This window comes from Rhizobium sp. CF142, from assembly GCF_000281145.1.
Taxonomy (GTDB): Bacteria; Pseudomonadota; Alphaproteobacteria; order Rhizobiales; family Rhizobiaceae; genus Rhizobium.
Genome location: NZ_AJWE01000042.1, coordinates 1 through 57671, shown reverse-complemented (window position 1 = coordinate 57671; position 57671 = coordinate 1). Strand labels below are relative to the sequence as shown.

The following is a 57671-nucleotide window of genomic DNA, read 5'->3' as shown; positions in this document are numbered from 1 at the left end:
CAAGGCGGAACGCAAGGGTGATCGCTACCTCCTTAACGGGACGAAGTTCTGGATCACCAATGCGCCGCATGCCGATGTGCTCATCGTCTACGCAAAGACCGATCCGGCCGCCGGACCGAAGGGTATTTCGACTTTCATCATCGAGAAAGGGATGCCCGGTTTCAGCGTTTCAAAAAAGCTATCCAAGCTCGGCATGCGCGGCAGCGATACGGCGGAATTGGTCTTTCAGGATTGCGAAGTGCCGGCAGAAGCGCTGATGGGCCGGCAAGGCGACGGTGTGAAGATCCTGATGTCCGGTCTCGATTATGAGCGTGCAGTGCTCGCTGCCGGTCCGCTTGGCATCATGCAGGCCTGCCTCGACGTGGTGCTGCCCTATGTGCGGGAGCGCAAGCAGTTCGGCAAGGCGATCGGCGACTTCCAGCTTATGCAGGGCAAGATCGCCGATATGTATGTCGCGCTGAATTCATCGCGCGCCTACGTCTATTCCGTGGCGCGTGCCTGCGATGCCGGCCGCACGACCCGCTCGGATGCGGCGGCCGCGATCCTCTTTGCCAGCGAGAATGCCGTGAAAGTGTCGCTGGAGGCGATCCAGGCGCTCGGTGGCGCCGGATATACCAAGGAATGGCCGGTCGAACGTTTCCTGCGCGATGCCAAGCTTTACGATATTGGGGCCGGAACCAACGAAATTCGCCGCTATCTGATTGGCCGGGAGCTCATCGCATCATGACGGTGATTTCCTCTGACATCGATCGCGACAACGAGACCTTCAAGGCGAACACAATCAATAACAAAGGACTGATCGACGAGCTCTATGGCCGCTCGGCAAAGACCCGTGAAGGTGGCTCGCAGGCAGCGCGCGAGCGCCACACCGGCAAGGGCAAGCTCCTGCCGCGCGACCGCATCCAGCTGCTGCTCGATGGCGGTAGCCCCTTCCTGGAGATCGGTACGCTGGCGGCGAACGGCATGTATAATGACGAGGCGCCGGGTGCCGGCATCATTACCGGCATAGGCCGCATTTCCGGCCGCGAGGTGATGATCGTCGCCAATGATGCGACGGTGAAGGGTGGTGCCTATTTCCCTGTCACGGTGAAGAAACATCTGCGGGCGCAGGAGATCGCCATGCAGAACCGGCTGCCGTGCGTCTACCTTGTCGACAGCGGCGGCGCCAATCTCCCGCATCAGGCCGAGGTCTTTCCTGATCGCGATCATTTCGGGGCGATCTTCTACAATCAGGCACAGATGTCGGCCGAGGGTATTCCGCAGATTGCCTGCGTCATGGGAAGCTGCACGGCAGGCGGCGCCTATGTACCTGCCATGTCCGACGAGACGGTCATTGTGCGCAATCAGGGCACGATCTTCCTTGCCGGCCCGCCTCTGGTGAAGGCCGCGACCGGCGAGATCATTTCGGCCGAAGAGCTCGGCGGCGCTGAGACCCATGGCCGCCGCTCCGGTGTCGTCGATCACGTCGCCGAAAATGACGAGCATGCATTGCTTCTCGTGCGCGATATCGTCGCCAGCCTCAACAGCGTGAAATCAGTTGATATCGACATTCAGGCACCACGTCCGCCAAAACTCGATCCGGAAGATCTTGATGGTATCATCCCGGAGGATGTGCGCTCGCCCTATGACGTTCGTGAGGTCATCGGCCGCATTGTCGATGGTTCCGAGTTGCATGAATTCAAGCCGCTCTATGGCACGACCCTGGTCTGCGGCTTTGCCCGTATCTGGGGCATGCCGGTCGCCATCATCGCCAATAACGGCGTGCTGTTTTCTGAAAGCGCGTTGAAAGGCGCGCATTTCATCGAGCTCGCCTGCCAGCGCCGCGTGCCACTGCTGTTTCTGCAGAACATATCGGGCTTCATGGTCGGCGGCCGTTATGAGGCTGGCGGTATCGCCAAGGACGGGGCAAAACTCGTCACCGCGGTTGCGACTGCCACCGTACCCAAGGTCACCGTCATCATCGGCGGCAGTTTCGGCGCCGGCAATTACGGCATGTGCGGCCGTGCCTATCGCCCACGTTTTCTCTTCACCTGGCCGAACAGCCGCATCAGCGTGATGGGCGGCGAGCAGGCGGCCTCCGTGCTTGCCACCATCCGCCGCGATGCGATGGAGGCGCGCGGCGAAAGCTGGCAGGTCGAAGATGAAGAAGCTTTCAAGGCGCCGATCCGCGCCGGCTACGAGGCCGAGGGCAATCCCTACTACGCCACCGCACGCCTCTGGGACGACGGCATCATCGATCCGCGCCAGACGCGCGATGTGCTGGGCCTTGCCTTTTCCGCCTGTCTGAACGCGCCGATCCCCAAAGGGCCGCGATTCGGCGTCTTCCGGATGTGAGGTGGCGCGATGATGGAAAGCTTGCTCATAGCCAACAGGGGTGAAATCGCTCGTCGGATCATCCGTACGGCGAAAGCTCTCGGCATCCGCACCATTGCTGTTTATTCAGAGGCCGATGCCGGCCTGCCCTTCGTAGCAGAGGCGGACGAGGCTCTTGCCATCGGCCCGGCACCTGCTCGCGAAAGTTATCTTTCACAGAAGCGTATTCTGGAGGCCGCCCGCAGGACGAGCGCGGCCGCAATCCATCCCGGTTACGGCTTCCTGTCGGAAAATGCCGAATTTGCCGAAGCCGTCGAGAATGCCGGCATTGTCTGGGTTGGTGCGCCACCTGCCGCGATCCGTGCCATGGGGCTGAAAGATGCTGCCAAGCAGCTGATGCAGGCCGCCGGCGTGCCGGTCACGCCTGGCTATATGGGAGCGGATCAGAGCGAAGAAAGGCTCGCTGCCGAGGCCGATGCGACGGGCTATCCCGTGCTTATCAAAGCCGTCGCCGGCGGCGGCGGCAAGGGTATGCGCCGTGTCGATCGGCGGCAAGACTTTGCCGAACTGCTCGCCTCCTGCCGCCGCGAGGCGGCCTCGTCCTTCGGCGACGACCGCGTGCTGATCGAGCGCTATATCGCCAATCCGCGCCATATCGAGGTGCAGGTCTTCGCCGACCGCTTCGGCAATTGCGTCCACCTCTGCGAACGCGACTGCTCGCTGCAGCGCCGGCACCAGAAGGTGATTGAGGAGGCACCCGCCCCCGGCCTCGACGCCACCACCCGCGCCTCAATCTGCGAGGCGGCGGTCAGGGCTGCGAAGGCGGTGAACTATATCGGGGCAGGCACCATCGAATTCATTGCCGATGCCTCCGAAGGTCTGCGCCCGGATCGTATTTGGTTCATGGAGATGAACACGAGGCTGCAGGTGGAACACCCTGTCACCGAAGCTATCACCGGTGAGGATCTGGTACTCTGGCAATTGGAGGTCGCAGCCGGCGAGCCGCTGCCGAAGGGGCAAGACGACATCCTCATGAACGGCTGGGCTTTCGAGGCTCGCCTTTACGCCGAAAACCCTGCTGCCGGCTACCTGCCCTCGATCGGTCGCCTGGATCATCTGCGCTTGCCCCAAAATGTTCGGGTCGACAGCGGCGTCGACGAAGGCAACGAGATCACCGCCTTCTACGATCCGATGATCGCCAAGATCATCGCTCACGGCCCAAATCGTGACGCAGCCCTCGCCAGGCTCACCAGGGCCTGCGAAAGCATCGAAATCTGGCCGGTGAAATCCAATGCCGGCCTGCTCGCCCGCGTTGCCGCCGACGCGGATTTCCGCACGGCAAAACTCGATACGGGCTTTCTCGACCGTCACGGTGAGGCCTTGCTGCCGAAGGTGCCCGACGAGACGACTATCGACAGGGCGGCGACGGCCTTGGCAAAGGAAGGGACCGATCCCTGGTCGGCCCTCGCCGGCCTGCGCATATCAGGAGCAAGCGATAGCCGCACGCGCGTCCGGATCGGCGACCATCTCTATTGGGGGCATGTGCGCCCAGGCCTCGACACCAATGCCGTCAGGTCCGGCGACACCGTGGTCCTCTTTGACGGCGGCAATGCCTGGCCGATCGGCCTTCCCGTCGCCAGTGAAGTCGAAGCACATCAGGGCCCCGGCGATGGCGCAATCCTTTCGCCGATGCCGGGCCTCGTCATTTCCGTTGATATCGCGGAGGGCGATCGCGTTGTCAAAGGCGACAGGCTGCTGACGGTTGAGGCGATGAAGATGGAACATACGCTGCGCGCACCCTTTGACGGCATTGTCGGCAAGTTGCCAGTCGCCGTGGGCGCCCGGGTCTCGGAAAACCAGCTCGTCGTCAGTGTCGTGAAGGGAGAGGACTGATGGCCGGCCGCTACTTCGACGAATGGACGGTCGGCGACCGGATTGCCCACCAGATCCGCCGCACGGTCACGGAAACCGACAACCTGCTCTTCACGACGCTCTCCCATAATCCGCAACCACTGCACCTCGATGCAGATTATGCGGCGGGCACCGAATTCGGCCGCATCGTCGTCAACGGCACCTTCACCTTCGCGCTTACCGTCGGTCTCTCGGTCGGCGACACGACACTTGGCACGCTGGTCGCCAATCTCGGCTACGACAAGGTGACGATGCCGAAGCCGGTTTTCATCGGTGATACGCTTCGTGTGGAAACCGAAGTGACGGAGCTCAGGCGCTCCAACTCGCGGCCCGATGCCGGGATCGTCACGTTCAAGCATGTCACGCTGAATCAGCGAAACGAGATCGTCTGCCAGTGCCTGCGCACGGCCATGCTGCAGGTGAAGCCATCATGAGGCTGCGCTCGCTGCTGTTCGTGCCCGGCGACCGGCCGGAGCGTTTCGACAAGGCACTCGCCTCCGGCGCCGATGCCGTCATCCTCGATCTGGAAGATTCCGTTTCCGCACAGAACAAGCCGGTGGCGCGAGACGCCGTGCACGACTTCGTCACACGCCGCGCAACCGATGCGACGCTTGTTATTCGCATCAATCCCCTCACCACGTCAGCCTGTGAAGACGATCTCGTTGCGCTCGGCAATATCAATCCCTTCGCGATCATGTTGCCGAAGGCCGAAGGCGCAGCTTCGGTGCGCCAGCTCGCAGGCCGCCTGTCATCCGCTGTTCCCATCCTGCCGATCGCGACGGAGACACCGGCGGCCATCTTCGAGATCGGCAGCTACAGGGATGTCGCCTCTTATCTCTTCGGGCTCACTTGGGGCGCGGAAGATCTTCCTGCCGCCATCGGTGCTGCGACCGCCCGCGAGGCAGACGGACGATATACCGCCCCCTATGAGCTGGCCCGCTCCCTGGTGTTGTTTGGCGCGCACGCCGCAGCGGTTCCTGCCATCGAGACCGTCTATCCCGACTTCCGCGATCTTGACGGTCTTGCGGCCTATGCTGCCCGCGCCCGGCGCGATGGTTTCTCGGGGATGATGGCGATCCATCCGAGCCAGGTCGAACCGATCAACCACGCCTTTACACCGGATGCGACGGAGATCGCCTGGGCAGAAAAAGTCGTGGCTGCCTTCGCCACCTCGCCGGATACCGGCGTCATCCAGATCGACGGGCGCATGCTCGATCTGCCGCATCTGAAACTGGCAAAACGCATTCTGGAGGCCGGAAAACTGGCGCATGAAGGATGACTGGCCTTTGGCCCAGTCGAGCGACAGCGAGAAACTGGCAGGCGCAGGAACTTGGATACGCAGTTCACCGACACCGGAATCGCCCAAGAAATAGGCAAAATGATCAAAATGTCGCAAAATGAATACCATATGTCGTATTTTTGCAGCTCAACGCACAGCTGTGCAAAGCTATTTCCGAGGTCGAATTCTCCTTACAGCAGGTTGTTTCTGGTCGAGCATTCGAGAGATTTTTGAAATCGACCTAATAATAATGGCCATTAATAGAATTGAATAGACACGGTAGCTTTCATCGTTCGAGCTATATTTCATATATAAATAGAATATAGGCGATCACATCAGTGGACAACGGGAACTCAAGGCATCGATGTTCGATGAAAAGTTCACAAAATTTGGACATGAATATTTTGTGACAGAAACTTTCTACTCTATTCATGTCATAGAAACTTCATTGGTTACCGCAAATTGAACCAGTTAATAGGGCGTGCGCTCAAGAGGGGGCGCGTCCTATTTTTCGAGGGTTCTCATGCAAGCCAAGCTTCTCGGCGCCGTAGGCGCCCTTCTCGCTACAGCCTTCCTTGCTGCTGGTCCTGCCGCCGCCGCCGAAAAGACCAAGATTGATTTCTGGTTCGGTAACTCGGGCGACATCGCAAAGCGCGTTCAGGAACAGTGCGACCGTTTCAACCAGTCCCAGGGCGACTACGAAGTCGTCTGCACCAGCCAGGGCTCCTACGACGCCTCGCTGCAGAATACGATCGCTGCCTTCCGCGCCGGTAAGCAGCCGACTATCGCTCAGGTTTCGGATGCAGGCACGCTCGACATCATGCTTTCGGGCGCCTACTACCCGGCCAACAAGCTCATGAGCGACATGGGCTACAATGTTGACTGGAAGGACTATTTCTCCGGTATCGCCGGCTACTACGCAACGTCGAAGGGCGAGATGTACTCCTTCCCCTTCAACTCCTCGACGGCTCTGCTCTATTGGAACAAGGACGCCTTCGCCAAGATCGGCAAGGACCATGCTCCGGCGACCTGGAAGGAAGCGGGCGAAGACTTCAAGGCCCTCAAGGACGCAGGCTATGCTTGCCCGCTCGGCTTCGACATCTCCAACAACGAAGTCTGGCAGTACATCGAGCAGTTCGAAGCCGTCAACGGCGAAGCGATCGCTACGAAGAAGAACGGCTTTGAAGGCCTCGACGCCGAACTGGTGTTCAACAAGAACCCGATGCTCGTCAGCTACGTCAAGGACCTGAAGTCCTGGTACGACAACAAGCTCGCCGTCATCAAGAACAAGGCTGTCGGCCAGACCTTCGTTGAGGCCTTCGCTGCTGGCGATTGCCAGGTCATCCTGACCTCGGTTGGCGACCATGGCAACGTCGGCCGCACCGCCAAGCAGGGCATGAACTGGGGCGTTTCGATGCTCCCGACCTATGGCGACGCAACCCGTCACAGCTCCTACGTCGGCGGCGCTTCGCTCTGGGTTCTGAAGGGTCATTCGGACGCCGAATACAAGGCTGCTGCTGCCTTCTTCAACTTCATCGCAAAGCCGGAAGAAGCCCTCACCTGGTCAACCGTTACCGGCTACATCCCGGTTCGTAACTCCGGCTTCGAATACCTGAAGAAGCAGGGCTTCTACGACAAGGCTCCCTATGCCGGTCGCGAACTCGCCATTCAGAGCCTGACCGCTTCCCCGGCCGGCGACACCTCTGCCAAGGGCATCCGTCTCGGTGGCCTGCTCCAGGTCCGCACCGAAATCGCTAACGGCCTGCAGGCAATCTTCGTCAACAATGCCGATGTCCAGGCTTCGCTCGACTCTGCTGCCGATCGCGGCAACCAGCTCCTGCGTCGCTTCCAGCAGACCTACAAGGGCGTTCAGCTCCCCTAATCGACTGATATGAGCCGCACCCGGCCCGCTCTTGGCGCGCCGGGTGCGTCTTTATAAATTTCCTACCGGCTGCGGCAGCGACATCGCCCGCCCGCGCCAGAACCAAACCAGGACGAAAACGACCACTCATGGAAAAGCGCGTCACTTTCTCCTCGACGACGATCGGCCTTCTCTTTGCATTTCCGATGCTGCTGCTGATCTTCGTCTTTTTCTACTGGCCGAGCGCGCAGGCGCTGTATTGGGCGTTCACGCTCGAGCAGCCATGGGGCGGGGGCAATGCCTGGGTCGGTTTCGACAATTTCAAACTGCTGCTAAGCGACCCGGTCTATTGGGACTCCGTCACCCGCAGCATGATCTTCGGCTTCAGTTCGACTGTTATCGCCATGGGGCTGGCGCTCATCCTGGCGCTTCTGACGGATCGTGAACTGCGCGGCCATAAAATCTACCGGTCGGTCTTCATCTGGCCCTATGCGATTGCCGCTCCCGCTCTCGGCCTTGCCTTCCGCTTCATCCTGGCGCCGGAAGCTGGTCTTCTGTCGGTCATCAACCAAGTCTGGCCCGGCCTCTGGAACCCGGCGCTCGACGGCAAGGATGCCATGATCGCCGTCGTCATCGCCTTTTCCTGGAAATATATCGGCTACAACTTTATTTTCTTCCTGTCGGCGTTGCAGGGCATTCCACGCTCGCTGATCGAGGCGGCCGCCATGGACGGCTCGGGGCCGCTGCGCCGCATGCTGGATATCCAGCTGCCGCTGCTTACACCGACGCTGTTCTTCCTGCTCGTCATTAATATCACCGAAAGCTTCCAGGATTCCTTCGGTATCGTCGACGTCATGACCCAGGGCGGTCCGGCGCGCGCCACGGATCTCATGGTCTACAAGATCTATTTCGACGGCTTCAGGGGCCTCGATTATTCCGGCGCTGCAGCGCAATCCATGATCCTGATGGGGCTCGTCATCCTGCTCACCATTTTCCAGTTCCGCTTCATCGAGCGGCGCGTGCACTACAAGTGAGGTCGCAAACATGATCGAACGCACGCCAATATTCAATTTCGTCTGCTACACCCTGCTCGCACTCGGCCTGATGATCGCACTCCTGCCTTTCCTGATCGTGATCGTCGCATCGACGCTTGATCTCGAGACAGTCAACCGCGTGCCGCTGCCGCTGGTCCCGAGCAGCCATTTCTGGGAGAACGTGCAGACTGCCTGGGTTCGCGCCGATCTCGGCAACAAGCTGTTTCACAGCGTCATCTTCGCTGCCACGGTCGGCGCCGGCAAGGTCATCCTCTCGGCCATGGCCGCCTTCTCGATCGTCTATTTCCGCTTCCGTGGCCGCTATCTGATCTTCTGGATCATCTTCATCACGCTGATGTTGCCGCTGGAAGTGCGCATCGTGCCGACCTATTCAATCGCCGCCAACGCACTTCAGCCCTTCCAGGCGATCCTCGACGTCACCGGCATTACCTGGCTGATCGCACAGGTCACCGGCATCCAAATCAAGCTTGAATGGGGTCTCCTGAACTCCTATCCGGGTCTCGTGTTGCCGATGGTCGCCACCGCGACAGGCACTTTCCTCTATCGCCAGTTCTATCTGACCGTTCCGGACGAACTCGCCGAAGCATCGAAGATGGACGGCTCGGGTGCGATCCGCTTTTTCTGGGACGTGCTTTTGCCGCTGTCTCGCCCGAACATGATCGCGCTTTTCACCATCATGTTCGTCTGGGCCTGGAACCAGTACCTCTGGCCGCTGCTGATCACGACCGACCCGAAGTTCGGCATCGCCGTCACTCAGCTCAAGACACTCATCCCCTCCGAATTCGGCCTGCCCGACTGGAACGTCGCGATGGCCGGAACATTGATCATCATGTCGCCGCCACTGATCCTCGTCATCCTGATGCAGCGTTGGTTCGTGCGCGGCCTTATCTCCACCGAGAAGTGAAAGGAACAGACCCTTGGCACCGATCTCCATCCGTGGCGTAAAAAAGAGCTATGGCAAGAACGCCGTCGTTCATGGCGTCGATCTCGAAATCCAGTCAGGCGAATTCATCGTCATCCTCGGTCCGTCCGGCTGCGGCAAGTCCACGCTGTTGCGCATGGTCGCCGGCCTGGAAGAAATCACCGGCGGCGAAATTGCGATCGACGGCCGCGTGGTCAACCAGCTCGAGCCGCGTGAACGCGGCTGCGCCATGGTCTTCCAGAACTACGCGCTCTATCCGCATATGAGCGTCGCCGAGAATATCGGCTATGCGCTCAAGGTCGCCGGCGTGCCGAAGGCCGAACGTGACCGTCGCATCGCCGATGTCGCCAAGGCGCTCAGCCTCGAGCCCTTCCTGGAGCGCCGTCCGGCAGCCCTTTCGGGCGGCCAGCGCCAGCGTGTGGCCATGGGCCGCGCCATGATCCGCGAGCCGAAGGTCTTCCTCTTCGACGAGCCGCTGTCGAACCTCGACGCCAAGCTGCGTATCGCCATGCGGGCGGAAATCCGCCGTCTGCATCGCCGCCTCGGCGCCACCTCGATCTTCGTCACGCATGACCAGAACGAGGCCATGACGCTTGCCGACCGCATCATCGTCATGAATGCCGGCAATGTTGAACAGGTCGGCACGCCGGAAGAGGTCTATCACTATCCGAAAACCCGCTTCGTCGCCGGCTTCGTCGGTACGCCGGCGATGAACCTCCTCGAGGGCCGCGTCAATGACAACGGCGTCTTCATCTATGACGAGGGCCGCACCGTCGCCCTTCCGGCAGAACGCGGCAAGCAGCTCGCCGGACAGCGCGTCGTTCTCGGCGTGCGCGCCGAAGCCGCCCGCCTCGTCTCTCCGGATGCACCGGGTGCCCTCGTTGCGACCGCCGACTTCATCGAAGAACTGGGCGCAAGCCGCGTCGTGCATGCCGATTTCGATGGCCTGCCCTTTGCCGTCGCCATGACCGGTTCGGTCTCGCTGAAGACCGGCGACCGGATCGGCATCGCCATCGATCAGGATTCGATCCATCTCTATTCGGCCGACACCGGCGCAGGTCTCGTCGCCCCGGCTCGCACTGGCGCCAAGACCGTCGACGCCTGAGCCTGACGGCAATGACCCGCTTTTCCGATCTCGCCACCGGCGACCGCAACCTCGTTGCGGTCGCCGTGGAGACGCTTGCCGCACCTTCGGCCGCTTTTTTTCAAGATGCGCGGTCCGCCGAAATGACGCAGGCTGAGCATGACAGGCTGGCGGCAGCCCTTCCGGCGCTTTCAACGATCGAAGTTGTGAACGTCGATAGCGGCACAGGAGTCGGGAACGGCCTTGTCATTGCCGCATGGAATGCCGAGCGCCTGAAATATCAGGCGCCATCTCTCGCGCTCGTGCGCCAGAGCGGCGCCGATATCCTGCTTCTAAGCGAGGCCGATCTCGGTACGGCGCGCGCAGGTAATCGCCACACGGTTGCCGATCTCGCCCGTGATCTCGGCATGTCCTATGTCTTCGGCGTCGAATTCGTAGAACTTGGCCTTGGAAATTCCCGCGAGCGCGAACGGCACAAGGGCCAGACGAATTCGATCGGCTTCCACGGCAATGCGCTGCTTTCCCGCCTGCCATTGCAGGATACTGCATTGATCCGCCTCGATGACGGAGGCACATGGTGGACGGATGCGAAAGACGGTCAGGGCCGCATCGGTGGACGTATGGCGATTGCCGCGAAGATCGAAACCGTATTCGGACCGATCCTTGCTGTCAGCGTCCATCTGGAAAGCAAGACCGATGTCGAGGACCGCGCCAGGCAGACGAAGCGGCTGATTGAGACCATCGATAGGCTCGCTGGCGATCTGCCCGTCGTGATCGGCGGCGATTTCAACACCAATATCCTTCCCAGTGGATCGCGCGAACCGGGAGCGCATGAGCCGCTGTTCGGCCTGTTCGCCGAGGCCGGCTATCGCTGGGAGACGGCGAACGATTTCGCGCCTACCCGACGCAGCGGACCGGACGGCATCCCGCAGCCGCCTTTTACCCGCCTCGACTGGCTGTTTGCTCGCAGCCTTGCCGCAGGCGAAGCGGTGACCGTTCCAGCCGTCGATGCCGATGGTGCTGCGATCTCGGACCACGAACTGGTCAAGGCGCGGTTTTCTCCGCCCGGCTCGCAAGCCGCCTAAAGGCGGGCTATCGCTTCCCCGAGCTCCTTGCGAAGCTCCTCGAGTCGAACGCGCGCCTCGTCCCTCTGTGCGCGTAGCGTCTTGATCGATTTCTCCTGCTCCGTCAGGTCCTGAAGGAACTGCTGCTTGAGCGGCGTATCCCCTACAGAGGCAAGCATGCCTGAAATCCGTGAGGATTCCGAGGTTGCGTCCTCTATGGCCTGCATCACCGTCGACAGGTCTCTCTCCGCCTCCTTCTGCGCCGTTCTCGCCGTCACGAGCCCTTGAAGCTTCTTAGCGATATCAGGTGAGGGGCTTTCATCGAGCCACTGCAGGATCACGGTATCATCGATATCGGCGATCGCCTGGGTTTCGTTTTCGACCATGCGCCATTCGATAGTGGTCGAAACCTTCTTTCCCGCGGGCACGACAACGGTCGCCCGCGCACCTTGCGGCGTTTCCTCCACGCCCTCGGACGGGACAAGTTCCCACCCTGCCATAGCGGCATCTTCCGCGACGAACTTTCTGTCGGCATCGGCGCCCCAGGCGGTGAAGGTCTTTCGCATGCGACGTTCGAGCGTCGCGTCGAGATAGCCGTCCTTGACCACAATCGTTCGGAAGGCGCTTGAGGTCGTGGTTGCCATTTCCTGGTCGATCTTCTGATCGGCAGCAAACGTCGCCGTTTCCACTCCGCCCGGCTTCATGTTGCCGATGCGTGCGTCACCGACATAGCGCCCCTTTTCGTCATAGACCGCCGCGACCGCCGGCGGCAGCGACGTAGCCGTGTCATTCGTCAGCACCAGCGCCGCATCCGGATGTTGCGCGCCATCACGGTAGAGGGCGACGAACTCCGCCCCGATCTCATGATCGAGGATCGGCACGGAAATCGTTTCTCCGTTCTTCAGGTTGTAGGTGCCTGGAAGATCGAAGTTTGCGACCACGTCGCCCTCGTCGGCAGCGGCAATAACAGTGGTGGCCGGAGCGGCCATAACGGGAGCCGGAGCCTCAGCAGTCTCCTTGTTCAGCAACGCCCCACCAACCATGCCGCGTTTGGCGCTTGCTACGTCAAGGCCTGCTACGTCAAGATATGCGGCCGGCACCTCCACGCGCTGCGGCCATATTCTTGCGTATAGTCTCTGGCGCAGTGTCACCGGCCTGCCTGACGTCAGGGATACGGAAACCCCTTGCCAGTCTTCGCCGGAGGCATTCTCCAGCACGGCCCATGCCTGCAGCCTCGCTTTGCCTTTGGCATCGACAATGATCCTGTAGGACGGCTTCCAGAGCGGGGCTGCGACGACATAGGAAATGTCCACTGCTGCAGACGCCTTGCCATCGAGCGCGATGGTGACAGTGCGCGTGCCCTGCACCCCATCGCTCGACAGCAGTTCCGCAGCCCGGCTCACCATCTCGGCGTCCTTGGGATCGTCGAGTTTATAGGTCATGGCGCCGCCGATCTCGGCAACGTCGAAGGCGCCGCTATCGAGCAGCACGATCAGCCGCGCCCTCTGCTTTTCGGTCGGCGGCTCCACTCCGACGATTCGTCCCTTCACCCCGTTCGCAGAGACCGGAGCGCCTCTCAGGGCCCTCAGCACGCCGGCGGCGGAATCCAGATCCTGTGGCTTGATCGGCAACGCCTTGAATGTTTCGCCGATCATGCCCGGCCCGGTGGTCGAAAGCCCTTTCACGGACGCCGGTCCCGATACGACGAGGGTCTTCAGGAAGTCATCCATCTGGTCTGTCGGCACCTCAACGACGGCGTTGCCGTCGTCCCCGACATTAAGACTGCGCACATATTCGGCGACGCCGCCGGAGGACAAGCGGATCGACTTGATCGTCCCGCTTTGCGCCGATGCGGTTGTGGAGAGCAGTATTGCGGTAAACGCCGCACAGACAGCGGATGCGTATTTCATGTGGCCCCCTCGATATTTAATCCCGCCCGAGAATGAGCGTAAAAAAGGGGCGGCATTTCGACATGAAATTGCTTTTGCGCGTGCTTTCGTCCGACCCGCTCGGTGTCGCGATCAAGTCTCTGCCGGAGATGTCCGTCTTGGGTGCGACTTCTGGGAAAGATGTCGTGAAAATGAGAAAACGAACGCCTATATACTTCGCTCGAGTCTGTTTGAAAGGAAATCCGTCATGACTATCAATGGAAGCCTGCTCGTCGCGGGATCGGAAAAGCGCGGCACGCGTGGCGAGCTCTACGGCGTCGAGGCAGCCACAGGGACGGCTCTGCCCGTCTCTTTCGGTGGCGCCTCCGCCGAAGACGTCGAAGAGGCGACCAGGCTTGCATGGGAAGCGTTCGCCTCCTACCGGGAAACTGATCTGGAAACGCGTGCTGCCTTTCTTGAAACGATTGCCAGTGAGATCGAGGCTATCGGTGACGAGCTGATCGTGCGGGCAATGGCGGAAACCGGACTTCCGCGCGGACGTCTCGAAGGCGAGCGTGCTCGCACGATGGGACAGCTTCGGCTGTTTGCGAAGGAGGTTCGCGACGGCCGGTTCCAGGAGCTTCGTTTCGATGGCGCGGATCCCTCCCGCAAGCCGGTTCCAAAGCCCGATCTTCGCCTGCGCAACATTCCCCTCGGCCCCGTCGCCGTTTTCGGCGCATCGAACTTTCCACTCGCCTTCTCGGTTGCTGGCGGCGACACGGCGTCTGCGCTCGCGGCAGGATGCCCCGTCGTCGTCAAGGCCCACTCCGCTCATCCGGGCACGTCGGAACTGGTCGGCCGCGCCGTACAGCGCGCCGTCGCCAAGGCCGGCCTGCATGCCGGTACCTTCGCACTTCTTTTCGATACCGGCTTCGAGGTCGGGCAGAAGCTCGTCGCCGATGCCAGAATCCGGGCAGTCGGCTTCACAGGATCGCGCCGTGGCGGCACTGCGCTGATGAAGATTTCTTCCGAGCGTAAGCAGCCGATCCCGGTCTATGCGGAAATGAGCAGCATCAATCCGGTTATCTTCTTCCCGAATGCCCTGAAAAGCCGCGCAGCGGAGATTGCAACGGCCTTCGTGGGCTCGCTGGTCCTGGGTGCCGGACAATTCTGCACTAATCCCGGCCTCATTCTCGCCGTCGACAGCGAAGGTCTGGACACTTTCATTGCCAAGACACGGGAGCTTCTGCCTGATGTCGGCGCCCAGACGATGCTCACGGGCTCCATCGCCAAGGCGTTCTGTGATGGCGTCGCACGGCTGGAAAAGCATCCCGAAGTCCGTCTCGTTGCCAATGGCAAGCCGGGCAGCGAATTCGAAGGCGTGGCCGCTCTCTTCGAGACGACGGCTTCGGCATTCCTTGCGCATCACGAGCTTCAGGATGAGGTCTTCGGTGCAGCCGGCCTCATCGTTCGCTGCCGTGATCTCGCCGAACTCGAGCGCGTCCTCGACGGTCTCGAAGGTCAGTTGACCGTTGCCCTGCACATTGCGAGCGAAGACGAGCCGGACGCAAAGCGCCTTGTTCCCAAGCTGGAAATGCTGGCCGGACGCCTGCTCGTGAACGGATTCGGAACCGGCGTGGAAGTATCGCCTGCCATGGTGCATGGCGGCCCCTACCCGGCAACGGCGGACGGCAGATCGACCTCTGTCGGGACGCTCGCCATCTACAGGTTCCTGCGGCCCGTTTCGTACCAGGATTTCACCAGTAACCTGCTTCCGGCTCCGCTGCGTTGATGTATCGGAGCTTGCCAGACTTCAGACGGCGGCGTCTCTAAGGGGACCGCCGAAGAGATTGGCAAGCTCCCGCACCCGGCTGCAGGCAGACATCAACTTGACTGATGACAGCGTCTCCAGCAGGCGTGGCGCTGCCAGGCGCGGATCCTCGTTCGCAAGACCGTCATTTTGCCAGTGACATCGGCGCCATTCTCTGCAAGAAAGAGTGCCGTTGAGAGACAGGGGCGCCCGTTTGTGGGAATGGGCTGAGAAGCACCCTTCGAACCTGAACCGGATAATGCCGGCGGAGGGAGTCGCTCGGGTCGAAGCCTGCTTCATCGCACGATCGTTCCCGCGCCTGCCCCGCCTGAAAGGGGTACTATGGAGAACAAGACACCCGGAGCACTGTTGACGGCGATGCGCGCGAAACCGCCGCTCGTACAGTGCATCACCAATTATGTAGCCATGAACATCGCCGCCAATGTGGTGCTCGCGGCCGGGGCATCGCCCGCCATGGTTCACGCCGCCGAGGAAGCGGGAGAGTTCGCTGCGATCGCCGGCGCTTTGACCGTCAATATCGGCACGCTCTCCCCCCAATGGATCGACGGCATGCATGCCGCGGCAGCCGCCGCCAATGCCGGCGGCAAGCCCTGGGTCCTCGATCCGGTCGCTCATTATGCAACATCCTTCCGGCACAAGGCCACTGCCGATCTCCTGGCGCTTCGCCCGACGATCATCCGCGGCAATGCTTCCGAAATCATCGCGCTTGCCGGCGGCGAGAGCCGTGGCCAGGGCGTCGACAGCCGTGACCCGGTTGAGCAGGCCGAGGCATCCGCGCGGCTGCTTGCCGAACGGCATGGCGCGGTCGTCGCCGTCACCGGCGTCGTGGATTTCGTGACTGACGGCGCGCAGGCGCTGCGCATCGAAGGTGGCTCGCCGCTGATGCCGCAGGTGACTGCGCTTGGCTGCTCGCTGACCTGCCTGACGGGTGCCTTCGCCGCCACCATTCCCGCAGACCCTTTCGCAGCCGCTGTTGCTGCACTTGCTACGTTCGCTGTTGCCGGCGAGGAGGCAGCGAAAAGTGCGGATGGTCCCGGTTCCTTCTCCTGGCGTTTTCTCGATGCGCTTGCCGCGCTCGATGGCGCGACACTCGATGTAAAGGTCAGGATCAGCGCCGCATGAAACGCTTCGATCTTTCCCTCTACCTCGTTCTTGACCCCGATCTCTGCGCCGGAATCGGCATGGTCGAGACGGCGCGGCTTGCCGTCGCAGGCGGCGCGACCATGGTGCAGCTTCGCGACAAGCATGGCGGAACGGCAAGAATGATCGATACCGGCCTGGCGCTGAAGGAGATCCTGAAGGGCACCGGCGCCTCGCTTATTGTCAACGACGACGTGGAGGCGGCCGTTGCGATCGGCGCCGATGGGCTGCATATCGGCCAGGACGATATGGGACCCGCCGCCGCCCGTGCGATGATCGGCCCGGACATGATCCTCGGCCTGTCGGTCGAGACCGGAGCGCTGGCAGCAGCCATCGACCCCGCTATTGTCGACTATGCCGGCATCGGACCGGTCTTTGCCACTCCAACCAAGACCGATCATAAGCAGCCGATCGGCTTTGACGGGCTGGCGAAGCTGATCGAGGCTGCGCCCGTTCCGACGGTTGCGATCGGCGGGTTGAAGAGCGAGCATGTCGCTTCCGTCTTCGCGGCAGGTGCCGATGGGCTCGCTGTCGTCTCGGCAATCTGCGGTACGCTGGATCCGCGGGCCGCGACAATTCGCATCGCCGAGGAAATCCGAAAGATTCGCCGATGATCCGCAACGTCTTATCCATCGCCGGCTCTGATCCCTCCGGCGGCGCCGGCATTCAGGCCGATCTGAAGGCTTTCTCGGCCCACGGCGTCTATGGCATGGCTGCGCTGACAGCATTGACGGCGCAGAACACCCAAGGGGTGACCGGCGTGCATCTTGTGCCGCCGCACTTCGTCGCCCAGCAGATCAAGGCGGTCTTTGCCGATGTGCGCGTCGACGCGGTCAAGATCGGCATGATTGCCAATGCCGGCATTGCCGAAGCGGTTGCCGAGGCGCTGACGCCTCATCGCGGCATCCCCATCGTCGTCGATCCGGTCATGATCGCCAAGGGTGGAGCAGCGCTCCTCGACCCGCAGGCCGTCGATGCGCTGACGCGGCACCTGCTGCCGCTCGCCACGCTGCTCACCCCCAATCTGCCGGAGGCGGCCGCGCTGCTGCACGAAGAAGTTGCTGAAAGCCGCGAGCAGATGGCGTCACAGGCTGAGCGCCTGCGTGCGCTCGGCCCCACCGCGGTGCTGGTCAAGGGCGGCCATCTCGACAGCGACGAAAGCCCCGACGTCCTGTCGACCGCCTCTGGCCTGCACTGGTTCGAGGCGAAACGCGTACCGACCAAAAACACACATGGCACGGGCTGCACCCTTTCCAGCGCGCTTGCCGCCGAGCTCGCAAAGGGCGCGTTGCCGCAAGTGGCCGTCGCGACCGCGAAAACCTATCTTGCGCAAGCGGTCGCTGCCGCAGGCGAATTGGCGGTCGGCTCCGGCCATGGACCTGTCCATCATTTCCACGCCCTGTGGAAAGACGCCGGGATCTGAGCCGGATCACAATTTGAAGATTGCCCAACGGCCCGGTCAAACCGGGCCGTTTTGTTTTACCTACCCTCAGTTGAACCGTACCTGCCTCGTAAAAAGCCTGTTGACATGGCTGCCCATATATCCAAAGCTATGTCATTAAAAGGGTATACATTCCGTAATAGCGGAATATCTGGAGGAATTCGGGTGTCGGACCTGCTTGTGAGCTTATATTCCACGAAGCTCGCGGAACTGAAAGAAGAAGCCGGCTCCATCGGCATCACAATCCGTCCGGCTCTGCCGCCGGAACTTCACGTCGTGGCCGGCTGGGTGCACGAGCACTTCAGCGAAAACTGGGCAAGTGAAGTCACCGTCGCCTTTTCCCATCAGCCCGTTGCCTGTCTGATCGCCGTCGAGAACGGTAAACTGCTCGGCTTTGCCTGCTATGACACGACGGCCCGCGGCTTCTTCGGCCCGACAGGCGTCGATCCCGCGGCGCGTGGCAAGGGCATCGGCCTCGCCCTCTTTTCCGCCTGCCTGCAAAACCTGAAGACGCTTGGCCATGCCTATGCCTTCATCGGCGATGCCGGCCCCGTCGATTTCTACGTCAAGACCGCCGGCGCGGTCGAAATTCCCGCCCCCGATAAGGGCATTTACGAAGGCATGCTGCGAAGCCAGCCGAAATGACCATCTGATACCGGAGTTTTGAAATAGTGTCCTCGACCCCGCTCGCTCTCTTCGTCGGCCTTCCCAATCCGACGCTTTCGGACGACGAATTCGCCCTCTTCCGCGAGACCAATCCGTTCGGTCTCTTCGTCGGCCGCCGCAACCTGCGCAATCCGGAGCAGGCAAAGATCCTGATCGACCGTTTCCGCGAGGCCGTCGGCCGCGACGATGCGCCCGTCTTCACCGACCAGGAAGGCGGTCGTGTGCAGCATATGGATGCCGGCCCCTGGCCGCTCTTCCGCAGCTTTGGCCAGTTCGCCGAACTTGCCCGCCGCGATCTCGAACTCGGCAAGAAGGCGCTGCGCCTTTCCACCCAGGCCATGGGCGCGATGATGACGGAGCTCGGTCTTTCGAGCGGCTGCTCGCCCGTTCTCGACCTCGTCTTCGAAACGACGAGCGCTGTCATCGGCGCCCGCTCCTTCGGCCCCGATCCCGATTTCATCGCCGCTCTCGGCCGCGAAGTGGTCGATGGTCTGCTGGAAACCGGCAACATGCCGGTCATGAAGCACATTCCGGGCCACGGCCGCGCCACGCTCGATTCCCACAAAGAGCGCCCCGTCGTCGATGCCTCGCGCGAGACGCTCACTGCCACCGACTTCAATCCCTTCGTGGCGCTGAAGGACACGCCCTGGGCGATGGTCGCCCATGTCGTCTACTCCGCCTATGATGCAGAGCTTCCGGCCTCCATCTCGCCGATCATGCATGACGTGATCCGCAAGGATATGGGCTATGACGGCGTGCTGATCTCCGACTGCATCTTCATGGAATCGCTGCAGGGCACTCTGCCGGAACGCGTCGCCCAGGTGCTCGACGCCGGTTTCGACATCGCCCTTCACAGCCACGGCGACGTCAAGGAAAGCGAAGCCGCCGCCAAGGCCGCACGCCCGCTGACCGACGCCGCACAGAAGCGTATCGACGCCGGCAAGGCACGCCTCGGCACTCGCAAGATCGACTATCGCGCTGCCCAGGCGGAAGTCGAATCCATGTTTGCAAGCGCGCTGGTCTCCTGACCAGCGCAACGACTTTCACCGCATAAGAAAAGGGGAATTTGTCATGAAGAAATATATCCTAGCGGCTGCGGCCCTGACCATGCTGTCAGGCTCGGCCATGGCGCAGACGATCCTGACGGCCAATATCGAGCCGGCCACGACCTGGGTGCGCAACTTCAACCCGTTCAACCAGACCTCGTCGCGCCAGTCGACGCTCGACTTCATCTATGAGCCGCTGGTCATCTTCAACCGCTTCGACAGCAACAAGCCGGTCTATCGTCTGGCCGAGAGCTTCAAGCTCTCAGACGACCTGAAGAGCATCGACTTCAAGCTGCGCCCGAACCTGAAGTGGTCGGACGGCAAGCCTTTGACCTCTGCCGACGTCAAGTTCACCTATGACTATCTGAAGAAATTCCCGGCGCTCGACTTCGTTAGCATCTGGAGCTTCATCACCGACGTGCAGGCCGTCGATGCCCAGACGGTGCGCTTCACGCTCGCCAATCCGAGCTCGCTTGCCGCCGAGCAGCTGTCGCAGCTGCCGATCGTACCCGAGCATGTCTGGAAGGACGTTGCCGATCCGGTCACCTACGCCAACGAAAACCCCGTAGGCAGCGGCCCGCTGACGGAAGTGCCGCGCTTCACCGGCCAGACCTACGACCAGTGCCGCAACCCGAACTACTGGGATGCCGAGCATCTGAAGGTCGACTGCATGCGCTTCCCACAGCTTGCCGACAACAACCAGATCCTGACGGCGACGGCCGATGGCACGCTCGACTGGGGCGTCTCCTTCATCCCCGATATCGACAATGTCTATGTTTCGAAGGATCCGGCTCACTATCACTACTGGTATTCACCAAGCAGCATGGTTGCCTTCCTGTTCAATCTCGAGACTTCGAACGAGAGCAACAAGAAGGCCTTCAACGACGTGAAGTTCCGCCAGGCGGTCTCCATGGCGCTGGACCGCAAGACGATGATCGATGTGGCCGGCTACGGCTATCCGACGCTGAACGAAGACCCGGGCCTGATGGGCGAGCTCTACAAGAGCTGGGCGGACCCGTCCATCAAGGCCGATTTCGGCAAGTTCGGCGCTTATGACGCCGATGCTGCCAAGGCGCTGCTCGACGAAGCCGGCTATGTCGACAAGGACGGCGACGGCCTGCGCGACAATCCGGATGGTTCGAAAATCTCCTTCTCGATCATCGTTCCGAACTCCTGGACGGACTGGATCGACACGGTCAACATCGCCATCGAAGGCATGCAGGCAGTCGGCATTGATGCCAAGATCGAGACGCCGGAAGAGGCCGTCTGGACCTCCGATCTCATCGACGGCAAGTTCGATGCGGCGATCAACAGCCTCCCGGCTTCGGCCTCGCCCTACTATCCTTACAAGCGCGCCTTCAGCGCTTCGGACAAGGGCAAGACGCGCTTCACTGCGCAGCGCTGGTTCAACCCGGAAGTGGAAGATCTGGTCACCCAGTTCACCCACACGGCCGATCTCGACAAGCAGAAGGAAGCGATGAACAAGGCGCAGCGCATCGTTGCCGAAAACATGCCTGTCATCCCCGTGTTCAACAATCCGAACTGGTATCAGTACAACACCAAGCGCTTCACCGGCTGGTCGACCAAGGAAAACCCCTTCGTCAATCCGTCCATCTCGCGTACCAACCCGGCACGTCTTGTGAACCTGCTGGCGCTCGAGCCGGTCAAGTAAGCCATTATTACAAACGGCGGGAGCGGCGCGGCAAGCGCCGCTCCTGTTTTGACGGAGTCCCCATGGCCTTTCTGCTTCGCCGCCTCGCCTTTTACCTGGCGGCCTTCATCGCCGCAGCGACGATCAATTTCTTCCTGCCCAGGCTGATGCCGGGCGATCCCGTGCGCATCATGTTTTCGAGTGCGGGCGCCGAACTGCCGCCGGAAAGCCTGCAGGCGCTGAAGCTCACCTTCGGCTTCGTCGATGGGCCGCTCTGGCAGCAATATCTCACCTATCTCTGCAGCATCTTCACCGGCGATCTCGGCCGCTCGATCAAATATTTCCCGCTGCCGGTCACGTCTGTGCTCGGCCACGCACTGGTGTGGACCGTCGGCCTGATGGGCACGGCGACAATCATCAGCTTCGCGCTCGGAACGTTTCTGGGCATTGTCGCAGCCTGGCGGCGCGGCAGCAAATTCGACGTCATCGTCTCGATCGGCGCGATCTTCGCGACATCGGTGCCGGCCGTCGTCACCTCGCTCATCGTCCTGTTTTTCTTCGGTTTCACGCTCGGCTGGTTCCCGAACGGTTATGCGGCCGATCCCTCGCTCGATCCGGCCTTCAGCTTCCAATATATCGGCAGTGTCGCCTATCACGGCATCCTGCCGATGATTACGCTCTGCACTGTGCTGGTCGGCGGCTTTACCGTCACCATGCGCAACAACATGATCAACCTGCTCGGCGAGGACTATATCGTCATGGCCCGCGCCAAGGGCCTGTCCGACCGGCATGTGATGCTCTGGTATGCGGCCCGCAACGCGCTGCTGCCGACCGTCTCAAGTCTTGCGATCGCCATCGGCACCATTCTCGGCGGCTCATTGGTGACAGAGGTCGTCTATAACTATCCCGGCCTCGGCAACATCCTCTACCAGGCGATCCTTGCCCGCGATTATCCCGTCATCCAGGGCCAGCTTCTCATCATGACCGCGACCATGCTGATCGCCAATTTCATCGTCGATGTCAGCTACGTGCTGCTCGATCCGCGGCTAAAGGGAGCGTGAGATGAGAAGCCTGCTCCGCAATCGCAAGGCGCTGATCGGCCTCGCCATCATCGCCTTCATCATCATCGTGGCAATCGCAGCGCCGCTCTTGACGCATTACGACCCCGCCGCCCGCACCGGCCGTCCGCACCAGCCGCCGTCAGCCGAACATATTCTCGGCACGACGCGCATCGGCCAGGACGTCTTTGCCCGCATGATCTATGGCGCGCGCACCTCGCTTGCCGTCGGCTTCGGCGCCGGCCTGTTGATCACCGCTGTCGGAACGGCGCTCGGCATCATCTCCGGCTATCGCGGCGGCAAGACGGACGAGATCATCAGCTTCTTTACGAATATGGTGCTCGTCGTTCCGAACCTGCCGTTGTTGCTCGTTCTTGCAGCCTTCATCGGCCAGGCGAGCCCGATCGTCATCGCACTTATCCTTGGCGGCACATCCTGGGCCTGGGGTGCGCGCGTGACCCGTGCCGAAACGCTCTCCGTCAAGCAGAAAGACTATGTCAAATCGGCGGAGATGATGGGCGAACCGCAATGGCGCATCATGACGTCAGAGATCTTCCCCAACGTGATTTCCATCGTCGGCATCAATTTCATCGGCAGCGTCATCTTCGCGATCATCACCGAAGCGACGCTGGAATTCCTCGGCCTCGGCGATCCACGCGTCGTGTCCTGGGGCACAATGCTCTATAATGCACAGAAGGCCTCGGCGCTTTCGGTCGGCGCCTGGTGGGATATCCTCACACCCTGCTTCGCGCTCGCCTTCCTCGGCATCGGCATGTCGCTTCTCAATTTTGCTGTCGATGAGATTGCCAACCCGCGCCTGCGCACCGGCAATCATCTGAAGCGCTGGTCCCTGCTCATCCGCTCCGGGGAGGGCCGCCTGTGACGCAACCCTTGCTTTCTGTAAAGAGCCTCACGATCGACTATATCGGCGAGGAAAAGGACTTTCGCGCCGTCGACAATGTGAGTTTTGATGTCGCCCCCGGCGAGGTCTTCGGCCTGGCCGGCGAATCCGGCTGTGGCAAGAGCACGATCGCCTTTGCCATCAGCCGCCTGCACAAGGCGCCGGCGCTGATCCGCAAGGGCAGCCAGATCCTGCTTGCCGGCCGCGACGTGCTGGACCTCGACCCGAAGGCGCTCGCCGCCTTCCGCTGGCGCGAAGTTGCCATGGTCTTCCAGAGCGCCATGAACTCGCTGAACCCGGTGCTGCGCATCGAGGACCAGTTTTATGACGTGCTGCACACCCATAAAGGCATGACAAAGGGTCAGGCACGCGAGCGCACTGCTGAAATGCTGCGGCTCGTCGATATCGCGCCGGATCGCATGCGCAACTATCCGCATCAGTTTTCCGGCGGCATGCGCCAACGCATCGTCATCGCCATCTGCATGGCGCTCGATCCGAAGCTTGTCGTCATGGACGAGCCGACAACAGCGCTTGACGTGGTGGTGCAGCGGGAAATCCTGCAGCGCATCAATGAACTGCGCAAGCAATTCGGCTTCTCGGTGCTCTTCATCACCCATGATCTCGGGCTGATGGTGCAGTTCTGCGATCGTATCGGCATCATGCTCCAAGGCAAGCTCGTCGAGCAGAACGATGCAGAAGCGATCTACAAAACGCCGCAGCACGAATATACCCGAAAACTCTGGGCCTCCTTCCCCTCGCTTCACGGAGGCGTGCTGCTATGAGCGATGCCATCCTCGCCCTCGACAAGGTCACTAAGACTTTCGGTCACGGCGCTTCCACCGTTCACGCCGCGCGCACCATCTCCTTTTCGCTGCATGCCGGCCGTGCGCTGGCGCTTGTTGGCGAATCCGGCAGCGGCAAGACCACCTGCGCCCGCATGGCGATGCGCGAATATCTGCCAACAACGGGGCAGATCCTCTACAAAGGCCGCCCCGTCGAAGGCGCCAAGGCGGACGAGATCGCCCGCTACCGCCGTTCCGTGCAGATGATCTTCCAGGATCCTTTTGCCTCGCTGAACCCGGCGCATACAATCGCCCATCATCTGCAGCGACCTCTGAAGCTTCACCGGCCGGATATCCGCGGAAAGCAGATCGATGCGACGGTGCGCGAGCTGCTTGAGCGCGTGAAGCTCGATCCCGATATCGTCGCGCCGAAATATCCGCATGAGCTTTCGGGCGGCCAGCGCCAGCGCGTCAATATCGCCCGCGCCCTGGCGGCCCAGCCGGAAGTGATCGTTGCCGACGAACCGACTTCGATGCTCGACGTTTCCGTGCGCCTCGGCGTTCTCAATCTCCTGAACGAGATGAAGAAGGAGATGAATCTCGGCCTGCTCTACATCACCCACGATATCGCCACCGCCCGCTACGTGGCCGAGGATATCGCGGTCATGTATTCCGGCCAGATCGTCGAATGGGGCAATACGGCCAAGGTGATCGACAATCCGTTGCATCCCTATACCCGCCTGCTGCTCTCAGCCGTACCGGATCCCGACGTGCGCTTCGACGATCCGCGCACACGCCTGCAGCCGCAGGAAGTGGACGATATCCGCCACCGATCCGCCGCCCCGCAGGAACAGGTGATGGAGCATGAACCGGACCATTTCGTGCGCATGGTCTGAGCAAGGCTTGCTGGCTTCGACCGTCGCCCTATGCTAGGGGACGGTCCCTTTCAGCGAGACGAAACCGCCATGCTTCCCTGGATCCAGCTCGATTCCGCGACCATTCCCGACGAGGGTGGAGAGCTGCGGCTAAAGCAGCGCGGCAGTGAATTTTCGATCATGCTCGGTACAAACGAGCTAATGAACAGCCGTCTCAGCGGCTCCGAAGAAGCGCTTGCCACGCTCTCCTTCGAGCGGATCAAATCGCATTCAAAGCCGAAAATCCTGATTGGCGGGCTTGGCATGGGTTTTACCCTGCGGGCTGCCCTTGCAATCGTGCCCGAGGATGCCGGTGTCGTCGTCGCAGAGCTGATACCGGAAGTCGTCGCCTGGGCACGCGGCCAGATGGCGGAAGTGTTCAAGGGCTGTCTCGACGATCCACGCGTGTCGATCCACCAGGGCGATGTCGGTGAGGCTATCCGTGCGGGGAAGGCTGACTATGACGCGATCCTTCTCGATGTCGATAACGGTCCCGACGGCCTGACCCGCAAATCCAATGACCGGCTCTATGACCATGCCGGGCTGAAATTAGCCCGCGAGGCGCTGCGCGCCGGCGGCGTGCTGGCCGTCTGGTCCTCTGGGCCAGACCCGTCCTTCACGCGACGGCTGAAGGAGAGCGGCTTTGCCGTCGATGCGATCAATACGCGGGCCAACGGCAAACGCGGCGGAGCGCGCCACGTCATCTGGCTCGCAGTCAAGGCCGGTCGCTGACGAATATCCCCGGCAATAAAATGCACCTTTATCAGCGAAGGCGACGGAAGCGCGCGCAAGAGAGCTTGAGATTGGTGCACTAATAATCGTATCCCATAGATCATTGATCGCGAAGACGAGGAGGTCTCGCGGCTGTTCATCGGCTGAGCCGCATGCGGAGTTGTGACGTGCCGGCCCTCGATTGGATACGGGTATGCGCCTTTCAGACTGCCATAACTTTCACGACTTCCGCCGGCTTGCCAAACAGCGCCTTCCCGGGCCGATCTTCAACTATATCGATGGCGCGGCGGATGACGAGGTGACCTACAGGCGCAATACCTCATCCTTCGAGAGCTGCGATCTTCTTCCGAGCGTTCTGCGCGGCGTAAGCGACGTCGACATGTCGGTCACCGTCATGGGCCAGAAGCTCGCCATGCCGGTCTATTGCTCGCCGACGGCCCTGCAGCGGCTCTTCCACCATGAGGGCGAACGGGCGGTCGCCCATGCCGCCGGCAAATTCGGGACGATGTTCGGGGTTTCCTCGCTCGGCACGATCAGCCTTGAAGAGGCAAGACAGATCAGCAGCGGCCCGCAGGTCTATCAATTCTATTTCCACCGGGATCGCGGTCTCAACCGCGAAATGATGGCACGGGCAAAGCAGGCGGGCGTGCAGGTGATGATGCTGACGGTCGATAGCATCACTGGCGGCAACCGCGAGCGCGACAAACGCACCGGCTTCGCCATCCCCTTCAAGCTCAACCTGTCGGGCATGGCACAGTTTGCCGTAAAACCCGCCTGGGCGATCAACTATTTCACGCATGAGAAATTCCGCCTACCGCAGCTTGACAGCCATGTGGACATGGGCAGCGGTACCATGTCGATCAGCCGCTATTTCACCGAGATGCTCGATCCCGCCATGAACTGGGACGACGTCGCCGAAATGGTGAAGATCTGGGGCGGACAATTCTGCCTGAAGGGCATCATGACAGTCGAGGATGCCAAGCGTGCCATCGATATCGGCTGCACCGGCATCGTACTTTCCAACCACGGCGGCCGCCAGCTCGACGGATCGCGCAGCGGCTTCGACCAGCTTGCGGAAATCGTCGATGCCGTCGGCGACAGGATCGATGTTATGGTCGATGGCGGCATCCAGCGCGGCACGCATGTGCTGAAGGCCCTGTCGCTCGGCGCCAAGGCGGTCGGCGTCGGCCGCTATTATCTCTTCCCACTGGCAGCGGCCGGCCAGGCCGGCGTCGAACGGGCGTTGCTGCAGATGCGCACGGAAATCGAGCGCGGCATGAAGCTGATGGGTGCAGCCTCCGTCAGCGAACTCTCGGCCGGCAATCTGCGCTTCCGCGCCGCTTGAGATTGAGGCCGCCCGAACTCAGGGACTTGTCTGATTATGCGCTGAGGATTTCCCGCGGCGCAGACGTCGCAGCGTCCTTCTGGCGCTGACGGATGATCGCCGAGGCCTCACCCGGATTGGGCGGCAGTACCGCATTCTTCAGGGCAATCGAATATTCGTGCTGCGGATTGTCGAGCACGGTGCGTGCATCGCCGCTTTCGACCACCACGCCCTTGCGCATGATAATGACCCGATCGGCGATGTAGTAAGCGGTCGCCAGATCATGGGTGATATAGATGATCGATACCTTCAGCGTATCACGCAATTCGCGGAAGAGGTTGACGATCGACATGCGCAGCGATGCATCCACCATCGAGACCGGCTCGTCGGCGACGATGAGCTTCGGTTCGGGAATGAGCGCGCGTGCCACCGCAATGCGTTGGAGCTGGCCGCCCGACAATTCGTGCGAATAACGTCCGCGAACCTCCGCAATGGAGAGGCCGACCCTCTGCAGCGCTGTATCCGCCAGCGCCTCCCTTTCCGCGCGGCTCTTCGCACCCTTGAAGCGGTGGGCGGTGGCATACAGATATTCGTCGATACGCGTCAGCGGATTGAAGGCTTCGAAGGGATTCTGGAAAACCGGCTGGACCCTGGTCATGAAGGCTTCGCGGGCGCTGCGGCTGCTGATATCGCGGATATCCGCACCGTCGAAGCGGATGCTACCGCGATCAGCCTTCTCATTGCCGAGGATCATCTTGGCAAGCGTGGATTTACCGGAGCCGGATTCGCCGACAATCGTGAAGATCTCGGGTCTGTTCGCCTCGAGCGCGAAGCTGACCTCGTTGACCGCCGCCATCTTGGCGCGTGAGAAGAAGCCGCCGATGGGAAAGAGCTTGGTGACGTTTTCAAGTTCGAGAAGATGCTCGCCGCTCATTGGACCTTGTACTCCCCTGCCCTGAAACATGCGACGCGCCCGCCGGTCGCGCTCGGCTGCATGACGGGCACCTCTTTCGAGCATCTGTCGATCGCAATCGGACACCGTGGGTGGAAGCGGCATCCCGAGGGTGGGTTCGAGAGCGCGGGTGGTTTGCCCGGTAGGCTTTTTCTGGTTTTCGTATCGCCGATCCGCGGCAGGCTGCCGATCAGGTGGACCGTATAGGGATGCTGCGGATTGTCGAAGATCGCCTGCGTCGGCCCCTCTTCGGCCAGCCGCCCGGCATACATGATCGCGAGGCGATCGGTGATTGCGGCATGGACGGACATATCGTGGGTTACAAAGATGACCGAGGACTGCATGCGGGTCTGCACCTCCTTGATCAACGCTAGAACGTCCTGCTGCACAAGAACATCGAGCGCCGTCGTCGGCTCATCGGCAATGATGAATTCCGGTTCGCAGACGGTCGCCAGCGCAATGGTCAGTCGCTGGCGCATGCCGCCTGAGAGTTGATGCGGAAAGGCTTCGAGCACATGCGGATCGAGATGCAGGCGGGCGAGATGCGCCTCGATCCGCTCACGAAAGGTAGCCGGATCAAGGTTCATGTGCCGGAAGGCGAAATCGTTGAAAGCGTGCTTCACGCGCCGGACCGGGTTCAGCACGTTCATCGAGCCTTGCATGATATAGGACAGGTGGCGCCAGCGCGCAGACCGCATTTTCTGCGGTTCGCCATAGACGTCGATCAGCTTTCCATCGAAGTTGAAATTGACGGTGCCACCGACGACCCGCATCGGCGGACGGATGGCCCCGGCAAGCGTCTTGATCAACGAGGTCTTGCCGCTCGAGGATTCTCCGGCGATGCCGTAGATCTCGTTCTTGCTTACCGTCAGGCTGATGTCGTCGACGGCGCGAATCTCGCGCCGGACGCCGAAATAATCGTTGACGTAGTAGCATTTCAGCCCGTCGATCGTCAGCGCGTCCCGGGAATTTTCGACGAGGGTCAAAGGCGCTTTCCTCAAAAGGTTCTGCATCGTCTCAGGCTCCCATCCGGGCGAGCCGCGAGCGGGGATCGATATATTCGTTGACCGACATGGCGAGCATGAAGAGGCCGAGGAAGAGGATCACCACGAAGAGCATCGGGAAGGCCACCCACCACCAGATGCCGGCGACCATGGCGGAATGGGCATTGGCCCAATAGATCATGCCGCCGATCGTCGGCCGGTTGATGTCGGAGAAGCCTAGCACGGAGAGTGTCACTTCCAGGCCGATCGCCCAGATGAGGTTGTTCATCGTCGTGAAAAAGACGATCGGCATCACATAGGGAAGATGCTCGCGGATGAGGATCTGCGACGTGCGCATGCCCGCAAAGACCGCATGCCGGGTGAACTCGCGGTGGCGGAGCGAGAGCGCCACCGAGCGGATCAACCGGCTGTCATGTGTCCAGCCGAGCAGGGCCGCAACGATCGCCAGCATCGACCATGTCATCTGGTCGCGCAGCACGAAGACAAGGAGAAGCAGGATCGGAATGTTGGGCAATGCGCCGAGCGTATCGTTGATGCCCATGATGATCTGGTCGGTGCGTCCACCGATATAGCCGGAGACCAGGCCGACAACCAGCGCGATGAGGCGGCTGATGACGGCAACGATGATGCCGAAGAGCAGCGTGTTGCGAAGCGACGCCGCGATCTGCCAGAACACCTCCTGGCCGCGCGATGTTGTGCCGAACCAGAATTCGGCAGACGGCGGCATATCGGGGCTCACGACATAGATGGCATTCTCGTCATAGGGTGAGAAGAAGGAGGCCACGATCAGGCCGAGAATGATCAGGATGAGGATCGTCCCGAACAGGAATTCCTTGTTATAGCGGAGCAGGTCTCTGAGGATCTTGAACATCGCAATTATCCCAGTTTCACGCGCGGATCGATCAGCGGGTAGATGATGTCGATCACGAAGACGGCAGAGGCGACGGCAATGATGGCAATCGTCGTTACCCCGAGCACCAGGCTGTAATCACCGGAATAGATGCCTGAAATCAGCAACTTGCCGATGCCGGGGTAGTTGAAGACGAATTCGACGATGACCGCGCCGCCGAAGACATTGCCGAGGCTGAGCGCGAGCCCCGTGACCTGCGGCAGCATGGCATTGCGGGCCACATAATGCGAAAAGATGCTGCGTGAACGTACGCCGCCGAGCTCGGCATAGACCACATGGTCGTCGGTGACGATGTTGGAGACCAGAGAGCGCATGGAGATGAACCAGCCGCCGATGCCGACGAGCACCAGCGTCAGCGCCGGCAGGATGCCGTGTTCGATGACCGAACTGATGAAGGTCCAGTTGAAGGCCGGCGTGAGATTGACCTGCGCGCCGTCACTGATCGGCAGGATCGGCCAAATGAAGCCGAAGAGAATGACGAGGCTGAGGCCGACAATATAGGTCGGGATCGGCTGCAGCGCCATGATGACGATGCCGGCTAGCTTGAGCAATCGGCTGTCGCGGAAATAGCCGGCAAGCGCGCCGAGCAGGTTACCGATGATCCAGGCAATGATGGTTGCGAGCGTCAGCAGGCCAACGGTCCACGGCAAGGCGCGGCCGATCACGGTCATGACTGGTGTCGGAAAGGACGACAGAGACGGGCCGAAATCGCCGGTCAGCACTCGCCCCCAGAAGGTGAAATACTGGTCGATAAGGGGACCGCCGGTTCCGTAGAGTTCGCGCAGCGACTGGCGCAGGATATCGACCGCCTGCGGGTCGGTCGAACCGAAGCTCGTGAGCAGCGACACGGTCTGCTCCACCGGATCGACCGGGGAGAAATGCGCGATCAGGAACGCAAGCGTGATGCCGGTGACGACGACGAAAAGGAACTGCAGGAAACGTTTGCCCGCATAGATCAGAAAGCCATTCATGGCATTCACCTTCCAATAGCATGCCAATAGCATGAAGGGGGGAGCGGCCGGCTGCCCGGCCACTCCCATATCGACGCGGTCAGTTCTTGGGAGCGGCCAGATTGGCCTTCAGGCCTGTCACCATGTAACGGATGTTCGACCAGTTCGGACCCGAGGCCGAATAGGGGTTTTCAGCGCTCGGATAGTTGGTCCAGTAGGTCGTGTCGAACGGCGCGAACTTGTTATAGGCCATCAGCGGGATCATCGGCATCTCTTCGACGGCGAGCTTCAGGAAGTCCTGGCCGACCTTGGTCACATCGGGGGAATCGAAGGCGATCGACCGGTTTTTCGCGATCAGCTGGTCAAGGCGCGGATCCTGCCAGCGCTGCAGGTTGCGCGGCGGCTGGATCTGGCCGAGCGGCTTGATGAACTCCGAATGATAGCTGTCCAGGAAGAAGGACAGATCCGGATGGCCGCCCCAGGTTTCGATGCTCCAGTAGATTGCCGCTTCGAAATCGCCGGTGCTGAGACGCTGGCCGTTGGTCGGGCCGGCAACATCAACCTTGGTGGCAATGCCGTTCTGGCTCCATTGCTGGGCGATGACCGTGCCGGCACGAGCAAGCGTCGGAATGGCATCGCCTTCGACCTGCAGACGGATCGTGAAGGGGCTGCCGTCAGGCTTCAGCCATTGATTGCCGCTCTTCTTGAAGCCGGCCTTCTGCAGGAGCTCGGTCGCAGCCTGGACGTCCTGCTTCCACCAGCCGTAGCCGAAAGTGCGCTGCAGCTGTTTCGGATCGGTCGGGATCTGGTCGCCCCACTGGCCGCGGACCATGGTGGCGATCTGCGAGGAGATATTCGGATCATAGGGCTTGATCTTGCGGCTGCCGGTATCGAGTTCGAAATTGGTGAGCCAGTCCTGCATCGGCGCATAATAAGCATCCGTTGCCGAGCCGGTCGGCGGCGTAGCGAGAGCTGCAAGGTTGGCGGCGCCGCGATAGGAGCCGAGTGCCACGGCGCGGATATCGATCATCAAAGCCAGCGCCCAACGCACATCCTTATTGTCGAAAGGCGGCTTCTTGGTATTCAGCAGCACCGACGGCAGCGTCGGATCGGGATGAGCAAAGGGGAAGCCCTTCAGCCAGGAGGCGACGCTCTTGCTGTCGCGCATCATCGCAAACATGCCCTCGGGCGCCATGTCGTTGATGACGTCGAGATTGTGATTGCGCTGCTCGATGACGCGGGCCTCCGGGTTGCCGGCGGCGCGATAGACGACATATTTGACTTGAGGCGGCTCCTTGGCAGCCATGCCGATCGAGGTGCGCTGCCAGTCGTCACGCAATTTCCAGATGGTCCAGTTGCCACCCTTGTCATAGCTCTGCAGCACATAAGCGCCGAGCGAGACCGGCGGGTTGTTCTTGAAAGCCAGGGGATCGCCGGCCTTTTCGAAGACATGCTTCGGCATGATCCAGGCGGCGTTCCAGCGCACGGTAAAGAGCGTGTGGAAGCGCGAATTCGGCTTCTTCAGATGGAAGATCACCGTCTGCGGATCGGGATTTTCCATGCTGGCGACGTTGACCGCGAAAGGCGCGCTCCAGGACATGCCCGGATGGTCGATCTGCGTCTGGACCGTATAGACCACGTCATCGCTGGTGAATTCGACACCGTCGCTCCAGTAGATGCCCTTGCGCAGCTTCACCGTCATCTGCGTGAAATCGGCATTATAGGCCGGCGGCTCGGTGGCGAGCGCATTCTGCCAGGCATCCGGACCACCCTCCGGATTGATGAACCAGAATGTATCAGTCGTCAGCTGCTGCAGGCCGTTGACATTGGCCGCCCCGCCGCCGCCCGGCGCCCAGACGTTGAACCAGTCGGCATTCTGCTGCGGCGTGCCCTGGATGATCAGCGTTTCGTTGCGCGGAATACCGGCAATGAAATCCTGCGCGTAGGCAGGCAGAGCGGCGAGAGACAATAAGGCAATGACTGCAAATCTAGGGAACTTCATCGGACGCTCCTCCTCCTTGGCCCGCAGGCGCGGGCGCTTCCCGTAATCCGTTATCGATCGCGTTCCGGCAAAAGCGCCTGCATAGGGGGCTTGAGACCCTTATGTCTCCTCCAGGCACTTGGCTTTGCCTCACAATTTATCGACAATTTTTCGCCAAACAGCAACAGGTAATTTTTAAAATGCCATAAATTCGTGGATTTCCAGGCATTTTGTTAGTGTCGTCTAAGCGTGACTTTTTTATATTATTGACAAAATGGTCATTTCGCTTAGCTTTTGCGACGAGCGCGGCGCCCTCCCAAGACGGCCGCACTTCATCAAAATTGGTCGGTTGGCTTTCGGGAGGAGGCTGAGGCATGACCGTTCAAGAGGAAAAGACGATGACGAGTTCCTATGACGTGACCATCAACGTTCACGCCGGCCGGCCGACCGGGCCTTATAAACCGCTGTGGAACTGGTTCGGTTACGACGAGCCGAACTACACCTATTCCCCGCATGGCAAGAAGCTTCTGAAGGAACTGACCAAACTCAGCCCCGTCGCCCCGCGCATCCGCGCCCATAATCTGTTGACGAGCGGCGACGGCAAGCCGGCTCTGAAATGGGGCTCGACCAATGCCTATACGGAGGACGCGAACGGCAAGCCGGTTTACGACTGGACGATCATCGACCAGATTTTCGATGCCTATGTCGAGGCCGGCAACATCCCGCTGATCCAGATCGGCTTCACGCCGGAAGCGCTTTCCGATTTCGACGGCCCCTACAAGCATCATTGGGAGCCTGCCGACAAATATGCGACCATCACCACCGGTTGGACCGCGCCGCCGAAGGACCTGAAGAAATGGGGCGACCTGATCGAGGCCTGGGCGCGGCACCTCGCCGATCGCTATGGCGAAGACGTCGTCTCCTCCTGGCCCTGGGAAGTGTGGAACGAGCCCGACGGCCACTACTGGACCGGCACGATCCCGGAATTCTGCGCCATGTACGACGCCAGCGCCCGCGCCGTGAAGCGCGCCCTGCCCAAGGCACGTGTCGGCGGCCCGCACACCTGCGGCGCATTCGCCAACGAGAAGGCGCAGACTTTCCTGCGCGCCTTCCTGCGCCATGTCGTCGAGAACAAGCCTCCGCTCGATTTCATCGCCTTCCACGCCAAGGGAAATCCGGTCATCTTCGACGGCCATGTGCGCATGGGCCTGCACAAGCAGCTGCGCGACATCGAGACCAACCTTGCCGTCATCAACGAGTTCCCCGAGCTTCGGCACCTGCCGGTCGTCATCGGCGAATCCGATCCGGAAGGATGCGCCGCCTGCTCCGCGCGCGTTCATCCGCAGAACGGCTATCGCAACGGTCCGCTCTACGGCGTCTATGTCGTCGAGAGCATGATCCGCACCTATGAACTGTCGCGCCGCGCCAATATCGAAATCGAAGGCGCGGTGACCTGGGCCTTCCTGTTCGACGACCAGCCCTATTTCGACGGTTTCCGGGATCTCGCCACCAACGGCGTCGACAAGGCCGTGCTGAACGGCTTCCGCATGCTCGGCAAGCTCGGTGGCGAGTGGCTGGAATCGGAAAGCGACTATCGGCGCGATATCGAGGACATCATGAGCCACGGTGTTCGCGACAAGCCCGACGTCAATGTCGTGGCGACCCGCGACGACAGGGGCGTCTCCATTCTCATCTGGTACTATCATGACGATGACGAGATAGGCCCCGCCGCCGAGGTCAGCCTTTCGATCGACGGCTGGGGCAACCGGCCGGCCGCACTCAAGCACTTCCGTATGGACGAGCAGCATTCCAACTCCTTTCGCGTCTGGAAGGACATGGGCAAGCCGCAGCATATCGAGGGCGCCGATTACGCTACGCTCGAAGCCTCCGGCGAGCTGGCTGAGATCGACGACAAAGCTTCGGTTTCCGTCGCGGACGGCAAGATCGACCTCCGCTTCTCCCTGCCGCGTCAGGGCGTTTCTCTCCTTCGCCTGGACTGGTGAGACGGCAGGAAGAGGGAGCGCAACCCTCCACGTTGCGCTCCCTGATTACACCTGACAGATTGGACGCGCGGCCCTCGTTTTCTCGACCGCGCGTCATTTCCCTGAACTACCGATGAAACCATCGTCCGTTCGCCGGCGATATCTCGGACTGCGCTGAAGACGTACTTCGCACACATTGATGCGCGCGACTTAAAACAGCCTCAACGGCGACATCGCCTATGGCTGGGGTTCGCAGCACAGCCTCAACAATCCACAGCCACCACACCTCAAGTCTCCATCCATCACAAACAGGTTTACATGCGATAACTGACATGTTAGTCGATATGCGCTGATTTATAGGAGATATATTAGTGACAGGGTTTGGTTTGTCTGTCGCGTTGGCGACACCTTTCGACAGCAGCGGCACGGTTGCCGATAAGGTCATGCTCGCCCACGCAAAGCGGAGCCTTGATTCGGGTTGCGCCAGCGTCACACTGTTTGGAACGACCGGCGAAGGCGCATCCATTGGTAGCCAGGAGCGGGAGCGTATCCTCGAAACGTCCATTGCCTCCGGCATCCAGCCAAGACAGATCGTTGTCGGTGTGCTTGTCGATTCAGCCGAGGATGCCGCCCAGCAGATGTCGCAGGCCTTGTCCAAGGGCGTGCGCAATATTCTTCTTGCCCCACCCTCCTATTTCAAGAATGTAAGCGATGACGGCATTTTCGCCTGGTTTGCCGACGTTTTTGCGCGCGTGGGCAGCGCTGCACGCGACGTTCTGGTCTACAATATTCCCTCGGTGACGATGGTCGCGTTGAGCGTCGACCTGATCACCCGGCTGCGAAAGGCGTTCCCCTCGATCGTCACCGGCGTCAAAGACTCCTCCGGCGACTGGCCCTACACCGAAGCGCTGCTGCGCCAGCATGGAGACCTGATCATCCTGATCGGCGACGAACGGCATCTCGCCAAGGGCGTGCGCATGGGCGGCCAGGGCGCGATTTCCGGCATGGCCAATTTTGCGCCGCATGAAGTGCGAGCGATGGCCGTCGACGGCAATGACGATCCGCGCGTCGAACGCTTCGTCGCCGAGCTTCTCAAGCATCCAGTGACACCCGCTGTGAAAGTCATGGTGGCAAAGATGACAGGCGATGATACATGGCTTGCGGTTCGCCCGCCTTTGACGTCAATTTCCGCCGATGGTAGGCGCGAGCTTGTTCTTGCCTTTGACGGACTTTTTCGCACAAAGGCAGCATAGCGGTCATGTACGAGGAGAACCCGATGGATGGAGCCGACGAGCAGCCGACGCTGAGAGAGAAAGCTTATGAGAGCTTTACCCGGCATCTGCTTGCGCGTGACGTCCGTCCCGGGCAATTTGTCTCCCAGCGCAGGCTTGTCGAGCTGACCGGCCTGACGCTTGGCGCCATCCGCGAACTCATTCCGCGGCTTGAAGCCGAGGGGCTTATCAAGACCGTGCCGCAGCGCGGTCTGCAGATTGCCCATATCGATCTCAACCTCATCCGCGAAGCCTTTCAGCTCCGGCTTTTTCTCGAAAAGGAAGCCGTTGGCATCTTCACTGAGACGGCAAGCGACGAGACAATTGCGGCGCTCCTGAAGCAGCATCGCGAGATCGTCGCGGCAATCGAAAGCGGTAATCATTCGCATGAACTCGAAGTCCACGCCCAGGCCGTCGACTGGGGCATGCACGATGCCTTCATCGATGCGCTGGGAAACACCATCATTTCCAACGCCTACCGCGTCAACTCCATCAAGATGCGCCTGATCAGCCAGGAACGCTTCCGCATCGACGGGCGCGTCGGCCCCGTCATGGGCGAACATCTTCGCGTGCTGGAGGCGATTGAGCAAAGGAACGCGCAAGGGGCGGTCGATGCGCTTGCCGCGCACATCAATCACGCGCGAAGTCGCGCGCTGAGAATTTAGACTGACGCCTGCGGTGAGGAGATCGCAGGCCACACAAGAGGAGGAGAGCAGCATGTCATCATCATTCATTCGTCCCACGCGCCGAAATTTCCTGGCGGGTTCAGCAGCGATCGGTGCTGCCGGCCTCTTCGGCATCAAGCCTGCTTCGGCAGCGGTAGACTGGAAGCGCTTTGCCGGAACGACGCTTGAGGTGAACCTCGTCAAAAGCCCGCGCAGCGAAACGATCCTCAAATATCTGAGCGAGTTTGAAGCACTGACCGGCATCAAGGTGAATGCCGAAGCCACGCCCGAGCAGCAGCAGCGTCAGAAGACGACAATCGAACTCAGCTCCGGCAAACCCAGTTTCGACGTCGTGCACCTCAGCTATCACGTCCAGAAGCGCCAGTTTGAAAAGGGCGGCTGGCTTGCCGATATCAGTGGCTTCGTCAAGGATCCGTCATTGACCGACCCATCTCTGGTCGAAAGCGACTTTGCTGAAGCCGGCATGCAATTCGCTAAGGATTCGCAGGGCGTACTGCGCTCGCTTCCCTTCTCGGTGGACTACTGGATCGTCTACTGGAACAAGGAACTGTTCGAGAAGAAGGGCCTCTCCTACCCCTCGACCTTCGACGAGATGGCCAGCGCCGCTGAAGCCCTCACCGACACATCCACCAATACCTACGGCTTCGTCGCCCGCGGCCTGAAGAATGCAAACGTCCCCGTCTGGACGACGCTCCTGCTCGGCTATGGCTCGACGCCGCTCGGTCCTGATGGAAAGCTGCGCACGACCTCGGATGAAGCCGTCGAAGCGGCAAAGCTCTATCAGCGCCTGATGACGAAGGCCGCGCCCGTCGGCGTTTCCGGCTTCAACTGGGCGGAAGCACAGTCCGCCTTCCTGCAGGGCAAGGTCGGCATGTGGCTCGATGGCGTGGGCTTTGCTCCGCCGATCGAGAACCCGGAAAAGTCCCGCGTCGTCGGCAAGGTCGGCTACGGCATCATGCCAAAGGGACCGAAGGCCCAGGCTGCCGCAACGACCGGCGACGGCATCGGCGTCACCGCTGCCAGCAAGAACAAGGAAGCAGCCTATCTCTTCTGCCAGTGGGTCGTTTCCCATGATATGGGCGCGCGCCTGCTACAGGCAGGCGCCGGCGTTCCCTTCCGCAATTCGATCCTCGGAGATGCGAAGGTTCGCGAAGGCGTCAAGATGCCGAGCTCCTGGGTCGATGCCGTTGCGGGCTCGGCAAAGGTTTCAAAGCTCGCGCTGCCGGTCATCATCCCGGTCACTGAGTTCCGCGACATCTACGGTGTCGGCCTGACCAACATGATCGGCGGCGCCGATCCGGCAGCGGAACTGAAGAGCGCCACCGCGCAGTTCGAACCGGTACTGGCCCGAAGCGAGGGATAATGGCATCCGTGAGCATGGACACCACGCGGTCGAAAAGCATCGCAAATGGGAGGAGCAAGCCTGGCAGGCTTGCTCCGAACTACTGGCCCTTCGTTGTCCCGGCGCTGGTCGTCATCGCCGCGGTCATCGTGTTTCCCTGGGTGTTTACGCTCTGGATGAGCGTCAACAGCTGGACCTTGGGCCAGCCGGTGGTTTTTGCCGGCCTGGACAATTACACCCGGCTGCTGGTGGACATGCGCTTTTGGGAGTCCTTGTGGCACACGGCACTCTATACGCTGCTTGCGGTCGTCGCCCCGCTATTCCTGGGCACGCTCGCAGCCCTGATTTTCGACGCGCAGTTTCCGTTCCGCGGATTGCTACGCGGCGTTTTCGTCATGCCGATGATGGCGACACCCGTCGCCATCGCGCTCGTCTGGACCATGATGTTCCATCCGCAGCTTGGCGTTCTCAACTACCTGCTGTCGCTCGTGGGCATCGGACCGCAGGAGTGGATCTACAACCAGAAAAGCGTCATTCCTTCGCTCGTCCTGGTCGAGACCTGGCAGTGGACGCCGCTGATCATGCTCATCGTGCTTGGCGGGCTCGCCGCCGTTCCGCGCGAACCCTATGAAAGCGCCGAGATCGACGGCGCAAACGCCTGGCAGAAATTTCGATACCTGACCCTGCCGATGATCGCGCCCTTTCTGATGATCGGCGTCATGATCCGGAGCATCGATGCGGTCAAGAGCTTCGATATCATCTATGCGATGACACAGGGCGGTCCGGGCACCGCATCAGAGACGATCAACATCTACCTCTATAACACTGCCTTTTCCTATTACGACATCGGCTACGGATCGGCGATGGCAGTCGTCTTCTTCATCATCATCGTCGCGCTTTCCTTCGTGCTGATGATGATCCGGCAGCGCGCCAACTGGTCCGACACGGAGACACGCTGATGAAACGCAAGACGATCGACCGTATCGGGCTGCTGTTTGTCGCCCTCGTCATGGTCTCCCCGGTCATCCTGTTTTTCCTCTGGATGATCTCCCTGTCGCTGAAATACGAAATCGACAACGGCGCCTATCCGCCGATCTTCATCCCCGAGCGCTTCGCCTGGTCGAACTATATGAAGGTCTTCGAGGAGAACAATTTCTTCCTCTACTTCTGGAATTCGATCCTGGTGACGGGCGGGGCGACCCTGCTCGCGCTGCTGATCGGCGTGCCTGCCGGTTACGGCATTGCGCGGCTCAAGGCGGAGCGTTCGGCCATGGTCATCATGATCGCACGCATGACCCCCGGTCTGTCCTTCCTCATCCCGCTGTTTCTGCTGTTCCAATGGCTGAACCTTCTCGGCACGCTCTGGCCGCAGATCATCATCCACCTGGTAGTCACCGTTCCGATCGTCGTCTGGATCATGATCGGCTATTTCGAAACGACGCCGATGGAGCTTGAAGAGGCTGCCAGCATCGACGGCGCAACGTCCTGGCAGGTCTTCCGTCTGGTGGCGCTGCCGATCGCCAAGCCCGGCATCGTCGTGGCCTTCATTCTTTCCGTCATCTTCTCCTGGAACAACTTCGTATTCGGCATCGTGCTCGCGAGCCGCGAAACCAGAACCCTGCCTGTGGCCGTCTACAACATGCTGTCGTTTGAGCAGGTCAGTTGGGGGCCGCTCGCCGCAGCCGCGCTCATCGTCACGCTGCCCGTGCTGGTGCTCACGATGTTTGCGCAAAAGCAGATCGTTGCAGGCCTGACGGCTGGCGCGGTCAAGGGTGGCTGACCGGACATTCAAAGGACTATCAACATGGCAAACGTGAATATTCGAAACGTTCAGAAACGCTTTGGCGCCGTCAATGTCATAAGGGACATCAGCGTCGATATCGCCGATGGAGAATTTGTCGTACTCGTCGGTCCCTCCGGCTGCGGCAAATCCACCCTGCTGCGCATGATTGCCGGTCTGGAGGAAATGAGCGACGGCGAAATCCGGATCGGTGCTCGTGATGTCAGCAATCTGAGGGCCCGCGACCGCGATATCGCGATGGTCTTCCAGAACTACGCGCTCTATCCGCATATGAGCGTCGCCGACAATATGGGCTTTGCCTTGAAGCTGAAGAAAGCCGATACGTCGGAGATTTCTGAGCGGGTCACCAAGGCGGCCAACATCCTTGGCCTTGAAAAGCTGCTCGACCGTTATCCCAAACAGCTCTCCGGGGGCCAGCGTCAGCGTGTCGCCATGGGCCGCGCATTGGTGCGCGATCCGCAAGTCTTCCTGTTCGACGAGCCGCTGTCCAATCTCGATGCCAAACTGCGTGTGCAGATGCGCGCTGAAATCAAATCGCTGCATCAGCGTATCAAGACGACGACGATCTATGTCACCCATGACCAGATCGAGGCAATGACGATGGCTGACAAGATCGTCGTTCTGCATGACGGCGTCATCGAACAAGTCGGCGCTCCTCTGGAACTCTATGACCGCCCCGCCAATCTGTTCGTCGCGGGCTTCATCGGCTCACCGTCGATGAACTTCATCGACGGCAGGATCGAAGAGGGCGTTTTCCGCACGGAGAAAGGCCTCATCCTGCCACTGCCGGAAAACATCAAGAGCGCACCGCCCGCCGGTGAGCTCGTCTACGGCATCCGTCCCGAACATATCCGCACCAGCCAAGGCGGAATTGTCGGCCGTGCTGAAATCGTCGAAGGAACCGGATCGGAAATCTTCACCAAGCTGGATTGTAATGGCGAGCAGATTTCCTGCCTGTTCCGCGAACGGCTGGCAATTGCGTACGACGATACGGTTTCGATCGCGATCGATCCGGCTAGTGTCCATCTCTTCGACAAGTCAACTGGTCGACGCGTTTGAGCCCGACTGTCTCCGATGCGGGCGGCAAGCCGCGCCACGTGCTTTGCGTCGGTGCCGCCGTGCTCGATACGCTGTTTCGTGTTCGTACGATCCCGCAGACGCCGGGCAAGGTTCTGCCCTATGAAATGCTGCAAGTGGCCGAGGGCATGGCTTCCAGCGCGGCCTATGCGATCGTACGCCTCGGTGGTCTGGCAAGCCTGTGGGGCGCCGTCGGCGACGATCCGACCGGACAGCAGATCCTGTCGGAGCTCGAACAAGCCGGAATTGATGTCGGCGGCAGCACCCAGGTTGCCGGCGCCCGTTCTGCCGTTTCGACGATCCTCATCGACGACGACGGTGAAAGACTGATCGTACCCTTCTACGATCCGCGACTGCACGAAGATGTCCGGGAGGTCACGACCGACGATCTCGCGGCGTTCGATGCCGTCATGGTGGATGTGCGCTGGCCCGCTCTCGCCCAGAGGGTGCTGCAAGCAGCAAGAGCGGCGGGAAAGCCTGCCATCCTCGATGGCGATGTCGCTGCGCCTCACATTATCGACATGCTTGCGAAACATGCCGACCACATCATCTTCTCAGAGCCGGCGGCCAACAGCCTTTCGCAGATCGACGATCCGGCCGGCATGGTGCCGTTTCTCAAGACGCACTATCCGCAGGCTTTGATCGTGGTCACCGCCGGAGAGCGCGGCAGCTATTGGTGGAACGAAGAAACAGCCGACGTCGCGCATGTGCCCGCATTTCGGGTCAAGACAGTCGATACGCTAGCGGCCGGGGATATTTTCCACGGCGCCTATGCGCTGGCGGTCACAGAGGGACTGACGACAGAGGCTGCTATCCGAATGGCCTCTGCCGCTGCAGCACTCAAATGCAGCATCTTTGGCGGGCGGCTTGGCGCACCAGAGCGTGCCGCGGTTTCGGCCTTGTTGGAAGACCGCGAGCGTACGCAATGGCGGCGGCCGACATGAGTACAGGCCAATCCGTCTAAGGCCTCAATTTTCGCTTACATAGGCGAGGTAGCGCCTCTTGCTCGGCTGCAGATGGTCGACGCAGAGCTGCGCCAGGACCCAGTTATCCCTGCCCTTCAGCATCTCGATCATCAGCCGGTGATGTTCGTGCGAGATCTGCAGCGATTCCTTGCTAGACATGGAATTGGCGCGCACCGGCAGGCTGAGACGCATGTAGAGCTCGATCGACTGGACGAGATGGGAATTGCCGCAGGCGCTGAAAAGCGTCAGATGGAACTTGTCGTTTGTCTCGTGCACGCCGCGAAGGTAGCCGGATTCGACGTGCCGGCCGTGCTCTTCGTGCAGGGCCGTCAGTTCGGCGATCAGCTCGTCGGGCGCCGGCAACGGAATCCAGAGTGCCGCCTGCCTCTGCAGCAGCTCGCGCACGTCATAGATCTCCTGCACCTGTCTTGATGTCAGCGAGCGGACAGTTGCGCCCTTATTGCGTTCGCGCACGACGATACCCATCGTCTCCAGCTGGACAATCGCCTGGCGCGCGAAGTGTCGCGTCACATGGAAGCGCGCAAGAAGCGTATCCTCAGTCAAGCGAGTGCCGGGCGCCAGCCGTCCGAAGATGATGTCTTCCTCAAGCGCGCGCGCAATGCTCAGATCGTCGTGTTCGGTCTCGTCTTCACGGCTTTCGTTGAGCGTCTGCATCAATAGGTCCTCCGGGGCGGGCCATCTTATCGCGGTTTGTCGTCAGCGTCGAACCGGCTCAGCCGATAGATGTCTTCGACCAGTGCCAGCGTCTTCAGGTTATCGTCAGGCACGGTCTCCATCACTGCTCGGCCCTCCAGCCCGTCAAGGAAATGCGCGATCGTCGCATCATAGGCGCCCTGGTAGACGGCATCCGCATCGAATTCCTCCTCGCGCCCGGCATGGCCCGTTGCCGAAAGACGGCTTCCATATAATTCCAGCGTCGCCTGCGCACCAAAAATCCGTAGATGATCGCGCGGCGCCGGCGGCGCGCCATGCACCGCCAGATTGGCGTTTACAGTGACGATCACCCCGTCGTCCAGACGGCGCAGAATGACGAAGGCAACATCTTCGGCGACAATGTCGTCATTGCTGCGCTCAAGCCGTGCGGCAACCACCTCCATCTCGCCGAACAGGTAGCGCAGCGTATCCAGATGATGGATCATCACCTCCATGACCAGCAGACGCTGCTGCCTGCGGAAAAACGGCTGGCGGATGAGCGCTGGCCTGTTGCCGTCAGTATCGGCGATCATGCCGCTTGAGAAGAATTCGAACTGGACCTGCCTGATATTGCCGGCAATCCCCTCCCCCAGCCAAGCTTTCAGTCGCCGGTAATAGGCGCGAAACCGCCAGTTCTCGTGCACCATCAACCGGATCGACGGCGGCAGACCCGCAACGAGAGCGACTGCCTGGTCGTAATCGGGCGCGAGCGGCTTCTGGCAGAGAATATCGACGCCCCTGGCCGCCGCCAACTGCACGAGCTCCACATGCACCTCGCGCGGGGCGCAGATATCGACGGCGTCGAGCACTTCTTCTGTCAGCATGACCTGCGCGCGCTCATAGGTACGGGGGATGCCGAAACTCTTACTCCTGGCCGTGCGAGCCACCACCGAGGGGTCGGCAATCGCAACGACCTCCGCACGGGCCGACTGCTTCATCCATGCCGGCAAGTGGTACTCGCTGACCCAGCCGGCGCCAATGAGCCCTACCCGCTTTCGTCTGATCTCGGCCACGCCTCGCTCCATCTCATTTTATCGATAATTTAGAGGCTATCCCGCCGAATGCCAATGTGCAACGCGAGATTAAAATTGAAATTATCGCGAATTATCTTGATGTTTCTCGGTTAAATTTGAAGATCGCGGCGATAAGCATGCGTATCGACGCATCTTCTTTATTGACAATCCTGCGTATCCCACTAGGCTTGAACCCAATTTAAGGGACGAGGGAGGAACAATGTCGAGCGGTCTTCGTCGCAAGCTGACGAGTTACGGCGATCAGGGTTTCTCCCTTTTCCTGCGAAAGGCCTTCATCAAGGCCATGGGCTATTCGGACGATGCTCTGGATCGCCCGATCGTAGGGATTGCCAATACCTACAGCGATTTCAACCCCTGCCATGGAAACGTGCCGCAACTCATCGAAGCTGCCAAGCGCGGTGTCATGCTGGCTGGCGCAATGCCTATGGTCTTCCCGACCATTTCCATCCACGAGAGCTTCGCCTCGCCGACCTCGATGTATCTTCGTAACCTGATGGCGATGGAAACCGAGGAGATGATCCGCGCCCAGCCGATGGATGCCGTGATCCTCATTGGCGGCTGCGACAAGACCCTGCCGGCCCAGATCATGGCCGCTGCCAGCAGCGATATCCCGGCAATCTTCCTGCCGACCGGGCCGATGGCCGTTGGCCACCATAAGGGTGAGAGGCTCGGCGCCTGTACTGATTGCCGGCGCTTCTGGGGGCGCTTTCGGGCCGGCGAGATCGATGAGGCCGAGATCACCGACGTCAACAACAAGCTCGCCAGCTCGATCGGCACCTGCACGGTGATGGGAACGGCAAGCACCATGGCGAACCTGACCGAAGTGATGGGCCTCTGCCTGCCGCGGGCAGGATCGGCGCCCGCCGCCGAATCCGAGCGCGTGCGGCTTGCCGAAGAGACCGGCCGCGTTGCCGCCGGACTGGCAGCCAACCCGGATGCGCCGACGGTGCGCGATATTCTAACGCCTTCGGCCATCCGTAACGGCCTTGTCGCCTTGCAAGCCATGGGCGGCTCGACCAATGCCGTCGTTCACCTTGCCGCCATCACGGGGCGCCTTGGCATTCGTCTCGACATGGCCGAACTCGACAGGCTCGGCAAGATCATCCCGCTTCTCGTCGACCTACAGCCGTCCGGCCAGCATTATATGGAGCAGTTCCACGAGGCCGGCGGTGTGCAGACGCTCTTGAAGGCGGTGCGCCACGAGATCGACGGCAGCCAGCAGACGATCTGTGGCAAGACGATCGGCGAGGTAATCGATGCGGCTGCCGATGAACCCGGCCAAACCATCATCCGCACGGTCGATAAACCGTTGAAGCCCATCGGCACCATTGCCGTGCTTCATGGCAATCTTGCACCGCGCGGCGCAGTCATCAAACAATCGGCAGCATCGAAGGATCTGCTGCAGCATGAGGGACGGGCTGTCGTCTTCGATTCCGTCGAGGACATGACCCTGCGGATCGACAGCGACGACCTCGATGTCAGCGCCGACGATATTCTCGTGCTGCGCAATGCCGGCCCCAAAGGCGCGCCGGGCATGCCGGAAGCCGGCTATCTGCCGATCCCGCGCAAGCTCGCGCGCCAAGGCGTCAAAGACATGGTGCGCATCTCCGATGCCCGCATGAGCGGCACCGCCTTCGGCACGATCGTGCTGCATATTGCCCCGGAGGCCGCAGCCGGCGGGCCGCTGGCGATCGTGAGAACCGGCGACCGCATCCGCCTCGACGTCAAGGAGAGACGCATAGACCTTGCCATTGACCAAACGGAATTCGACCGACGCATGGCGGAGCTTGGAGAGGTATCGGCTGCCGAGCCGGCGCGCGGTTACGCCAAGCTCTATCACACGCGCGTGCTGCAGGCTGACGAAGGCGCCGATTTCGACTTCCTCCAGCATGAGGAGCTGGTACAGAAATGAGTCTGGCGGACAGTCAAGCGCCACTCTGCCTACCGCACCTGCCGCTGACCCGTCTTCCGGTAAAGCCGCTACCGCAGGGCACGATCGATACACATTTCCATGTCTTCCGGCCGGACGCGCCGCTGAACACGCCGCGCAGCTATACGCCCGAGATCGCAACGACTACCGACTGGATCGCCTTTGCCGACCAGCTGGGCATCAGCAGGGGCATCCTCGTACAGCCGAGCGTCTATGGCCTCGACAATCAGGTTCTGGCCGAGGCATTGGCCGCCTTTCCAGACCGGTTGCGGGGCATCGTCGTCATCGATCCTGAGACAGACCCCACGGAGATTGCCCGTCTCGACCAGCTTGGCGTACGCGGCGTTCGCATCAACACGCGCAACAAGGGCGGCCTACCGCTTACTGCGGCCGAAACGCTTGCGGCAGGCATCCGCGATTTCGGCTGGTCGCTGCAGCTTCAAATAAGCCCGGACCAGATCGACGACCTTGCCGGGCGGCTGCCGCATCTGGGCGTCCGCTTCGTCATCGATCATCTGGGCTTCATACCGCTCACCGACGGCGCATGGCGCCAACATCTTCCTGCGCTCCAGAGGCTCGCCGATAATCCCGGCGGCTACATCAAGCTTACGGCTCCCTACAGGCTAACGCGCGAGCGCGGCTATGTCGGTTTTGCCGAGGCGGTGCAGGCGCTTGCCGCCAGCCATCCGGAAAAGCTGCTCTGGGGCAGCGACTGGCCGCACACGGAGCTCTGGAGCGATATGCCCGATGACGCCGACCTGATCGACAGGATGCAGGACGCCATTAGCGCCCCTACGCTTGCCCGCAGCGTCTTCATCGAGAATGCCGAAATGTTGTTCTTTGGCCGCTGAACAATCCTTATATCCTTGAAGAATGGCACGACGGCTTCTGGAAACAGACCCCTTCCACTCGAAAATCACGATGGAGTTCCTGCCCGGCAGGGTTCTGCGCGCCGGCTACGACCATCAACTCCAAGGCGGCTGGAATGATCGGTAACGACTACCAGCAGAGCTTCGGCCATTGAATGCCGCCTATTTTGACGCTATATAACGTCAATATAAACGGCATGGAGATGGATCATGGGCCTCGCACAATATGCAGATGACGGGCTGTTTGCACCGCGCAAGATCGCCGATGCCTTCCGCACGACGAGCGAGGAGATTGCCCGCACCGCCGGTCTCGGCAAGGATGCAATCCAGCGCAAGGACCGCCTCCGCTCCGACAAGACGCAGAAGCGCCTGCGCGAAATGATCGAAGTCGTCAACAAGGTCGAACCCCGCTTCGGTTCGGCGCTGATGGCCTATGCCTGGTATCGTTCCGAGCCCTTATCGGGCTTTTCGGGCCAGACGGCCATGCAGCTGGTCCGCGACGGACGGGCGGAGGACGTTCTCGATTATATCGATGCGATCGACGCCGGCGTCCACACCTGATCCCGGCCGATGCGCTACGAAGGAAAGCTCTATCGGGCGCTGAACCCGATCTATGCACGCCAGCCGCTTTCCGGCCGGGGCGCCGAACTCTATGGCGGACGATTCAATCCAAAGGGAATGCCGTCACTTTATACGTCGCTATCCGTGCTGACGGCGCTCCGGGAAGCCAATCAGGTCGGCAGCCTGCAGCCGACCACCCTCGTCTCCTACGAAGCCGATATCGAACGCGTCTTTGACACTAGAGACGAGGCCGCTCTTCAGGCGCTCGGCATGGATGCCGAAACGATTGCCGCAGCAAGCTGGCGCGACGAGATGAAGGAAAAAGGGGAAGCGAGGACACAGACCTTCGCACGTCGGCTCGTGTCCGATGGCTATCATGGCCTCTTGGTCAGAAGTTTTGCTCCCGCGGCCAGAGGCGACGATCTCAATCTCGTGCTTTGGCGATGGAGCGACGCGCTCCCCTGCCGTCTAACCCTGATCGACGACGAAGGCAGGTTGTCCTGAACCATTGGGATCAGCGCCGGCGTATCGGCCAGCGCTGATCCTATTCGTGTGCTTCAGGCCGCGCGCACCTTGCTCGGCCGTGCCCATTCCGGCAGCCAGTCGCCATGGGTGGCGAGCAGCTCATCCACCAGCGACCAGATCTGATCGAGGTCGAGCTCGGCAGCCGTATGCGGATCCATCATCGCAGCATGATAGATATGTTCAGGATTTTCGGTCATCAGCGCCTGAACCGTCAGTTCCTGGACATTGATATTGGTGCGGATCAGCGCGGTCAGCTGCGGCGGCAGGTCGCCGATATAGGTCGGCTGGATACCGGAGGCATCGACCAGGCAGGGCACTTCGGCAGCGCAATTGGCCGGCAGCGAGGTGATGCAGCCATTATTGCGGACGTTGCCGTAGATGACCGAGGGTTCGCCGGTCCAGACCGAATTGATGATCGAGGAGGCGTATTCCTTAGATTCATTGACCTCGATCTTGTCAGCAGAACGATAGGCTTCCGCCTGGCCCTTCCAGCGGGCGATCTGCTCGATGCAGCGCTTCGGATATTCATCGAGCGGAATGCCGAATTTCTCGATGAGGTCCTCGCGACCTTCTTTGATGAAGTACGGTGTGTATTCGGCGAAATGCTCCGAGCTTTCGGTGACGAAATAGCCGAGACGTGTCAGCATCTCGTAACGCACCTTGTTGGGGCAGCGCGGGTTCCAGCCGGGCTTCGGCGCACGTCCCTCGCGATAGGCGCGCACCAGATCCGGATAGAGGTTCTTGTAGGAACCATCCGGCTGGCGATGCTCGAACTTCAGGTAGAAGGCCATGTGGTTGATGCCGGCCGAGCGGTAGCGGATTTCGTCATAGGGGATGTCGAGATCATGGGCGAGCTCCATTGCCGTGCCCTGCACGGAATGGCAGAGGCCAACCTGCTTGATGTCAGGGTATTTCTCGGCGATCGCCCAGGTATTGATCGCCATCGGGTTTACATATTGCAGCATGATGGCGTTCGGGCAGACGGCGCGCATGTCCTCGCAGATCTTCCAGAGATGCGGCACGGTTCTGAGACCGCGCATGATGCCGCCGACGCCGAGTGTATCGGCGATCGTCTGGCGCAGACCATATTTCTTCGGCACTTCGAAATCGGTGACCGTGCAGGGCTCGTAGCCGCCGATCTGGAAGGCGACGACCACGAAATCAGCGCCAGATAGTGCCTTTCGCTGATCGGAATAGGTTTCTGCCTTCGCCTTCACGCCGAGTGTCGAAATCAACTTGTTGACGACAATGGCGCTTTCCTCGAGCCGCTGCGGGTTGATGTCCATGAGCGCGATCGTCGCGCCCGACAGCGCCGGACGCTGCAGGATGTCGCCGACGATATTCTTCATGAAAACGGTGGAGCCAGCTCCGATGAACGCTATTCTGGGATTTGCCATATGAACCTCCGGCATTCTGAAATCAGGCTACCTCGAAAGCGGCTTTGACGAGCCGTTCGGTGTAGGGTGTCTTGGGATTGGAAAGGACTTCGTTGACAGGCCCCTCTTCCATGATCTTGCCGTGCTGCATGACGATGACACGGTGGCAGAGGGCACGCACGACCTTCAGGTCATGCGAAATGAAAAGGTAGCTCAGACCCCGCTCATCCTGCAGCTTGCGCAAGAGCTCTATGATCTGCGCCTGGACGGAGAGATCGAGCGCCGAGGTCGGCTCGTCGAGCAGGATGAATTCCGGTTCGAGCGCGATCGCCCGCGCAATGGCGATGCGCTGGCGCTGCCCACCCGAGAATTCATGCGGGAAACGCGAGAGGATGTTGCCCGGCATGCCAGCGGAGACCAGAGCTTCGCGGACCCTGTCCAGACGTTCGCCCTTGGTGGCACCGAGCTTGTTGACGACCAGCCCTTCCTCGATGATCTGACCGATCGTCATGCGCGGATTGAGTGACGAGAACGGGTCCTGGAAGACGACCTGCATGCGCGAGCGCAAGGGCCGCATTTCTGCCCGTGACTTGCCGTGGATCGGCTGGCGGTCGAAATAGATCTCGCCATTGTCCGTGTCATTGAGCCGAAGAATAGCCTGACCGAAGGTCGTCTTGCCCGAACCGGATTCACCGACGAGACCCAGCGTCTCGTGCCGCCGCAGCGTCAGATTGAGACTGTCGACGGCGACCAGTTCGCGCAGCTCCGGTCTGAAGAAGCCGCCATGGCGCAGCATGAAGGAGACGCGCACGCCGCGGGCGTCGAGAATGATATCCGATCCCTCCGGCAGCGGGTTGGCCTGACCGCGCGGCTCTGATCCCAAAAGATGCTTGGTATAGGGATGTTGCGGATTGGCGAAGAGCTGCTCCGTTATGTTGTGCTCGCGCATCTCGCCATGCTGCATCACATAGACATAGTCAGAGAACTTGCGCACGACCGTCAGGTCGTGGGTAATCAGGATCACTGCCATCCGCAATTCCGTCTGCAGATTGCGGATGAGATTGAGGATCTGCGCCTGGACGGTCACATCGAGCGCCGTCGTCGGCTCGTCGGCGATCAGCACATCAGGATCGTTGGCAAGCGCCATGGCGATCATCACGCGCTGGCGCTGACCGCCCGAGAGCTGGTGCGGATATTGCCGCAGGCGCGCTTCGGGATCGGGGATCTGCACCTGCTTCAAAAGCTCCAGCGCCTTGGCGTCGGCCTGCTTGCGGCTCATCTTGCGGTGGACGCGGATCGCTTCGACGATCTGGCTGCCGATCGTGTAGATCGGGTTCAGCGAGCTCATCGGCTCCTGGAAGATCATCGAGATCCGGTCGCCGCGCAACCTGCGGCGGGCCTTCTCCGAGAACTTCAGGATATTGGCGCCATCGTACTCGACGCTCGAACGCGGCGAGATGACCGCACGCTTGGAGAGAAGCCCCATGACGGTGCGCGCCGTCACCGACTTGCCGGAGCCGGATTCACCGACGATGGCAATCGTTTCGCCGCGATAGAGCTGAAAGGAAATATCCTTCACGGCTTCGACCGTGCCATGCTCGACCTTGAAGTTCACGCCGATATTGCGCGCATCGATAACAGGACTTTCCTTATGGCCGTCATGATCATGGCGGACGGGAGGAGCGAAAGAACTGACGAGAGCAAGGGCCATCTTCAACACCTCAATAGGGATCAACTGCATCGCGCAGACCATCGCCCAGAGCGTTGAACGCAAAGACGGTGACGAGCACGAAGGCAACCGGAGCTAGAATCCAGGGATAGGTGCCGATGACGGAATAATTAGCCGTATCCTGCAGCATCAGACCCCAGGAAATCAGCGGCGGCTTTACGGCGAAGCCGAGGAAGCCGAGGAAGGATTCGAGCAGCACGACGCTTGGAATATGGATGGTGACGGCGACGATCACATGGCTCATCACATTCGGGAAAATATGCTGGAAGATGATGCGCCGGTCGGTCGCGCCGACCGCCATTGCCGCCCGCACATATTCGATACGCGCCAGCGCCAGCGTCTTGCCGCGCACCTCGCGCGACATCTGCGCCCAGCCGAGCGCCGACATGACGAAGATCACGAAGGCGAGGAAGACGTTGGTCGGCGCGGTGATCGGGATCAGCGATGTCAGCGCCAGATAAAGCGGCAACTGCGGGAAGGCGAGTACCAGCTCAACGAAACGCTGCACCCAGACATCGAAGGCTCCGCCGTAGTAGCCCGAGACCATGCCGACCGTCGTGCCGACGACAGTGACGATGAAGACCACCGTCAGTGCGATCATCAGCGAGATGCGCGAGCCGATGATGGCACGCGACAGAACGTCACGACCGAACTTGTCGGTGCCGAGGAAATGCACCGGCTGGCCATCGACCGTGCCGAAGAAATGGCGATTGGCGGGAATGAGACCGAGCAGATTGTAGTCCGAACCCTTGACGAAGAAGCCGAGCAGACGCGGATTGTCATAATCCAGGCCGACGACCGGCTGGAAGGTAACCGGATCGAGTTCTTCGGAATCCGCCAGCGCATAGACGCGCGGCCAGACGAGACTGCCCTCCTTGTCATGGATGCTGATGAGCTGCGGCGGCGCAAAGCCGACATCGGTCGCCTTCGGGTCCATCGGCGCAAAGAAATCGGCAAAGACAGCCATGATGATCAAAAGGCCGACGAGGATCAGGCCGATCATGCCGGTCCAGGAGCGCCGCAGCCGGCGCCAGACCAGCGCCATATAGCTCTCATTGCCATGGTGGGTATTCTTGACCGCCTCTTCATGCGGTGGCGGCGGGGAAGAGTCGAAGGCAAACATATCAGGCTCCTCCATATTGACGGACCCGCGGATCGAGCATGGCAAGCAGGATGTCGGCGATGATATTGCCGACGATCAGCGTGGCCGATAGCACCAGCATGAAAGTCGCTGTGACATAGACGTCGCCGATCGCCATCGAGCCGACGATGGCCGGCCCGACAGTCGGCAGAGCGAAGATGATCGCGGTTTCGATCTCGCCGGTCAGCATGTAGGGGAGCACGACGCCCTGATACATGACGAGTGGATGCAACGCGTTTGGAACGGCGTGGCGCATGACGACCGCGCCGCCCGAAAGCCCCTTGGCACGCGCCGTCTCGACATATTGGGCATTCAGCGTATCGAGCAGATTGCCGCGCATGACGCGCATGTTGTAGGCAAGCCCGCCGAAAGTGGCGATCGCGACGACCGGCCAGACATGGCTGACGAGATCCATGAATTTCGCCCAGGACCAAGGCGCCCCGCCATATTGCGGCGAGAAGAAGCTGCCAATTTCCGTGACGTTGAACTGGAAGACCAGCAGATAGACGATAATCAGCGCCATCAGGAAGCGCGGCACCGTCATGCCGAGGAAAGAGATGCCGGAGAGCAGGCTGTCGATCCAGCTATATTGGCGGGTCGCCGCCCAGATGCCGAAGCTGATACCGAGGATCGATGCGAAGATATGGCAGACCAGCGCCAGGGCCAGCGTGCGCGGCAGGCGCTCGCCGACCACGTCAGCGACCGGCTTGTTGTAGAACATGCTGTAGCCGAAATCGCCTTTGGTCACGATTCCCGTGATCCAGTTGACATACTGGACGACCATCGGCTTATCGAGGCCATGTTCGATGCGGTAGGCCTGAGCCTGGGCATCCGCCTGGGCGAAGGAAGCTCCGCCCTGATTGATCAATTGCGAACGGATATAGTCGGCATAGTCTCCAGGCGGCGCCTGGATGATGGCGAAGGTCACCACACTCAGGATGAAGAGGACGGGGATCGCCGAGGCGATGCGCATGAGCAGGAATCGTAACATCGGACGGTTCGCTTCTCCTTGCCGCCAGTCGCTCGTCTCAGCGCGGCCGGCTTGTTGATTCTGACCGGCCGCGCGCAGCACGCGCGACCGGAAGCTCTTGTCGTTCGGGAGGGAGCTCCTCGAACATCTCCATTTTTCTTCGAGCCATGGAGATGCTCGATCTCTTTGTTTTTATGCAATCCCAGACGCAAAACCGCTGCGCACTTTTGCTGGGAATTGCTCTTAGTTTATTGGACCCTTGTCTCCAGGCTTGCCGGGAAGCTGTTGAGGGAAGAGTTCGTACTTGCCCTGCTTGTCGGCCGCGACCCACAGACGCTCGCGGATGACGGAATCCTCGGCCCAGTTGAACATCATGATCGGCGTACCCGCGGGAATGTTCGAGAAGCGCTTGTTGATGATCAGCGCGCCCGGATATTCCGTCAGTCCGACGGTATCCACATGTTCGGTGGCCGTCTTCTGATACTGCTTCATGAGTGCCACGCGTTCGTCATTGTCCTGGCTCGTGCGGAACTTGTTGACGATGTCGGCCAGCTCCTTTTCATAAGGCAGGAGGTCGAGCTGATTATCCTTGCCGGCGCGGTGATGCCAGCTGGTGCGTGGGCCGACAGCGGCAAGCTGTTCGGTGTTCTGCACCACGGAGGCGAGCTCGGTCGTGTTGCGCTGGATCAGCCAGTCGAACTGGCCGGCATAATGCGCACTATCGCGCTTGGGACCAGCAAGAGCATTGATGATGATCTTGATACCGAGCTTCTCCATCTGACCGACGACGCCTTCGGCAAGGCTCTTGTCGGTGGTATAGTCGTTGTTGACGAGAAGCACGATCTCGACGTTCTTGCCATCAGCTGTTCCGGCCGGGAAGTTCACGAAGCCATCGCCATCCGTATCCTTCAGGCCGACCTTGGCGAGCAGCGACTTGGCGCCCTTTAGATCGAAGGGATAGTAGACGGTCGAGTTGCGATCATAGAAGCTCGTCCCTGAGGAAAGGCCGCCTGCATAGATCGCCGTGAACGGTCCCTTGACGAGGGAGTCGCCGATCGCCTTGCGGTCAACCGCCATGGTCACGGCCTTGCGGAAGTCCTCGTTGCGGTCGAGTTCGCGGATCGCCTGACTGCGGGCATCAGGATCACCCCAGCCATTGGCCGAAAGGTTCATGCGAAGATTATAGCCGATGAGGCGCGGGCCGAAGGCGAGACGCGCCGGAGCGGTCTTTTCGGCGGCACGCTTCAACGAGGCCACGAAGTTTTCCGGCTGCTCGAGGTTCGAGAAGTCGGCAGAACCGGCAACGGCCTGCACGTCACGGTCGGCCCAGGTCGAGAGCTTGTAGTGCAACTCGTTGAGATAAGGCAGCTGATTGCCCTTCTCGTCGACCTTCCAGTAATAGGGATTGCGACGCATGACGATGATATCGTCAGGCCGATATTCGACCGGCACCCAGGCGCCCATGACCGGCATGTTCATATATTCCGGCGGGAAGGCGTTCTTGAACTGATCGTAGGTGTTCTTCGAATATTTCGGGTGCTGGGGCTTAAGAATATGCGACGGACCCGGGCAGAAGTTCGGATAGGCCATCGTATAGAGATACTGCTTCGGGAAGGCTTCCTTGAAGGTCCATTCGACTGTGTAGTCGTCGATCTTCGTGAGCGTCGTTCCCTCGCCGAAGGCTTCCGGCGATGCACCGCCGCCGAGCGGCGAAACGTTCGGGTCGATGACTTCGTCTTCCCAATAGAACATGAGGTCATCGGCATTGAAGGGCGCGCCGTCGGACCACTTGGCACCTTCGATCAGATGCATGGTCAGCTTGTGGCCGTCCTGCGACCATTCCCAGCCCTTGGCGAGGTTCGGCAACGGCTGGGTATCCTTGGCTTCCACCTGGAAGAGCGGGGCGGTGCGCGTCAGGCATTCGGAGAGGCCGATATCGATGCCACCCCAGCCCTGCGTCTGGCCCGCACCATAGTTCCAGCCTTCCGGCCGGCCGCCGATGACATGGCGCATCACGTCACCATAGACGCCGATGCCGTCAGGCATATTCTCAGTCTTGAAGACCATCGGCTCCTTGGGCAGGCGATCCTTGACCGCCGGCAGCTTGCCGCTATCGACGAAATTCTTCGTCACCCAGTCCGGCTCGTGATATTCCGGCAGCGCCTTGAACTCCAGGATGGAGTCGCGGGACACATATTTGATCTTGCCCTCCGCCGGGAAAGCCGGCGGAGCCGGCGGCACTGCCGGCTCGGACGCGTAGGCATTCAGGGCCACGACTGAAACGCCAAGCGCCAGTCCTGCCAGGATGCCGATCTTACGGAAATTCGTCATCGTCTCTCCCTCTTGTTCCGGAGCGCTTGTACGCGTCTCCGCTTCTCCTCAAACGACGATGGAGGAAGCTTGTGCGCGGGCGACCTTCCTCCCTAAGAGCCGCCGCAGCCTCCTTCACCCTGATTTTAGACGGCCTGCTTCAGCGCTGCCTTTTCAACGCGAAGCTCCTCAATTGAGCGGACATTGCGGCGCGCGGCCCCTTCCCACTCTCTCGTCTTGACCTTGGAATTGGCAAGCCGCTCCTTGGCGGCTGGCACAGCATGCGCATATTGCGGCAGCCAGCGGGCCTGGGCAACGACCATCTCGTCAACCATCTGCCAGACCTCTTCCGGCGTCGAAACGGCACCGACCAGCGGATCGTGCAGCACGGCGAGCTTCAGCAGATCGATATCGCCGGAAATCGCTGCATGCACCGACATGCGCTGGACATTGATCGACGAGATGCAGGTCGCAGCACAGGCTTCCGGAATGGTGATGCCGGAGACCATGTTGATACCGAAGCGATCGACGAAGCCGGGCGACTCGATGATGGCATCGGATGGCAGGTTGGTGATAACGCCGGTGTTCTTGACGTTGAAGTGACCGCGATAGACGCGACCGGTTTCCAGCGCCTCGAGAATGTGGCTCGCGTGCTCGTTGGAGCGCTTGGCCGGATCGATCGGCTTTTCGGCCGAAGCGAGGAATTGCGGGAATTCCGTCTCGAACCAGTTGCGGGTCTCGGTCGAGTGGCGCAGGTAGCCGCCAGTTTCGCCGTGGATCCAGTCGGACATGTCGATCCAGCGGGTGATTTCGTCCGGCCGCTTGCGGTACCAGGGCAGGTATTCGGAAAGATGGCCGTTGCTCTCGGTCGAATAGACGCCGAAGCGCTTCAGTACATCGATGCGCAGCTTCTCCTGTTGCGAATAGACGGGATGCGCCTCGAAGGCGGCGATCAGCTCGTCCTTGCCGATCCTGCGGCCGTTGAGACGCAGATCGACGAACCAGGTTTGATGGTTGATGCCCGAGCAGATGTAGTCGAGTTCGCTCTGCGACTTGGCGCCGAGCACTTCGGCAATCTGTTCGGCGCCATGCTGGACCCCGTGGCAGAGGCCGACCGTATCGACCTTGCCATATTCGATAGCCGCCCAGGTGTTCATCGCCATCGGGTTTGCGTAATTCAGGAATTTCGCACCCGGTGCTGCGACCTCGCGGATATCCTTGCAGAAATCGAGGATGACGGGAATATTGCGCTGGCCGTAGAGAATGCCGCCTGCGCAGATCGTATCACCGACGCATTGGTCAATGCCATATTTCAGGGGAATTCTGATATCGTCGGCATAAGCTTCCAGCCCACCGACACGTACGCAGCTGATGACATAACGTGCGCCTTCCAGCGCCTTGCGACGATCTGTCGTCGCCGTCACCTTCGTCGGCAGCTTGTTTGCCTCGACGATCTTGTCGAGAATTGCCTTGATCATCTGGAGGTTATGTTCGCTGAGGTCGGTCAGCGCGAATTCAATGTCCTTGAATTCCGGCACGCAGAGAATGTCCGTGAACAGCTTCTTGGTGAAGCCGACGCTGCCTGCTCCGATAATAGCGATTTTGAAACTCATATCCTTCACCTCGATCCGATCAAATGCTAGGTAGAAAGACAGCTAAGGAGGCTAGGCGGCATGCTTGCGCATACCGTCTGAAAATACTGGAAAATGGTGCCTGTATTCCTCCCGGCCGTTCTTTCGACCGCGATCTCTTCCTCTTGTGGAAAAGGATTATGCGCATATTCGCAGGAGCGGCCAGAGAAGGATTATGCTTTCGAGGGTAATTTTGTGCTGCAGGATTTGATCGCCAACGGACAGTCGATGAGAACCGTTTCGCTGCCGCGCGGACGCCAGCGCCTGCATGCGATGCCGACAAGCGCCGGTTACGAGGTGCGTGAAAACGAGACCTATGATTGGGACGGCAGAAAGCGCGGCCTGACGCCCTTCACGGTGCTGCAGCATACGATCAGCGGCACCGGCCGCCTGCGCTACCAGAATCGCAATTACAAGCTCCAGAGCGGCGACACGATGATGGTGCTCGTGCCGCACAATCACCGCTACTGGCTGGAAAAGGGCGAGCGCTGGGAATATTTCTGGATCTCAATGAACGGCGAAGAAACGCTGCGCATCCACAAAATGGTGCTGGCGCTCGCCGGTCCGGTCCTGAAGCTGCAGCAATCGACCATCGATCATCTGGCGGACTGCAGCCTGCGCCTCGTCAAAGGTGCAAACACGCCAGGTTCGGCCTCGGCGGTGGCCTACGAAGCCGCCATGGCGCTCTATGATGACATCTTCGGCGCCTCCGCCTCCATGGCCGAACAAAGCGCCATGCAACCGGTGACCGACCATATCAACGCCAATCTGGAAAAACCGCTGCCGGTCAGCGAGCTTGCAGCGATCGTTGGCCTCAGCCGCGCCCACTTCTCGCGCAGCTTTGCCGAAAGCGAAGGCGTGCCGCCCGCCGAATATGTGCTGCAGCAGCGCCTGCAGCGCGCCGCAAAATTGTTGACCAAGGCGGATTTCCTGCCGGTCAAAGAAGTCTCGATCATGTGCGGCTTCGAAGACGCCAATTACTTCGCCAAGGTCTTCCGGCGCGTCTATGGCATCACGCCGACCGAATTTCGCACGACCGGCATGTATGCGAGCATCGGCCGCGGCCGGTAAGAGATCGCACCCATCTGACCATCCCTAGTGGATTGATCGAGACAAA

The 57671-nt window shown here is 60.7% G+C and carries 50 protein-coding genes and 1 riboswitch (1 of these 51 running past the window's edge); of the genes, 36 read left to right on the top strand and 14 right to left on the bottom strand.

Annotated features, from left to right (window positions below; translation table 11 throughout):
- From PMI11_RS11690 to PMI11_RS11645, 10 genes are all read left to right on the top strand, one after another.
- Window positions 1-727, top strand: the 3' portion of a protein-coding gene (locus PMI11_RS11690; protein ID WP_007816993.1) for an isovaleryl-CoA dehydrogenase. The gene continues 419 nt to the left of window position 1, outside the view; only the last 727 of its 1146 coding nucleotides appear in the window; its start codon lies beyond the left edge, outside the window; it ends in the stop codon at window positions 725-727.
- Window positions 724-2334: a carboxyl transferase domain-containing protein gene (locus PMI11_RS11685; protein ID WP_007816991.1), complete on the top strand. Its 1611-nt coding sequence runs from the start codon at window positions 724-726 to the stop codon at window positions 2332-2334. Before PMI11_RS11690 ends, PMI11_RS11685 begins: the two co-directional genes overlap by 4 nt.
- A gap of 9 nt (window positions 2335-2343) precedes the next feature.
- Window positions 2344-4206: an acetyl/propionyl/methylcrotonyl-CoA carboxylase subunit alpha gene (locus tag PMI11_RS11680; protein WP_007816989.1), complete on the top strand. Its 1863-nt coding sequence runs from the start codon at window positions 2344-2346 to the stop codon at window positions 4204-4206.
- The gene (locus PMI11_RS11675) at window positions 4206-4658 is read left to right on the top strand and encodes a MaoC family dehydratase (RefSeq protein ID WP_007816987.1); all 453 of its coding nucleotides are present in this window, start codon (window positions 4206-4208) and stop codon (window positions 4656-4658) included. Before PMI11_RS11680 ends, PMI11_RS11675 begins: the two co-directional genes overlap by 1 nt.
- On the top strand, window positions 4655-5503 hold the full coding sequence (locus PMI11_RS11670; RefSeq protein ID WP_007816985.1) for an HpcH/HpaI aldolase/citrate lyase family protein: 849 nt from the start codon (window positions 4655-4657) through the stop codon (window positions 5501-5503). The genes PMI11_RS11675 and PMI11_RS11670 overlap by 4 nt, the downstream gene beginning before the upstream one ends.
- A gap of 523 nt (window positions 5504-6026) precedes the next feature.
- Window positions 6027-7385: an extracellular solute-binding protein gene (locus PMI11_RS11665; RefSeq protein ID WP_007816982.1), complete on the top strand. Its 1359-nt coding sequence runs from the start codon at window positions 6027-6029 to the stop codon at window positions 7383-7385.
- A 128-nt stretch (window positions 7386-7513) separates the two neighbouring features.
- Window positions 7514-8398, top strand: a complete 885-nt coding sequence (locus tag PMI11_RS11660) for a carbohydrate ABC transporter permease (RefSeq protein ID WP_007816980.1) — start codon at window positions 7514-7516, stop codon at window positions 8396-8398.
- Window positions 8399-8408: 10 nt separating this feature from the next.
- Window positions 8409-9323: an ABC transporter permease subunit gene (locus PMI11_RS11655; protein ID WP_007816978.1), complete on the top strand. Its 915-nt coding sequence runs from the start codon at window positions 8409-8411 to the stop codon at window positions 9321-9323.
- Between the two features lie 13 nt (window positions 9324-9336).
- Entirely contained in the window at window positions 9337-10446 is a 1110-nt protein-coding gene (ugpC, locus tag PMI11_RS11650) for a sn-glycerol-3-phosphate ABC transporter ATP-binding protein UgpC (RefSeq protein ID WP_007816976.1), read from the top strand.
- An 11-nt stretch (window positions 10447-10457) separates the two neighbouring features.
- On the top strand, window positions 10458-11510 hold the full coding sequence (locus tag PMI11_RS11645) for an endonuclease/exonuclease/phosphatase family protein (RefSeq protein WP_007816973.1): 1053 nt from the start codon (window positions 10458-10460) through the stop codon (window positions 11508-11510).
- Here the strand turns inward: PMI11_RS11645 and PMI11_RS11640 are convergent.
- Window positions 11507-13399, bottom strand: a complete 1893-nt coding sequence (locus PMI11_RS11640) for a DUF4139 domain-containing protein (RefSeq protein WP_007816970.1) — start codon at window positions 13397-13399, stop codon at window positions 11507-11509. The two genes, PMI11_RS11645 and PMI11_RS11640, sit on opposite strands and share 4 nt — an antisense overlap.
- A gap of 226 nt (window positions 13400-13625) precedes the next feature.
- Here PMI11_RS11640 and PMI11_RS11635 point away from each other — a divergent pair, with 226 nt between their 5' ends.
- From PMI11_RS11635 to PMI11_RS11575, 13 genes are all read left to right on the top strand, one after another.
- Window positions 13626-15149: an aldehyde dehydrogenase (NADP(+)) gene (locus PMI11_RS11635; RefSeq protein ID WP_007816968.1), complete on the top strand. Its 1524-nt coding sequence runs from the start codon at window positions 13626-13628 to the stop codon at window positions 15147-15149.
- A 210-nt stretch (window positions 15150-15359) separates the two neighbouring features.
- Window positions 15360-15458, top strand: a riboswitch (TPP riboswitch).
- 51 nt (window positions 15459-15509) lie between these two features.
- Window positions 15510-16310: a hydroxyethylthiazole kinase gene (gene thiM, locus PMI11_RS11630; protein WP_007816966.1), complete on the top strand. Its 801-nt coding sequence runs from the start codon at window positions 15510-15512 to the stop codon at window positions 16308-16310.
- Window positions 16307-16942, top strand: coding sequence for a thiamine phosphate synthase (gene thiE / locus PMI11_RS11625; RefSeq protein WP_007816964.1), 636 nt, complete (start codon window positions 16307-16309; stop codon window positions 16940-16942). Before thiM ends, thiE begins: the two co-directional genes overlap by 4 nt.
- Window positions 16939-17751, top strand: a complete 813-nt coding sequence (thiD, locus tag PMI11_RS11620; RefSeq protein ID WP_007816963.1) for a bifunctional hydroxymethylpyrimidine kinase/phosphomethylpyrimidine kinase — start codon at window positions 16939-16941, stop codon at window positions 17749-17751. Before thiE ends, thiD begins: the two co-directional genes overlap by 4 nt.
- Before the next feature lie 183 nt (window positions 17752-17934).
- Window positions 17935-18414, top strand: coding sequence for a GNAT family N-acetyltransferase (locus PMI11_RS11615; RefSeq protein ID WP_007816960.1), 480 nt, complete (start codon window positions 17935-17937; stop codon window positions 18412-18414).
- 26 nt (window positions 18415-18440) lie between these two features.
- Window positions 18441-19463, top strand: a complete 1023-nt coding sequence (locus PMI11_RS11610; RefSeq protein ID WP_007816957.1) for a glycoside hydrolase family 3 N-terminal domain-containing protein — start codon at window positions 18441-18443, stop codon at window positions 19461-19463.
- A gap of 43 nt (window positions 19464-19506) precedes the next feature.
- Window positions 19507-21153 carry an ABC transporter substrate-binding protein gene (locus PMI11_RS11605; protein ID WP_007816955.1) on the top strand — a complete coding sequence of 549 codons (1647 nt, stop codon included), beginning with the start codon at window positions 19507-19509 and terminating at the stop codon, window positions 21151-21153.
- Between the two features lie 62 nt (window positions 21154-21215).
- Window positions 21216-22193 (top strand): ABC transporter permease, encoded by a 978-nt coding sequence (locus tag PMI11_RS11600; protein ID WP_007816952.1) that lies wholly within the window; start codon window positions 21216-21218, stop codon window positions 22191-22193.
- Between the two features lies 1 nt (window position 22194).
- The gene (locus PMI11_RS11595; protein ID WP_007816950.1) at window positions 22195-23073 is read left to right on the top strand and encodes an ABC transporter permease; all 879 of its coding nucleotides are present in this window, start codon (window positions 22195-22197) and stop codon (window positions 23071-23073) included.
- Complete coding sequence (locus tag PMI11_RS11590; protein WP_007816948.1) at window positions 23070-23873, top strand: ABC transporter ATP-binding protein; 804 nt, start codon at window positions 23070-23072, stop codon at window positions 23871-23873. Before PMI11_RS11595 ends, PMI11_RS11590 begins: the two co-directional genes overlap by 4 nt.
- The gene (locus PMI11_RS11585; RefSeq protein WP_007816946.1) at window positions 23870-24769 is read left to right on the top strand and encodes an ABC transporter ATP-binding protein; all 900 of its coding nucleotides are present in this window, start codon (window positions 23870-23872) and stop codon (window positions 24767-24769) included. The genes PMI11_RS11590 and PMI11_RS11585 overlap by 4 nt, the downstream gene beginning before the upstream one ends.
- A gap of 69 nt (window positions 24770-24838) precedes the next feature.
- Window positions 24839-25519: a spermidine synthase gene (locus PMI11_RS11580; protein WP_007816944.1), complete on the top strand. Its 681-nt coding sequence runs from the start codon at window positions 24839-24841 to the stop codon at window positions 25517-25519.
- A 193-nt stretch (window positions 25520-25712) separates the two neighbouring features.
- Entirely contained in the window at window positions 25713-26864 is a 1152-nt protein-coding gene (locus PMI11_RS11575) for an alpha-hydroxy acid oxidase (protein WP_007816942.1), read from the top strand.
- 34 nt (window positions 26865-26898) lie between these two features.
- Here PMI11_RS11575 and PMI11_RS11570 read toward each other — a convergent pair whose 3' ends face one another.
- From PMI11_RS11570 to PMI11_RS11550, 5 genes are all read right to left on the bottom strand, one after another.
- Complete coding sequence (locus tag PMI11_RS11570; RefSeq protein ID WP_007816940.1) at window positions 26899-27777, bottom strand: ABC transporter ATP-binding protein; 879 nt, start codon at window positions 27775-27777, stop codon at window positions 26899-26901.
- Window positions 27774-28808: an ABC transporter ATP-binding protein gene (locus PMI11_RS11565; RefSeq protein WP_007816938.1), complete on the bottom strand. Its 1035-nt coding sequence runs from the start codon at window positions 28806-28808 to the stop codon at window positions 27774-27776. The genes PMI11_RS11570 and PMI11_RS11565 overlap by 4 nt, the downstream gene beginning before the upstream one ends.
- A gap of 4 nt (window positions 28809-28812) precedes the next feature.
- Window positions 28813-29670 carry an ABC transporter permease gene (locus PMI11_RS11560; protein ID WP_007816934.1) on the bottom strand — a complete coding sequence of 286 codons (858 nt, stop codon included), beginning with the start codon at window positions 29668-29670 and terminating at the stop codon, window positions 28813-28815.
- 5 nt (window positions 29671-29675) lie between these two features.
- The gene (locus PMI11_RS11555) at window positions 29676-30680 is read right to left on the bottom strand and encodes an ABC transporter permease (RefSeq protein ID WP_037071172.1); all 1005 of its coding nucleotides are present in this window, start codon (window positions 30678-30680) and stop codon (window positions 29676-29678) included.
- A gap of 79 nt (window positions 30681-30759) precedes the next feature.
- Window positions 30760-32661 carry an ABC transporter substrate-binding protein gene (locus tag PMI11_RS11550; protein WP_007816930.1) on the bottom strand — a complete coding sequence of 634 codons (1902 nt, stop codon included), beginning with the start codon at window positions 32659-32661 and terminating at the stop codon, window positions 30760-30762.
- Between the two features lie 353 nt (window positions 32662-33014).
- Between PMI11_RS11550 and PMI11_RS11545 the strand changes: the two genes are divergently transcribed.
- From PMI11_RS11545 to PMI11_RS11510, 8 genes are all read left to right on the top strand, one after another.
- The gene (locus tag PMI11_RS11545) at window positions 33015-34643 is read left to right on the top strand and encodes a GH39 family glycosyl hydrolase (RefSeq protein ID WP_007816928.1); all 1629 of its coding nucleotides are present in this window, start codon (window positions 33015-33017) and stop codon (window positions 34641-34643) included.
- Between the two features lie 344 nt (window positions 34644-34987).
- A complete protein-coding gene (locus PMI11_RS11540; RefSeq protein ID WP_157179624.1) occupies window positions 34988-35875 on the top strand; it encodes a dihydrodipicolinate synthase family protein in 888 nt (295 codons plus the stop codon).
- 23 nt (window positions 35876-35898) lie between these two features.
- Entirely contained in the window at window positions 35899-36558 is a 660-nt protein-coding gene (locus tag PMI11_RS11535; RefSeq protein ID WP_007816923.1) for a GntR family transcriptional regulator, read from the top strand.
- A gap of 52 nt (window positions 36559-36610) precedes the next feature.
- Window positions 36611-37942, top strand: coding sequence for an ABC transporter substrate-binding protein (locus tag PMI11_RS11530; protein WP_007816921.1), 1332 nt, complete (start codon window positions 36611-36613; stop codon window positions 37940-37942).
- A complete protein-coding gene (locus PMI11_RS11525) occupies window positions 37942-38880 on the top strand; it encodes a carbohydrate ABC transporter permease (RefSeq protein WP_007816918.1) in 939 nt (312 codons plus the stop codon). Before PMI11_RS11530 ends, PMI11_RS11525 begins: the two co-directional genes overlap by 1 nt.
- Complete coding sequence (locus tag PMI11_RS11520; protein ID WP_007816916.1) at window positions 38880-39701, top strand: carbohydrate ABC transporter permease; 822 nt, start codon at window positions 38880-38882, stop codon at window positions 39699-39701. Before PMI11_RS11525 ends, PMI11_RS11520 begins: the two co-directional genes overlap by 1 nt.
- A gap of 24 nt (window positions 39702-39725) precedes the next feature.
- A complete protein-coding gene (gene ugpC, locus PMI11_RS11515) occupies window positions 39726-40781 on the top strand; it encodes an ABC transporter ATP-binding protein (RefSeq protein WP_007816914.1) in 1056 nt (351 codons plus the stop codon).
- Window positions 40778-41743 (top strand): PfkB family carbohydrate kinase, encoded by a 966-nt coding sequence (locus PMI11_RS11510; RefSeq protein WP_007816912.1) that lies wholly within the window; start codon window positions 40778-40780, stop codon window positions 41741-41743. Before ugpC (PMI11_RS11515) ends, PMI11_RS11510 begins: the two co-directional genes overlap by 4 nt.
- Window positions 41744-41767: 24 nt before the next feature.
- On the opposite strand, the gene PMI11_RS11505 is transcribed toward PMI11_RS11510, so the two are convergent.
- Complete coding sequence (locus PMI11_RS11505; RefSeq protein ID WP_007816911.1) at window positions 41768-42439, bottom strand: GntR family transcriptional regulator; 672 nt, start codon at window positions 42437-42439, stop codon at window positions 41768-41770.
- Between the two features lie 26 nt (window positions 42440-42465).
- A complete protein-coding gene (locus tag PMI11_RS11500) occupies window positions 42466-43491 on the bottom strand; it encodes a Gfo/Idh/MocA family protein (protein WP_007816909.1) in 1026 nt (341 codons plus the stop codon).
- 220 nt (window positions 43492-43711) lie between these two features.
- Here PMI11_RS11500 and PMI11_RS11495 point away from each other — a divergent pair, with 220 nt between their 5' ends.
- From PMI11_RS11495 to PMI11_RS11480, 4 genes are all read left to right on the top strand, one after another.
- Complete coding sequence (locus PMI11_RS11495; RefSeq protein WP_007816907.1) at window positions 43712-45424, top strand: IlvD/Edd family dehydratase; 1713 nt, start codon at window positions 43712-43714, stop codon at window positions 45422-45424.
- Complete coding sequence (locus PMI11_RS11490) at window positions 45421-46293, top strand: amidohydrolase family protein (protein WP_007816905.1); 873 nt, start codon at window positions 45421-45423, stop codon at window positions 46291-46293. The genes PMI11_RS11495 and PMI11_RS11490 overlap by 4 nt, the downstream gene beginning before the upstream one ends.
- Before the next feature lie 228 nt (window positions 46294-46521).
- A complete protein-coding gene (locus tag PMI11_RS11485; protein ID WP_007816903.1) occupies window positions 46522-46872 on the top strand; it encodes an MbcA/ParS/Xre antitoxin family protein in 351 nt (116 codons plus the stop codon).
- Between the two features lie 9 nt (window positions 46873-46881).
- Window positions 46882-47376 (top strand): RES family NAD+ phosphorylase, encoded by a 495-nt coding sequence (locus PMI11_RS11480; protein ID WP_007816901.1) that lies wholly within the window; start codon window positions 46882-46884, stop codon window positions 47374-47376.
- A gap of 53 nt (window positions 47377-47429) precedes the next feature.
- Here the strand turns inward: PMI11_RS11480 and PMI11_RS11475 are convergent, their stop codons facing one another.
- The 6 genes from PMI11_RS11475 to PMI11_RS11450 all read right to left on the bottom strand — a co-directional run bounded on the left by PMI11_RS11475 (window position 47430) and on the right by PMI11_RS11450 (window position 56536).
- Complete coding sequence (locus PMI11_RS11475; protein ID WP_007816899.1) at window positions 47430-48794, bottom strand: alpha-glucosidase/alpha-galactosidase; 1365 nt, start codon at window positions 48792-48794, stop codon at window positions 47430-47432.
- A 22-nt stretch (window positions 48795-48816) separates the two neighbouring features.
- Window positions 48817-50484 (bottom strand): ABC transporter ATP-binding protein, encoded by a 1668-nt coding sequence (locus tag PMI11_RS11470; RefSeq protein ID WP_007816898.1) that lies wholly within the window; start codon window positions 50482-50484, stop codon window positions 48817-48819.
- Between the two features lie 10 nt (window positions 50485-50494).
- Window positions 50495-51625 carry an ABC transporter permease gene (locus PMI11_RS11465; RefSeq protein ID WP_007816897.1) on the bottom strand — a complete coding sequence of 377 codons (1131 nt, stop codon included), beginning with the start codon at window positions 51623-51625 and terminating at the stop codon, window positions 50495-50497.
- A gap of 1 nt (window position 51626) precedes the next feature.
- A complete protein-coding gene (locus tag PMI11_RS11460; RefSeq protein ID WP_007816896.1) occupies window positions 51627-52634 on the bottom strand; it encodes an ABC transporter permease in 1008 nt (335 codons plus the stop codon).
- Between the two features lie 222 nt (window positions 52635-52856).
- Entirely contained in the window at window positions 52857-54944 is a 2088-nt protein-coding gene (locus PMI11_RS11455) for an ABC transporter substrate-binding protein (RefSeq protein ID WP_007816895.1), read from the bottom strand.
- Between the two features lie 125 nt (window positions 54945-55069).
- A complete protein-coding gene (locus tag PMI11_RS11450) occupies window positions 55070-56536 on the bottom strand; it encodes an alpha-glucosidase/alpha-galactosidase (RefSeq protein ID WP_007816894.1) in 1467 nt (488 codons plus the stop codon).
- A 213-nt stretch (window positions 56537-56749) separates the two neighbouring features.
- Between PMI11_RS11450 and PMI11_RS11445 the strand changes: the two genes are divergently transcribed.
- Window positions 56750-57625, top strand: a complete 876-nt coding sequence (locus tag PMI11_RS11445; RefSeq protein ID WP_007816893.1) for an AraC family transcriptional regulator — start codon at window positions 56750-56752, stop codon at window positions 57623-57625.
- The last annotated feature ends 46 nt before the right edge of the window (window positions 57626-57671 follow it).

Excerpts from the sequence above, each read along its gene's own strand:
- PMI11_RS11685 (WP_007816991.1), top strand. The coding sequence starts at position 724 with ATGACGGTGATTTCCTCTGACATCGATCGCGACAACGAGACCTTCAAG.
- PMI11_RS11680 (WP_007816989.1), top strand. The coding sequence starts at position 2,344 with ATGATGGAAAGCTTGCTCATAGCCAACAGGGGTGAAATCGCTCGTCGG.
- PMI11_RS11675 (WP_007816987.1), top strand. The coding sequence starts at position 4,206 with ATGGCCGGCCGCTACTTCGACGAATGGACGGTCGGCGACCGGATTGCC.
- PMI11_RS11670 (WP_007816985.1), top strand. The coding sequence starts at position 4,655 with ATGAGGCTGCGCTCGCTGCTGTTCGTGCCCGGCGACCGGCCGGAGCGT.
- PMI11_RS11665 (WP_007816982.1), top strand. The coding sequence starts at position 6,027 with ATGCAAGCCAAGCTTCTCGGCGCCGTAGGCGCCCTTCTCGCTACAGCC.
- PMI11_RS11660 (WP_007816980.1), top strand. The coding sequence starts at position 7,514 with ATGGAAAAGCGCGTCACTTTCTCCTCGACGACGATCGGCCTTCTCTTT.
- PMI11_RS11655 (WP_007816978.1), top strand. The coding sequence starts at position 8,409 with ATGATCGAACGCACGCCAATATTCAATTTCGTCTGCTACACCCTGCTC.
- PMI11_RS11645 (WP_007816973.1), top strand. The coding sequence starts at position 10,458 with ATGACCCGCTTTTCCGATCTCGCCACCGGCGACCGCAACCTCGTTGCG.
- PMI11_RS11640 (WP_007816970.1), bottom strand. The coding sequence starts at position 13,399 with ATGAAATACGCATCCGCTGTCTGTGCGGCGTTTACCGCAATACTGCTC.
- PMI11_RS11635 (WP_007816968.1), top strand. The coding sequence starts at position 13,626 with ATGACTATCAATGGAAGCCTGCTCGTCGCGGGATCGGAAAAGCGCGGC.
- thiM (WP_007816966.1), top strand. The coding sequence starts at position 15,510 with ATGGAGAACAAGACACCCGGAGCACTGTTGACGGCGATGCGCGCGAAA.
- thiE (WP_007816964.1), top strand. The coding sequence starts at position 16,307 with ATGAAACGCTTCGATCTTTCCCTCTACCTCGTTCTTGACCCCGATCTC.
- thiD (WP_007816963.1), top strand. The coding sequence starts at position 16,939 with ATGATCCGCAACGTCTTATCCATCGCCGGCTCTGATCCCTCCGGCGGC.
- PMI11_RS11605 (WP_007816955.1), top strand. The coding sequence starts at position 19,507 with ATGAAGAAATATATCCTAGCGGCTGCGGCCCTGACCATGCTGTCAGGC.
- PMI11_RS11600 (WP_007816952.1), top strand. The coding sequence starts at position 21,216 with ATGGCCTTTCTGCTTCGCCGCCTCGCCTTTTACCTGGCGGCCTTCATC.
- PMI11_RS11595 (WP_007816950.1), top strand. The coding sequence starts at position 22,195 with ATGAGAAGCCTGCTCCGCAATCGCAAGGCGCTGATCGGCCTCGCCATC.
- PMI11_RS11585 (WP_007816946.1), top strand. The coding sequence starts at position 23,870 with ATGAGCGATGCCATCCTCGCCCTCGACAAGGTCACTAAGACTTTCGGT.
- PMI11_RS11580 (WP_007816944.1), top strand. The coding sequence starts at position 24,839 with ATGCTTCCCTGGATCCAGCTCGATTCCGCGACCATTCCCGACGAGGGT.
- PMI11_RS11575 (WP_007816942.1), top strand. The coding sequence starts at position 25,713 with ATGCGCCTTTCAGACTGCCATAACTTTCACGACTTCCGCCGGCTTGCC.
- PMI11_RS11570 (WP_007816940.1), bottom strand. The coding sequence starts at position 27,777 with ATGAGCGGCGAGCATCTTCTCGAACTTGAAAACGTCACCAAGCTCTTT.
- PMI11_RS11565 (WP_007816938.1), bottom strand. The coding sequence starts at position 28,808 with ATGCAGAACCTTTTGAGGAAAGCGCCTTTGACCCTCGTCGAAAATTCC.
- PMI11_RS11560 (WP_007816934.1), bottom strand. The coding sequence starts at position 29,670 with ATGTTCAAGATCCTCAGAGACCTGCTCCGCTATAACAAGGAATTCCTG.
- PMI11_RS11555 (WP_037071172.1), bottom strand. The coding sequence starts at position 30,680 with ATGAATGGCTTTCTGATCTATGCGGGCAAACGTTTCCTGCAGTTCCTT.
- PMI11_RS11550 (WP_007816930.1), bottom strand. The coding sequence starts at position 32,661 with ATGAAGTTCCCTAGATTTGCAGTCATTGCCTTATTGTCTCTCGCCGCT.
- PMI11_RS11545 (WP_007816928.1), top strand. The coding sequence starts at position 33,015 with ATGACCGTTCAAGAGGAAAAGACGATGACGAGTTCCTATGACGTGACC.
- PMI11_RS11535 (WP_007816923.1), top strand. The coding sequence starts at position 35,899 with ATGGATGGAGCCGACGAGCAGCCGACGCTGAGAGAGAAAGCTTATGAG.
- PMI11_RS11530 (WP_007816921.1), top strand. The coding sequence starts at position 36,611 with ATGTCATCATCATTCATTCGTCCCACGCGCCGAAATTTCCTGGCGGGT.
- PMI11_RS11525 (WP_007816918.1), top strand. The coding sequence starts at position 37,942 with ATGGCATCCGTGAGCATGGACACCACGCGGTCGAAAAGCATCGCAAAT.
- PMI11_RS11520 (WP_007816916.1), top strand. The coding sequence starts at position 38,880 with ATGAAACGCAAGACGATCGACCGTATCGGGCTGCTGTTTGTCGCCCTC.
- ugpC (WP_007816914.1), top strand. The coding sequence starts at position 39,726 with ATGGCAAACGTGAATATTCGAAACGTTCAGAAACGCTTTGGCGCCGTC.
- PMI11_RS11505 (WP_007816911.1), bottom strand. The coding sequence starts at position 42,439 with ATGCAGACGCTCAACGAAAGCCGTGAAGACGAGACCGAACACGACGAT.
- PMI11_RS11495 (WP_007816907.1), top strand. The coding sequence starts at position 43,712 with ATGTCGAGCGGTCTTCGTCGCAAGCTGACGAGTTACGGCGATCAGGGT.
- PMI11_RS11490 (WP_007816905.1), top strand. The coding sequence starts at position 45,421 with ATGAGTCTGGCGGACAGTCAAGCGCCACTCTGCCTACCGCACCTGCCG.
- PMI11_RS11485 (WP_007816903.1), top strand. The coding sequence starts at position 46,522 with ATGGGCCTCGCACAATATGCAGATGACGGGCTGTTTGCACCGCGCAAG.
- PMI11_RS11480 (WP_007816901.1), top strand. The coding sequence starts at position 46,882 with ATGCGCTACGAAGGAAAGCTCTATCGGGCGCTGAACCCGATCTATGCA.
- PMI11_RS11475 (WP_007816899.1), bottom strand. The coding sequence starts at position 48,794 with ATGGCAAATCCCAGAATAGCGTTCATCGGAGCTGGCTCCACCGTTTTC.
- PMI11_RS11470 (WP_007816898.1), bottom strand. The coding sequence starts at position 50,484 with ATGGCCCTTGCTCTCGTCAGTTCTTTCGCTCCTCCCGTCCGCCATGAT.
- PMI11_RS11465 (WP_007816897.1), bottom strand. The coding sequence starts at position 51,625 with ATGTTTGCCTTCGACTCTTCCCCGCCGCCACCGCATGAAGAGGCGGTC.
- PMI11_RS11460 (WP_007816896.1), bottom strand. The coding sequence starts at position 52,634 with ATGTTACGATTCCTGCTCATGCGCATCGCCTCGGCGATCCCCGTCCTC.
- PMI11_RS11455 (WP_007816895.1), bottom strand. The coding sequence starts at position 54,944 with ATGACGAATTTCCGTAAGATCGGCATCCTGGCAGGACTGGCGCTTGGC.
- PMI11_RS11450 (WP_007816894.1), bottom strand. The coding sequence starts at position 56,536 with ATGAGTTTCAAAATCGCTATTATCGGAGCAGGCAGCGTCGGCTTCACC.